Genomic DNA, 57,671 nt, shown 5'->3' on the forward strand with positions numbered 1-57,671 from the left:
GTCGTCGCGCAGCTTGCGCACGACGGTGAACAGCAGTTCGACTTCGCGCTCGTCGCGCGACGACGTCGATTCGTCCATGATCACCATCTTCGCGTCCGACGACACCGCGCGCGCAAGCGCCACCATTTGCCGCGATGTCTTCCTCCAGTAACCGGTGACGGTTTATTTGCTTTTCGTGCTGCTCGGGATTGCCTCTGTCCAGCCGGGGGGCCGACGTTGGTTCGCCGGCGAACGCGCGATTGGCTATGACCCACCGCCGCGCTGTCTTCCCGACCTGACGTGCCGATTATTCCACTCAAAATTATTATCTGTCAATCACTAATAATATTAATTGTCGCCGGTTTTGCCTCGGTAATTACCCGGACCGAGGTGCGTTCCACCAGCGGTCCGTCGAGCTTGACCGTGCGATGGCGCACCGGCGCGCCGGCTGCGCGGTTGTGCTCTTCCTGCAGCAGCGTTTCGACGGCCCAGCGGCCGAGTTCGTAGTTGGGCAGCACCACCGTCGACAGCGGCGGATGCGTGTGGCGCGCGATTTCCTGGTCGTCGTAGCCGAGCACCGACACGTCCTCGGGCACGCGCAGGCCGAGCTGCTTGAGCGCCTCGATCGCGCCGATCGCGGTCAGGTCGTTGGCGCAGAAGATCGCGGTGGGCGGATTGGCCTCGCGCATCAGCGACAGCGTCAGCTCGAAGCCGAGGCCGGGGCTCCAGTCGCCGTCGCGCACGAGTTCGGCCGCGAAAGGCAGATCGGCGGTCGCGAGCGCGGTGCGGTAGCCCTTCAGGCGGTCTTTCGCGGCGTCCTGCCACGGCTCGCCGTTGATGTAGCCGATGCGCCGGTGGCCGGCCTGCAGCAGGTACTCGGTCGCCAGATGGCCGCCCGCGACCTCGGCTGGCACCACGGACGAGAACGTGCTGTCGCCGGTGTAGCAGTTCAGCAGCACGGTCGGCACCTGCGACAGCGCGCTCGGCGGCGCGACCTTGCGCGTGTAGACGGTCGCGTAGATCACACCGAACACGTGCGGATTGGTGAGGACCGTGTCGAGTACCTGTTTTTCGATGTCGGCGTTGCCGTGCGTCGAGTAGACCGCGAGCATCTTGCCGCTCGCGTACGCGGCGTCGCGCGCGCCGTCGATGTTGACGACCGGGTGCGGGCTCGTCGAGATCTCGTCGGCCAGATAGACGATCAGGTTGCGCTCGTCGCCCGATGCCGCTACGGGCGCGCGCAGCGACAGCCGGTAGCCGAGGTCGTGCGCGGCCTTCAGCACCTTGTTGCGGGTCGCATCGGAGAATTTCGCGCCGGCCGCGTTGTTGAGCACGAGCGAGACGGTGGATTGCGACACGCCGGTGAGCTTGGCGATGTCGGTCATGGTGGGACGGCGTTGAGTCGATTTTTTCATCGTGCGGGCCGTGCGGAGGCGGCGCTGAAGCGGGGGAATGCCAGCGGCATCATGCTGCTGACGGTACCACTAATAATATGCGCGCGGCAACGCGCGCTAACCCGCCATTTGGGAACGGAGCGTACGGTCAGTTACCGGCCATTTTTGAATCAATTTATTACTAATAATATTGACTAATGGTGCGGTGTCGTGCGATTCTCGCTCGGGGCGGACTGAGGTGGTCCGCCGGCCGCGGGGGTGCGCGGCACGTCAAAGGAGATATGAATGCACGTTGATGCCGCTTTCCGCTCGCGGTTTCGCCTCGTCTGACCATGCGCGACGTTTCCCTGAATCCTGCCCGGCCGCGCGAGGCACATGACGTGACTCGATCGGCGACTCGACGCTCATGGCTCGACGATCCCGTGATCGCCGCGCGCCTCGTCACGTTGTCGGCCGGTGCGTTGCGAGCGGTGCTCGCGCCGGACGTTGGCGGCGCACTCGCGGCGTTCTACGAAGTCACGCCGGAAGGTCCGTTGCACTGGCTGCGGCCGGCGCTGCCGGAAGCGTTCGAAGCGCGCGATCCGCTGCGCATGGCGAGCTTTCCGCTGTTCCCATACTGCAACCGGATTCGCGATGCGCGCTTCGCGTTCGACGGCGCGACGATCGATCTCGCCGGCAACGACCCGCGTTTCGCCCACGCGCTGCATGGCAACGCGTGGCGGCATCCGTGGCGCGTCGGCGCGCGCAGCGAAAGCGCGGTGGACTTGCACTTCGAGCACGAACCGGATGCGAGCGTGACTGGCGACTGGCCGTTTCGCTATCGCGCGCGGCAGCGTATCGAGTTGCGCGGTGGCGCGCTCCACATCACGATGTCCGCGCGGAATCTCGCCGGCCGGCCGATGCCGTTCGGCATGGGCCATCATCCGTACTATCCGCGCACCGCGTCGACGCGCATCCATGCCGATGTGCAGGCGATGTGGCACGCGGACACCGACGTGCTGCCGACGCATCTCGGCCCGCATCCCGCCGTCGACGCCTTGCGCGCGGGCATGTCGCCCGATGCGTTCGATCTCGACAACAACTTTTCAAACTGGTCGCGCGTGGCGACGATCGCGTGGCCCGACGAGCGCCGCAATCTGACGATGCGTGCCGACGCGCCGTTCGATCACCTGGTCGTGTTCGCGCCGGTCAATGATCCGCAGCTATGCGTGGAACCGGTCACGAATACGACCGATTGCTTCAACGCGGTGGGTACACAAGAACACGTCGGTGGCTGCGTATTGCAGCCGGGGGAGGAGATCGAAGCGGCGTTGAGCTGGACGCCGCATCGCGAGTGAGGCGGGACGCGCGTTCCGTTGGCGAAAGCTCAACCAGCAGAAGCGCTCACTCCAGCCGCAACTTCGCCATATACGGCAAATGATCGGACAGCCACGCGGTCTCCTGCGTCGGCTGGATCCATTCGACCGGCTGCATGTCGCGCACGAACATCTTGTCGAGCGACAGCGCCGGCGAGAACGCCGGGAACGTGCGCGCCGGTTCGCCGAGCAGCGTCGCGACTTCCTGCAAGCCATGCTCGCGAAAGAGCGGCACCGAATCGTTGCGCCAATCGTTGAAATCGCCGGCCAGCACGAGCGGACCGTCGGGGGCTTCCTTCGCGATCCAGTGCGCGATCCAGTCCATCTGCCGCAACCGCGCCGGACGCGTCAGCGCGAGATGCGCACAGAGCAACGTGACGAGTCGTCCGCCGAAGGTCGCACGCGCGACCAGCAGGCCGCGCTTTTCGAAGCGGTGCGCGGAGATGTCCCAGCGGCCGCCGAGATCGAGCGGATGCGGCGACAGGATCGCATTGCCGTGCCGCCATGACGGCTTGAACACGTTCGGGCCGAGCGCGACTTCGAGTTCGAGCGCGCGCGCGATTTCGGTTGCCTGACAGTGCCATACGTCGGTCAGTGGATCGCCCATCGGCGTGCCGAAACTGCTCGCCAATACCGGCGACGGCATACGCCGCGCCATCGCTTCCTGCAGGAAGTACGCGTCCGCGTGGGTCGATTGAACCCAGCGCTGCATCGCCTGCCAGGCCTGAAAACCGAGCGGTGTGCGGCCCTTGTGCAGGTTCCAGCTCACCGCGACGAAATCGTTCGGCGCGAGGCTCTCGCGGATCAGTTCTTCTGGGTTTCGCATGCCGCGTTATCCACGTGTTCTGTTTGAGCGCGTCGGTAAGGCGCGCGGTTCCTGTCAGTTCGGATTGCTGCTGCCGGTCGCGGCGCCATTGCCGCTCATGCCGCCGTTCGTGCCGTTGCCGTTCGCACCGTTGCTCACGACGTTCGCATGCACGCGGTACACGAGGTTCGGATTGTGATCGACGATCGTCCAGCTCGCCCATTGATCCGGCGGCACCACGAGACCCGGGTGGCTCGCGCTCACCTGGCGCGGCTGCGGCGGCAGCTTGCAGCCGATGTCGGTGCGCCGCGCATTGTCGTCCTCGAGCGTTTCCTGCGTGTCGATCGAAAACATCACGCCCTCGGGATCGACGCGCAGCGGCGACACCGTGATCGTGCGTGACAGATCGATGCTGCCGGCCGGCTGGTCCTTGCAGCCGACCTCGTGTTGCACGACCTGGTGATGCGTATCCGTGCGCGCCTGGCCGACGGTCGTGGTGCCGTCGAACGAATCGATCTGCTGGCCATCTTTCACCACCTGCAGCTGCCATTGCACGACCTGCTGCGCTGGCTGTTGTTGCGCGTGGGCGAGCAACGAAGCGCCAAGCAGCATGGCCACGATACTGGTTTTCCACATAAAAAGGATCTCCGCTTACGCGTCGCTTGCGTGGGTGCCTCGTCGCAATTAGAGAGCCATCTTACCCCCGATGGCCGCAACGATTTCTGACACGGTCGACGAGGGCCGGTTCAGCAACACTCCATTCCAGATGAGGATGGGATGCCAGCGATCGTTAGCAGCAGAGCCACATGACTGCTGGCTTGCACGCGTTTGTGTCCTCGCTACACTGGACTCGAACCGGCGCTCACAAGGCGCCGCCGCTGCAGAATCAGCCAGACGGGGTGAGCGATGACGACAGCAATGGTCAAACAGGAAATCGCCGTGGCCTCGTTCAGCCGGGTGTATGACCTCGACGAGGTCGAAAGCGCGCTGAACGGTCTCGGCGAGGGCGCGAACGAGGCGCTGCGCGCGACCTACGAAAAGATGCTGAAGACCGGCAATCTGCGATTCTGCGTGAAGCCGAACCGGATGCCGTCGATCGACGATCTGATCGGCGCGCTGCCCAATTTTTCCGCACCGCTCGACGACATCCGCAAGCAGGTCGCGCTGTGCCTCGAAACCGAGGACCGGCTCGAACTGATGCCGATCCTGTTGCTCGGCGAGCCCGGCATCGGCAAGACGCATTTCGCGAAGCAGCTCGCGCGCCTGCTCGGCACCGCGTACCAATACGTCGCGATGAGTTCGCTGACGGCGGGCTGGATTCTGTCGGGCGCGTCGTCGCAATGGAAGAACGCGAAGCCGGGCAAGGTGTTCGATGCACTCGTGAACGGCAGCTATGCGAACCCGGTGATCGCCGTCGACGAAATCGACAAGGCGAGCGGCGATTCGCAATACGATCCGCTCGGCGCGTTGTACGCGCTACTCGAACACGACACCGCCCAGAGCTTCATCGACGAGTTCGCCGAGATACCGATCAACGCGGGCAACGTGATCTGGATCGCGACCGCCAACGACGAACGCGCGATCCCCGAGCCGATCCTGAACCGCATGAACGTCTACGAGATCTCGCCGCCGGACCACGCCGGCGCGCGACGCATCGCGCAGTCGATCTACGACGAGATCCGCGGCGCGCACAACTGGGGCCTGCGCTTTCCGGGGACGCTTGGCGAAGCGACGCTCGATGCGCTGAAGCGGGCGTCGCCGCGCGAGATGCGCCGCGCGATCCTGAACGGCTTCGGCGCGGCGCGCATCGCAGGACGCGACCAGATCGAGCCCGCCGATATCCGCCTCGATTACGGAAACCGGCGAAAACCGATCGGTTTTTGAGGTTTTCGGTCGGTTTTTTGCACCCAAACCCGGCTTCTCTGGAATTTGGGGAGCTGTCTCGGCAAATTTGGACAGCCTGCGTGGTGAATGCCGCGGCAATTATTGCTATTTTCGATGTGGAGCGCAGAATCGAGCGCAGCTTGCGCCGCCATCGCGTGGTCGGCGCGCACGAACGTTTGTCACTTCTGTCTGTACCGAGTCGTACAATTTTCCGTGGCAGTGATAAAAAGACATAAGCAGACCAGCGGACAGATGCGTTCGACAACAAACGGAACGCGGCGGCGAGGTGCCGTACTTGTCTTCCTTCCATCGGCTGAACGAGGCAGCGCGCGGCCCAATGCGCCGCGTCAACGGATATGGATCAGATCGAATGTGTAGTGATCGGCGCCGGCGTGATCGGCCTCGCGACGGCGCGCGCGCTGGCGGCGCGCGGGCGCGAGGTGATCGTGCTGGAGGCCGCCGACGCCATCGGCGTGGGCACGAGTTCACGCAACAGCGAAGTGATTCACGCGGGCATCTACTATCCGCGCGGATCGCTGAAGGCCACGCTGTGCGTGCGCGGCCGCGAAATGCTGTATGACTATTGCGCCGAGCGCAACGTGCCGCATTCGCGCTGCGGCAAGCTGCTCGTCGCCACGTCGCGCAACCAGATTCCGCAGCTCGAAAGCATCATGGCCAAAGGGCGCGACAACGGCGTGCTCGACCTGATGCGCGTCACCGGCGATCAGGCGCAGGCGCTCGAACCGGCGCTCGAATGCGTGGAGGCGGTGTTTTCGCCGCAAACGGGGATCGTCGATAGTCATCAGTACATGCTCGCGCTGCAAGGCGATGCCGAGCGCGACGGCGCCGTGTACGCGTTCCATGCGCCGGTCGAGGCGATCGAGGCTCACAACGGCCGTTTCACCATCGCGGTCGGCGGTGCGGCGCCCACCACGATCAGCGCTGCCTGCGTGATCAACAGCGCGGGTCTGCATGCGAACGCACTCGCGCGCAAGATTCGCGGACTCGACTCGCGCCACGTGCCGCCGCTCTACCTGGCGCGCGGCAATTACTTCAGCATTTCGGGGCGCGCGCCGTTCAGCCGCCTGATCTATCCGATGCCGAACGAAGCCGGCCTCGGCGTGCATCTGACGCTCGACCTGGGCGGCCAGGTGCGCTTCGGCCCCGACGTCGAATGGGTCGATGCGATCAATTACGACGTCGATCCGCGTCGCGCGGAGTCGTTTTATGCGGCGATTCGCGCGTACTGGCCGGCCTTGCCCGATGGCGCGTTGCAGCCGGCGTACGCCGGTATTCGTCCGAAGTTGTCCGGCCCGGGCGAGCCCGCCGCGGACTTCATGATCCAGGGGCCGGCCGCGCATGGCGTGCGCGGGCTCGTCAATCTGTTCGGCATCGAGTCGCCGGGGTTGACGGCATCGCTTGCGATTGCGCAGCGGGTCTGCGAGCTGAGCGGGCGGCCTTGAGGCTGCGTTTGGACCGTACCGATCCGCTTATCTTTAGAGCGTGTTAGGCACTTTTCATAATCGGTGCAGCATGAACGAGCATAAGCATGGCGAAGACGACGAAGTGCAGGCCTGCCAGGGTTTCGGGCAGGCGCTCGTAGTCGCGTGCCAACCGCCGGAAGCGGTTGAGCCAGCCGAAACTGCGCTCGACCACCCAGCGGCGGGGCAGCAGCACGAAGCCCTTCTTCGCCTCAGGCAGCTTGATGACCTGCAGTTCAATGCCTTCATCACGTGCGGCCTGTGCAGCAGTGTCGCCCGTATAGCCCTGGTCAGCAAACGCAAGTTTCACCGTCTGACCGGTGACGTGCTGAACCTGACGCGCAAGCTCGGCCACCTGCGCGCGCTCCTGCTCGTTGGCCGGCGTAATGTGCACCGCGAGCAGCATCCCCAGCGTGTCGACAGCCATGTGAACCTTGCTGCCCCGCTTGCGCTTGTAACCGTCGTAGCCCGCACGCGGCCCGCTTTCACACGTGGACTGCAATGTGCGTCCATCCAGAATGACCGCACTGGGCTGGCCCTGACGCTGTTGCGCCACGCGCAGCACCGAGCGCAAATCGTTGACCATCGCCTCGAAACAACCCGCGTTCAGCCAGCGCTGCGTTTGCTGGTAGACCATTTCCCACGGCGGAAAGTTGGTCGGCAGCATGCGCCACGATGCACCCGCGCGCGCCATCCAGCGAAGCGCGTTGAACATTTCGCGCAGTTCGTATCGGCGCTGCGGTGCATCTTCGTTCATCAAGGTCAGATACGGAGCGGCGAAGCTCCATTCCTCGTCCGAAACATCTGTCGGGTATGGCTTGCGTTCTATCATCCCGCCAGGTTACCAGGTCTGACAGAAAGTGCCTAACACGCTCTAGCATTTGGAATATCACGGGCGACGGCTACGTTGCTATGCTTGGCGAACGCTGTCATCAGAACGGCGTTGATTCCCATATAAATGGAGTGAGTCCCCATGAGTTCTTCCCGTCGTACGTTTTTGATCGCCAGCATCGGTGTGGCATCGACGTTCGCGCTGTCGCGCCAGGCGTTCGCCGACGCGCCGAAAGTCTCCGAAACCGATCCGACCGCGCAGGCGCTTGGCTACAAGGCGGACGCGAGCAAGGTCGACAAGGCGAAATTCGCCAAATACACGCCTGGCGAGCAATGCAGCAACTGCAGCTTCTTCCAGGGCAAGGCGGGCGATGCCTACGGCCTCTGCCCGATGTTCGCGGGCAAGCAGGTCGCGGCCACGGGATGGTGCAGCGCCTATAACAAGAAGGCCTGATCAAGCCTGCGCGGCGCAAGCCGGGCCGGTTTTTCAAAGCTTCATTGCAGCGGGCCGCTGGACTATTAGCGGCGCGCATTCATCAATGGTGGCCGCCTGTCGAACCACGGCCGTGCCGCCTCGAGTTGCGCGGCGAGTCTGAACAGAGTCGCCTCGCCGCCGGTACGCGCCGCGAACTGCACGCCGATCGGCAGCCCGCGCGCATTCCAGTACAAAGGCACCGACATCGCCGGCTGGCCGCTCAGGTTGAACAGCTCCGTGCATCCGGCCCACGCGAACGCCTTGTTCGACGCTTCGAACAGCAGTTTCTTCATCAATCGTTCTAGCGGTATCGTAGTGACCGCGCGCATCTGCATGCGCTCGACCGAGCTTGGTCGCATCTCGCCGATCTTGATCGGCGCGGACGCGAGCGTCGCGCACAACAGCACGTCGTAGCGGTTCAGCAGGTCGGTCAGACGCGCAGTGATGCGGCGCTGTTCGTCGAGCGCGGCCGGCAAGCCCTGCTCGCCGAGCTTGCGGCCGACGTGCGCCATCGCCCATGTCGAAATTTCGAACTCGCCGCGCGTTGGCTTGTGGCCGGTGATGCGCTCCGCGTTCAGCACGAGGTCCTCGGCGGTCACCGACCACAGTGTCAGGAACGCATGACGGACCGCCGCGAAATCGACGCCGAGCGACACCGGCTCCAGACGATGGCCGAGTGAGCTCGCGAGTTGCGCGGCGTCGTCGAGCGCGGCGCGCGCATCGGCCGATAACGACGGCGCGAGCATCGGCTCGGTCACGTAGGCGATCGTCAGCGGCTTGCACGGCTCGCGCGTCGCGCCGAGAAAGGTGCCGGGCGCGCCGCTCGGCCGCTCGGCGTTGCCGGCCAGCAGATCGAGCAGCAACGCGCTGTCGCGCACGCTGCGCGACACGGCGTGATCGATGCCGAGTTCGCCGGCGCTGGCCTGCGCCGCGCGCGGCACGCGACCGCGCGAGGGTTTCAGGCCGAACAGTCCGCAGCACGACGCCGGAATCCGGATCGAGCCGCCGCCGTCCGACGCATGCGCGAGCGGTACGATGCCGGCAGCGACCGCCGCCGCCGCGCCGCCGCTCGAACCGCCCGGCGTGTGATCGATATTCCACGGATTACGGCACGCGCCAAATAGTTCGGGCTCCGTATAAGGCATCTGGCCGAGCTCGGACGTGCTGGTCTTCGCGAAGATATTCAAACCCGCCGCTTTCGCGAGCGCGACGACCGGCGCATCCTGAGTCGGAATGAAGTGCCGGTAGTGTCGGCTGCCCATTGCCATGGGCAGTCCCGCAACGGGCGCGCCGAGATCCTTGATCAGGAACGGCACGCCGGCGAGCGCGGCGGAGTTGTCCGTTCCGTTCGCGCCGTCGACGGTATTCGCGCGATTCGCGTCTTCGCGCGACGCACGTTGGCGGGCCGCATCGTAGTCCTTCAGAACGACCGCGTTGATCGCGGGATTGACGGCCTCGGTGCGCGAGATCGCGACGTCGATCAATTCGCGCGCGCTGACCTGGCGCGTGCGCACGAGTTCGGCGAGGCCGATGGCGTCATGAGCGAGATAGTCTGATTGCACGTCGGTTGAGCCCTCGCGGTCGGTTGGCATGCTGCGTCGAATTCGTGGCCGGCCATGCACGCGCGACTGGGGCGTTTCGCTCGGCATCGCGTTGCCCCGCTCGGGCGCCGCACATGTGAAAAGACGGCGTGTCGGCCGACACGCCGTCTTGCACAGAGTACCCGAGTTGAGCGCCGACGTGACTCATGTGAATTCGAGTGCGCACTTCAAATGCGCGAGCGTGCGATCACATGCGCAACGCGGCGGTTCGACTGAATGCCGGAATCGCGGATTACATCCGCTCGCCGAGGAACGTCAGCGTGCGGCCATGCGCCAATGCCGACGCGTGCTGGTTGTACGACGCACGCTCCGAGCAGTTGAAACCGTGATCGGCGTTCGGGTAGATGTTGAATTGCACGTCGGCGCGACCCGCGAAGCGCTCCTGAATCTGGCCGATGTCCGACGGCAGAATATGCGCGTCGAGCTCGCCGTAGTGGAACTGCATCGGCACCTTGATGTTCGCGGCCTTGTCGAGATGGTTATGGATGCCGCCGCCGTAGTAGGCGACAGCGGCGTCGACCGAACCGGCCGCCGCGGCCAGATAGGCGAGACGGCCGCCGAAGCAGTAGCCGATCGCCGCGATCTTCCCGGTCACTTCCGGCAGCGCGCGCAAGGCGGCCGCGGCGGCGCCGAGGTCGGCGACCGCGTCGTCGACGTTGGTTTTCTGCATCAGCTCGATGCCCTTTTCGCGATCCTTGCCGTCATACGTCAATTCGACGCGCGGCTGCACGCGCCAGAACACGTCCGGGGCGAGCGCGACATAGCCGTCCTGCGCGTACTGATCCGCGACCGAGCGGATATGGCCGTTCACCCCGAAGATTTCCTGAATGATGATGACGGCCGGTCCCTTGCCGCCCTTCGGCAGCGCGAGGTAGCCGCCGAAACTGTCGTTGCCGGCGGGGATGTCGATCCATCGGGAAGTCGTGCTCATGCTGTTCTCCATTGACTCGCGCGACCGCCGCGCGAGGTCGGTGTGTACGAAACGCTCAAGGCCACGAGGCCCTGCAACGGGCGGTTAGTTTGCCATCAAAAGAATCGCCTTGCAGGGAGGCGGGACGGGGCCTCGCGGGTGATGCGAAGTGCTTCGATTCTCGTCAGGCGATTGAAACGATCTCGATAATTCATTTCTCCGCGATGCCGCGTGTCGGTAAAGTCAGCGCGTGATGGCTCGCGCGTGTCAGCGCATCTCGCGAACATGTTGGCGAGCGCATGAATCAGCACATCGACGGCTTTGCGCCGGAAGGAAACGAACATGAATGAAGGCAGTTTCGTGACGCCGTTCGCCGAGCACTTCCAGATGCGGGTACCCGTCGTGCAGGCGCCGATGGCCGGCGGCGCGACGACGCCGGCGCTCGTCGCGGCGGTATCCAATGCGGGCGGACTTGGTTTTCTCGCGGGGGCGGCGCTCGCACCCGAGAAGATCGCGAGCGAGGTCGCGGCGATTCGCGCGCTGACCGATCGCCCGTTCGGCGTGAATCTGTTCGTGCTCGATCCGGTCTCGCCCGATGAAGCCACCGTGTGCCGCGCGCTCGACGCAATCGATCCGCTGCGAGCCGATCTCGGCTTGCCGCCGGGACAGCCGCTCGCACGCTATGCGCCTGACTTTCGCGCGCAACTGGAAACGCTGATCGAATTGCGGGTGCCGGTCGCCGGCTTTACGTTCGGACTGCTAGCAGCGGACGACGTCGAGCGTTTGCACGCGAGCGGCAGCTATGTAGTTGGGACTGCGACGCATGTTGAAGAAGGCATCGCTTGGCGCGATGCGGGCGCCGATGCCGTCGCCGCGCAAGGCGCGGAGGCGGGCGCGCATCGCGGCACGTTCATCGGCGCATTCGAAGATGCGCTGGTCGGCACGATGGCGCTCGTGCCGCAACTGGTCGACGCGACCGGGCTGCCGGTGCTCGCGGCCGGCGGCATCATGGACGGTCGCGGCATCGTCGCGGCACTCGCGCTCGGTGCGCAAGCCGCGGTGATGGGCACCGCGTTTCTGACCACCCGCGAGAGCGCGATCCCCGAGGTATGGAAAACCCGCGTGCGCGGCATGTCAGATACCTCGACCACGGTGACGCGCGCGATCACGGGCCGCCACGCGCGCGGCATCCGCAATCCGTTGATACAACGTTTGCGCGAATCGGCGGACAGCATCGCGCCGTATCCGGTGCAAAACGCGTTGACGCAGGAGCTGCGGCAAAACGCGGCGCGTGCGCAGAACGGCGACTACCTGTCGTTGTGGGCGGGGCAGGGTGCGCCGCTTGGCCACACGCGCGCCGAAGCAATCGGCGCGATCGAACTGATGGCGCAGCTCGAGCAGGAATGGCAGGCGGCCTCCGTGCGAATCGCCGCGTTCTTGCGTTGATTGCATGGCCGATTTAAGGCTGATTCAAGTTTTTTACCGCACTCACAATCCTGTGCGGCACGCCACATTTTTGAGTTGAAAAACCCTTCGAATCATATGTGACAGAAGCCGGAAAATGGCTAAATCCGCGCCCGCGGAGAAACTTCCTAATTAGCGGAAACCCGCATGGGCTGGGGCTTTCCGGTCCGCTCGCCCAAGCCACGAGCGGTTCGCCCGGGAACTGCGCTATTAGTGTTGTTCCCACTTTCTCAAAAAATTCCCCCAAATTAATTTGATGGCCTACACTTGCGCGCAAGTACGGTTTGCCAACTGTCACAAACAGTCCGGTAAACGTACTGGCCAAGTGCATGAACGATGCAACCGGCGTGGTCGTCCACGGGACTGAGCGACACGAGTAGGGGAAGCGGGGCACAGGGCGATTACGTTGTTTTGACCGAAACTGGAGACTTACATGAACATCAAGATTCAAAAGCTGTTGCCGATCAGCGCTGCGGCGGTGCTGTTCGCGACGTTGGCAACATCGGCCGCGGCCGACACGGTCGTGAAGATCGGTCACGTCGCGCCGTTGACTGGCGGTATCGCTCACCTGGGTAAAGACAACGAAAACGGCGCACGCCTCGCCATTGAGGAAATCAACGCGAAGGGTCTGACGATCGGCGGCCAGAAGATCACGCTGCAACTCGATGCGCAGGACGACGCGGCCGACCCCCGCACGGCCACGCAGGTTGCGCAGAAGCTCGTCGACGACAAGGTCGTCGCCGTGGTCGGCCACCTGAACTCGGGCACCTCGATCCCGGCATCGAAGATCTATAGCGATGCGGGCATCGTGCAGATCTCGCCGTCGGCAACGAACCCGGCCTACACGCAGCAAGGCTTCAAGACGACCTACCGCGTCGTCGCGACCGATGCTCAGCAAGGCCCGGCACTCGCGAACTACGCGGCGAAGGGCATGAAGGTGAAGAGCGTCGCGATCGTCGACGACTCGACCGCTTACGGCCAGGGTCTCGCGAACGAATTCGAGAAGACGGCGAAGTCGCTCGGTATGAACGTCGTGTCGCACGACGCGACGAACGACAAGGCCGTCGACTTCCGCGCGATTCTGACGAAGATCAAGGGTGAAAATCCCGACGCGATCATGTACGGCGGCATGGACGCGACCGGCGGCCCGTTCGCCAAGCAGGCGAAGCAGCTCGGCCTGCGCGCGAAGGTGCTGGCAGGTGACGGCGTGTGTACCGACAAGCTGTCGGACCTGGCCGGCGACGCAACCGACAACATCGTCTGCTCGGAAGCCGGCATGGCGCTCGAAAAGATGGCGGGCGGCAAGGCGTTCGAAACGAAGTACGAGAAGCGCTTCGGCCAGCCGATCCAGATTTACGCGCCGTTCACGTATGACGCGGTGTACATCATCGTCGACGCGATGAAGCGCGCTAACTCGACCGATCCGGCGAAGATCCTGGCAGCGATGCCGACGACCGACTACAAGGGCGTGATCGGCGAAACGACGTTCGACTCGAAGGGCGACCTGCAGCACGGCGTGATCTCGCTGTACAGCTACAAGCAAGGCAAGAAGACGCTGCTCGACGTCGTGAAGATGTAAATTCGGTGTGGTCGAAGGCGGCGTCGGGCCGCACTTCGATTTGCCGCCAAAGAGGCACGTGGGCCGTCAGGCTTGCGTGCCTCTTCTTTTTGGCGTTGCGTTTGCGTCAGATCTTCAAACGCCGCAGCACCTTCGGCCCGACGAGCGCGATCATCGCGGCGCACACGGCGACGACCGACAGCCCGATCGTCAGATTGGTCACCTGCGCGACCGCACCGATGATCACCGGTCCGAGCAGCAACCCGAAATAGGCCAGCCCCGCGACGTGCGCGAGTCCCTCGGCCGCGTGGATGCCCTTCACGCTCGCGGCCGCCGCGAACAGCACCGGCATCATGTTCGCGAGGCCCAGGCCGATCAGCGCAAAGCCGGCGAGCGCGGCCACCGGATTCGGCAGCAGCAGCGCGCCGACCATCCCGGCGCAGGCGAGCGCCGCACTGATCATCACGAGTTGCGGCGCGCCGAAGCGGGCGCGCACCGCGTCGCCGGCAAAACGCGCTGCCGCCATGCCGCCGGAAAACGCCGCGTAGGCGGCGCTGGCGAGCGCGGGCGTCGAGAGCACGACATCGCGCATATAGACCGTGGCCCAGTCGTACATCGCGCCTTCGGCGATCAGCGCGACCAGCGCCATCGTGCCGAGCGCCCACAACGCCGGCGAGCGCCAGCGGCTCGCGCGCGGCGTCGCGGCATCGGGATGCTCGGCGTGCGGCACGTGCGGCAGCACCGACGGGCACGCGAGCACCAGCACGAGCGCGCTGGCCGCCGCGGCGAGCGCGAGATGCACAGCCGGCGCCATGCCGCGCGACAGCAGCGCCCCGCCCACCGCCGCGCCGAACATGCCGCCAAGGCTGAACATCCCATGCAGCGACGACATGATCGGCTTGCCGAGCGCCTTTTCGACGGCGCTCGCTTCGGCGTTCATCGCGACGTCGAGCGTGGCCATGCCCGCGCCGAAGACGGCCAGCACGACCAGCAGGCTCCAGTACGCCGGCACGACGAGGATCAGCGCGGCGCAGGCGGCCATCGCGAGGCCGCCGGTCAGGCAGGCGCGGCGCGTGCCGACCCGCGCGATCCACGACGCATTGGTCACCATCGCGCCGATCGATCCGCCCGCCACCGCGAACAACGCGAACGACAGCATCGCCGGATTCAGATGGAAGCGGTCGCGCACCGTCGGCACGTGCACGCCCCACGACGCGTACATCATGCCGGCGATGAAAAATACCGCCATCGTGGCAATGCGTGCGCGTTGCCGTGCGGTGACGGACAGATTGCGATGCGCGGCGGGCAGGACGGCGAATTCGGAGGCTTGGTGATCGGGCACGGAGGTCTCGAGGCGAAGTGCGCGAGAAAGCGCATTGAAAGCGGATCTTCGATTCTATCGAAGCGTGGTGGCGAATGCTTGGAGCCGTGGGATCGGGCGCATACGATTGATAGGCTCGGGGATGCAACCTGGCGGTATTGCCGGCTGTCATGCCATGGCATGCCGGAGTTGGTTTTTGCATTGCCGTGCGCGGCGGCTTTTCTGCCGCTCACCGCTTTCCGTTCATTCCTAATTCACCGAGGAACGCTCAGTTGAACATTCCGGCTCACGCTCCGCTGCATCTGCTGCACACGGCCACGGTCGGCACGCTCGCCACGCACGCTCGCCAGCCCGAGGGCTTTCCGTATCCGTCGGTGCTGCCGTTCGCGCCGGACGCGCGGCATCGTCCGACGATCCTTGTGAGCCGGCTCGCGGAGCACACGCACAACCTGCACACCGATCCGCGCGCCGGTTTTCTGGCCGTCGACGCACCCGACGGCGACGTGCTGGGCGGCCAGCGCGTCACGCTGCTTGGCCGCTTCGAGCCGGTCGGCTCGAGCCCGGAACTGGCGCGGCGCTACCTGCGCTATCACCCGGACGCGGAGCGCTACCTGATGCTGGGCGATTTCACGTTCTGGATCATGGAGGTCCAGCGGCTGCGCTACATCGGCGGCTTTGGCGCGATGGGCTGGCTCGATGGCGCCGAACTCGATCCGCTGCCGCCGCTTGCAGTCAGCGAGGAGGACGCGCTGATCGCGGAATTCGGTCACCGGCTGAGTGGCGCGGGCGGCGTCGAATTGCTGGGTGTCGACCGTTATGGCGCCGATCTGAAACGCAACGGCGTGCGCCACCGTTTCGCATTCGATGGCGCCCGGTCCGATACCGGGACATTGCACGCCGCGCTCGAAGTCTGCATCGAGCGGCATGCGGATTAAAGTATTTATCATTTATCGAGAAAGCGCGCATGCGCCAGTCGCGACGAACGGGGTCCTTGTCTCAATAGTGCGCGGCTTATCCAAGCCAAAGCTTTCATGCCGTGAAATGTTCGATGTGCAATGGACCGCTCAAGTCTCATTTCTTGATAGTTAAATCGTGTAAATATGCAGATGAGTGGACTTTTTTAGCGACATGCGAAATCAGCGATTAGAAAGGCCGTAGTCCGACCCAAAAGCAGCGCAGGAAACTTTTTGAAACGAATTTAAATTAATTTTTTCCGGTTGCTTATCCAGCCTTTCTATTTTGTGTTAATCTCGCCGTCAAATTCCGAGGCATGAAACCTTCAAAGGCGAGTCGGCAAAAGACCGGCGGTCATTTATCCATACCACAAGGGAAACCTATGTCTTCTTACAAGGAACTGCTCGCGCAGCGCGAGAAGCTCGAAAAGCAGATTGAAGAAGCGAAGTCGCGCGAATACGCGGAAGTCTTGAATGAAATCAAGCAGAAGATGGCGGATTACGGCATTTCGCTGAGCGAACTCGGCGGCGGCCGCGCACCGAAAGGCGCTAAAGCGAGCCGGCCGCGCGCAGGCGTCGCGCCTAAATATCGCGATCCGGAAAGCGGCAGCACGTGGTCCGGTCGCGGCAAGCCGCCGCGCTGGATTGCGGGTCTTGATCGCGAAAAGTTTCTGATCCAGAAGTAATCACGATCAGGCGGGCAGTGAGGGTTGGCCGCACGTAGTACGAATAGCGGCAATCCACCGCGTTTATAGCCTGCTGCAGAATCTCAAAAGGCCGCGCACCGTTCAGGGCGCGGTTTTCGTCATTTGCGGCGCCGAGTTTTTTGTCGCATGCGCTTCAGGCAACTGGAACGCGAATGCTTTTCGTTTAGATAAGCGATTGATTTAAAAAGGTTTTTTTCCGCTTTTCCCTGCGTGCGCGATTCGCGGCGGGTACAATAACAATAATTGACCTTTCCGCCTCTTCAGCATGCAGTCCGCCGCGATCGCCCAAACCACCGAGAAACAACGCGTTGCGCGCAAAAGTACTTTTGCGAGTATTGCGCTCAATAGCGTGTTGATGACGCTGCAAATCGCCATCGGCACGATCGCGCACTCGCAGGCGCTAGTTGCCGACGGTATCCATTCCCTTGCCGATCTTATTTCCGATTTTGTCGTGCTGATTGCCAATCGGCACAGCGGGGCCAAGCCCGACGCGGATCACAATTACGGGCATAGCCGTTATGAGACGGTGGCGTCGTTATTTCTCGGCGCGCTGCTGATCTCGGTCGGCGTCGGCATGTTGTGGCGCGCCGGTACGCGGCTCGCCGACCTGCAAAATATTCCCGCCGTGCACATGAGCGCGCTCGCGGTCGCGGCGCTCGTGCTGGTCTGCAAGGAAGCGCTGTTTCGCTACATGCTGCGCGAGGCGAAGCGCGTGCGTTCCGCGATGCTGATCGCGAACGCATGGCACGCGCGCTCGGACGCGGCGTCGTCGCTGGTGGTGGGAATCGGCGTGATCGGCAGTCTCGCCGGCTTGCGGTTGCTCGACCCGATCGCGGCGGCCATCGTCGGTTTCATGGTCGCGCGCATGGGCTGGACCTTCGGTTGGGACGCGCTGCAGGATCTGTCGGACCGCGCGCTCGACGAAACCGCCGCGGCCGACATGCGCGCATTGCTGATGTCCACCCCCGGCGTGCGTGACGTGCACGAAATGCGTACGCGCAAGATGGGCGATTTCGCGCTCGTCGACGCGCACATTCTGGTCGATCCGATGATTTCGGTATCGGAAGGGCATTACATCGCGGAGTCGGCGCGGCTGCGTGTGCTGACCGACAAGCGCGTGCTCGACGCGCTGATCCACGTCGATCCGGAAAACGATGCGCTCGCGCATCCACCGGTCGATCTGCCGCCGCGGGAGCGCGTGACCGCCGAGGTCGACGCGGCGCTGGCGGCCTCGGGCTTGCAGGCCGCTGGGATAAATCTGCACTACCTGAGCACCGGGCTCGACGTGGAGGTGGTGTTACCGGCGGCGGCGTCCGTTGAAGGGCGCGCTGCGGACGGCCCAGAGGCCGCGCGTCTGCTGGAAAGCGAGGCGCAGTCGCTTGGGCGCGTCGATCTGGAGGCGCTCAAGCGTCGTCTCGGCGCGCGCAAGCTAGACGTGCTGCTGCAACGGGATATCTCGGCCGCGCAAGGCGGTCCGGTGGCGGAACTCAAGACTGGCGTCGCCCTCGGCGGTCGGTCAATCGCCGCGGAGCCTCACAACGCCGCCTGAGTCCGATGAGTTTCGGACACCCGATGCCGCGAACCTTCATGCCGCCCGCGGCGGCGGCATCCGTCACAACGGCAACTGCGTATCGAACTTGATTTCGCGCAGCACGACGCTCGTCCGCACCTGCGCGACGGCTGGAATCTTGAAAATGCGTTCGTGCAGGAAGCTGTCGTACGCCTTGATGTCCGGCGCGACGATCTTGAGGATGTAATCGGATTCACCGGTCGTGCTGTAGCACTCGGTCACTTCGGGGCAGGTGGCGATTTCCCGCTCGAACTGCTCGACGCCGCCTTCGGTGTGGCGTGTCAGATGGATATGCGCGAGCGCGCACACATGCAAGCCGAGTTTTTCGCGATCGAGCAGCGCCGTGTAGCGCTGGATCACGCCCGACTGTTCCATGTCCTTGATGCGCCGCCAGCACGGCGTGCTCGACAGCCCGACCTGGTCGGAGATTTCCTGCACGGAACGACGTGCGTCGAGCTGCAGTAGGCGCAGGATCTTCTGTGAGAACGTATCGAGTGTCAACTGCGCCTCCGTTAGCGTCGCCGTATCAACGCATGGTAGAGGGCGCGAAAACGAAACGCAATGTAAAACGGCTCTCGCGAGCGAGATTGCCTAATTTACCGGGTCGGGAGCGGCGTTTTGCCCTGAGCCGTCCCCATCATCCTTGCCATCCCCCGGCAGCTCGGGCTGACGCGCGCGCAAGTCCTTCAGCATGTTGCAAAAGAGGGCACCCTGCTCGATCGCGTCGTCGAGCGCGACGTGCGTGTGCGGATGCTCGTCGAACCAGTGCTTCGGAAAGCGCGGCTTGATGTTCTTGCGGTACGGCAGGCCGGTCATCGCGAACGCGAGCGTCTTGATGTCGAGCGCCGACCACGAAAACGGGCAGCGGCCGACGAAGCGCATCATGTACCAGAACATATAGGTGAAGTCGAAGCCGGCGGGCATCGCGACGAACACCGGCTTGCCCGGCAGCGCCTCGACCCATTCGACATAGGCGGTCAGGGCGGCCTCGGGTTTCTGCAAGTCCTGGCGGCAGGCCGCCCATGCTTCCGGCTGGGTCTTCCACCACGCTTCCTGAACCGGATGCGGCGCTGCGCCTTCGAGCAGTTCGAGATTCGCCGAGAACGTCGCGATCAGCTGCTTGTCTTCGGTGTATGCGGCGGATGCGAAGCTCAGCATCGAATGCGGGCCGGGGATCGGGCCGTCCGCTTCGACGTCGGTACTCACATAGATTTCGCTGCTCATGCGCCCACTCCGTCTGCGACGTAGGGATTCGTGCGGCGCTCGGCGCCGAACGTCGAGGTCGGGCCGTGGCCGGGCACGAACGTGACGTCGTCGCCGAGCGGCCAGAGTTTGTCGCGGATCGAGCGGATCAGGTCCGCATGATTGCCACGCGGGAAATCCGTGCGGCCGATCGAGCCGGCGAACAGCACGTCGCCAACTAGTGCAAGCCGGTGCGCGCGGCTGAAGAAGACCACATGGCCCGGCGTGTGGCCGGGGCAGTGGTAGACCTCGAGGGTTTCGTCGCCGAATTGCACGGTGTCGCCGTCTTGTAGCCAGCGGTCCGGCTCGAAGGCGTCGGCGGCCGGGAAGCCGAAGCGCGTGCTCTGGTCCGGCAACTTGTCGAGCCAGAAGCGTTCGTCGGGATGCGGACCTTCGATCGGCACGCCGTAGTGGCTGGCGAGTGTCTTCGCGCCGGCGCAGTGATCGATGTGGCCATGGGTCAGCAAGACCTTTTCGACGGTCACGTTCTGCCGCGCGATCTCGCGCTGGATCATGTCGAGGTCGCCGCCCGGATCGACGACGGCAGCGTGCCCGGTGGCCTCGCAAACGAGCAGCGAGCAGTTCTGCTGGAACGGCGTGACGGGGATCAGGGTGACTTTCATGGCTGGACGACGCGCTGGAAAAACGTTGATTGTACCGGGCCTCGCGACAGCCTCCGCCGCCCATGCGACGGGGCCAGCTCACGGCCCGTCTCGGACTTTCGTATGTCCATTTTTGCGATAAATGTGAAGATTGATCAAGTTTTTGAGCAGCTCACCATCCCAAAAAAAAGTTTTGGGTATAATGGACTCCATGCACTAGGAATTGTGCTGCCACAAGGCGATGCGTTCCCACAAAAAGGGAATGCCGCTCGCCGTTCAAGTAAGGGCTGTCGGAATGCCGACGGCCATCAGTATCGATGCGTTCGATGCACACGTCTTGCCCAGCTAGGCGCCGCGCGCCTGCTACGGAATTAATCTCCGTGACGCTGGGTGGGGCCTACGCCGCCGTTCCTGCGCGCTGAGTTGCGCGCGCAAGAACGTGTCATTGCCACGTTCAGTTGGCGGCATGTGGGGTCTGGTCAGGCTGCCGGGGACAGGTTGCGCCAGACGTGAAAATTAACCGTGCGGTAGCGGCTGAGTAAGCCGTATCCGGGCTTTGACGTACTGCGCATTTTCGCGCGGCGCGTTGTCGTCCCTACCGCCGGAGCCGCAAGCAACACACCCAGCAGTTTGTGGGTGACGCGGCTCGACAATGTGATTGCACGTCTTATGAAAACTCGGCTAACCCGTGGTGTAGGGACTCTTTTTGCCTTTTTTGTACTGGCCGGCTGTGCCACGCCTCCGGGCGCGCCCGATACGTCCGCGAACGACACGCCGCAAAGTACAAAGAACATGCACCTGAGCTCTTTCGGACCGCAATCGTTCGGTAGCGCGCCGGCCTCGAGCCCGAGCGCGTCGAACGCGCCCGCGTCGCCGCTGGCTGACGCGCAGCCGCTCACCGACGACGGCGTCGACGTCGCGGACTTCCATCAGATCGGACGCGCGTCATGGTACGGACGCTTCTTCCACGGCCGCCGCACCGCCAATGGCGAGCGTTACGACATGCATGCCATGACGGCCGCGCATCGCACGCTGCCGCTCGGCTCGTACGTCCGCGTGACCAATCCGGCGAATTCGCGCTCGGTGATCGTACGGATCAACGACCGCGGCCCGTACGCCCGCGGCCGCGTGATCGACCTGTCGATGGCGGCCGCCGCCATGCTCGACATGCGCCACACCGGCACCGCGCGGGTCAAGATCGAAGGGCTCACGCAGCAGGAAGCGCGCGCCGAACTGAACGAGACGCTCGCGTCGAACTCGGATTCGAACAAGTGATGTGACGTTACGTGGCGATGATGCCGCGTCGGCTGAACCAACCGTCTGCAGAAAATCGAAGGGCCGCGACATGCGGCCCTTTTCTGTTGCCGTCAGCCTTTTACCCGCCGGGCTCGACCCTCACGTTTCGGGCTTGTCTTCCTTCAGCGCCAGCGCGCGCGCGTACAACACGTTGCGCGATGCGCCCGTGAGCGCCGCCGCGACCTTCGCCGCGCTGCTCACCGTCAATTCTTCCAGCAGGATGCCGAGCAGCGCGTCGTGATCGTGCTCGCCGGCCGCTTCGGGCGCCGCGCCTTCGACCACCAGCACGAATTCGCCACGCTGCCGGTTCGCGTCGGCAGCGAGCCACGTTGGCCCTTCGGCCAGGGTGCCCTGGTGCAGGGCTTCGTGTAACTTCGTCAGTTCCCGCGCGATCAGCAGACGGCGTGTGCCGCCGAACGCATCGGCGAGCGCCTGGACCGTCTCGACGATCCGGTGCGGCGCTTCGTAGAACACCATCGCGTGAGGATGTTGCGCGAGCGCTTGCAAGGCGGCGGCGCGCGCCCTCGGCTTCGGGGGGAGGAAGCCGAGGAACGAGAACGTCGCGACCCAGTCGCCGGTCGCGCTGAGCGCGGTGGCGAGCGCACTCGCGCCGGGCAGCGGGACCACCACGAAGCCGGCCTCGCGCACGGCATCGACGAGCTTGGCGCCGGGGTCCGAGATGCCCGGCGTGCCCGCGTCGGACACGTAGGCCACGCGCTCGCCGGCCTGCAGATACTCGATCACGCGCTGCGCGGCGGTGCGCTCGTTGTGCTGATGCACGGCGACGAGCGGCTTCGAGATGCCGTAGCGCGCGAGCAACTGTCCGGTGTTGCGGGTGTCCTCGGCGGCGATGCGGTCCGCGAGTCCGAGCACGTGCAGCGCGCGCAGCGTGATGTCGGCGATGTTGCCGATCGGCGTGGCCACCACATACAGCGCGGCGGCGGGGTACTGCTGCCCTTGCGCGAGTTCGGAGAGAGGAGTCATGACACGGAAGACACAAACAGACGGAACGAGGCCGACATTGTGCCATGTGGGCTTGCGCGAGCAGGCCGCGCCGAAGACTGCGCAAAAGATGCCCATACACGCCGGTCCAAAAACCGCCCACAACTTTTCCTGCGCTCACCAGTCCAAATCCGTCGGCGCGGCTTTCGAAGCACGCGCGCGAGAATTTTTGCAGCGCCAGCGTCTGCGCTTCGTGGCGCGCAACGTCACCTGTCGGGGCGGCGAGATCGATCTCGTGATGAGTGATCGTGACGGCGCGCTGGTGTTCGTCGAAGTTCGCGCGCGTGCGCAGCGGCATTATGGCGGTGCGGCTGCGAGCATCGGTTGGCAGAAGAGACAGCGCATCGTGCGAGCGGCGCGGCACTATCTCGCGACGCGCGCCACGACGAACCGCGGCCCGCGCGACGAACCCGCGTGCCGTTTCGACGTCGTCGCGTTCGAGAGCGGCAGGCTCGTATGGTTGCGCGATGCGTTTCGCGCCGACGAAGTCTGACCGACAGCGCAGACAACGCGCGTGAGTGCGATAAACTTGCGCTCGCGTGCCGCGCGAACAACTCATCGGCGGCCACAGCCTGGCAGTATGACTTCACAACACGGCCGCGCAGTGCGGTCCATTCGCGGTAGAAGATAGAGACTCGATGTCAGTCGAACGCATCCAACAACACTTCCGCGACAGCGCGGCAGTCAAACTCGAAGCCCTCGAAACCCTGTCGATGCCGATCGCCGCCGCGATCGACACGATGTTCGCCGCGCTCGCCAACGGCAATCGCATCCTCGCGTGCGGCAACGGCGGATCGGCCGCCGACGCGCAGCATTTCGCGGCCGAGCTGATCGGCCGCTTCGAGCGCGAGCGGCCAGGTCTGCCGGCCATTGCGCTCAGCACCGACACCTCCGTGCTCACCGCGATCGCCAACGACTATTCGTTCGAACAGATCTACGCGAAACAGGTCTGGGCGCTCGGTCAGCCCGGTGACGTGTTGCTCGCGATCACCACATCCGGCAATTCCGCGAACGTGCTGGCCGCGATCGAAGCCGCGCATGAGCGCGAAATGATCGTCGTTGCGCTGACCGGCAAGGGCGGCGGACGCGCGCAGCAAGTGCTGAGCGACACCGACATTCACGTGTGCGTGCCGTCCGACCGCACGGCGCGCATCCAGGAAGTGCACCTGCTGACCATCCATTGCCTGTGCGACGGCATCGATGCCATGTTGCTCGGCGAAGACTGAGACTGATTTCGAAGGAGAGCTAGTTGATGAGCGTTTTCCGCATCAAGAAGACACTGGTGAGAACCGTGCTCGTGGTCGGGGTCGCGGCGGGCCTGTCGGCCACGCTGCAAGGCTGCTTTCTCGCTGTCGGGGCGGCGGCGGGCGGCGGCGCGCTGATGGCGACCGACCGCCGCACGCTCGGCGCGCAGACCGAGGATCGCGAGATTCAGGTGAAGGCGCTGTCGCAGATCAGCCAGAATCTGCCGGACTCCGCGCACGTCAACGTCACGGTGTTCAACCGCCGCGTGCTGCTGACCGGCGAGGTCGCGGGCGAGGCGTCGAAGCAGCGTGCCGAGAGCATCGTGCGGAACATGAACAACGTGAATACGATCGTCAATGAACTGGCGATCGCGCCGGCGAGCTCGTTCTCGTCGCGCACCAACGACACCTACCTCGAAACGCGCGTGAAGACCGCTCTGATCGCCGAGAAGAACATTTCGGCGAACAATTTCAAGGTCGTGGCCGAGCGCGGCAACGTCTATCTGATGGGCCTCGTCACGATGAATGAGGGCAATATCGGCGCCGACGTCACGAGCCGCGTGCCGGGCGTCGTGGAGGTGGTCAAGGTGTTCCAGTACATCCAGCCGCAGGAAGCCGAAGCTGCTGCGGCCGCCGGTGCGACGGCGCCGGTGGCCGCCTCGCAGCCCGAGGTCAGCGAGCCGACGGTCGGCGCGATTCCCGATTCGTCGGTGAGCGCGCGGCCGCTCGATCAGCAGGCGCCTGCGCCGGTCAACTCGTCGACGTCGGTGCGACCGGGTAATCCGAAGGCGGTGCGTTGATGCACGGTATGACGCGTGGGGGTGCCGTGTTCGCGTTGGTGGTGGGCGCGCTCGCCGGCACGATGACGTCGGGTGCTCGCGCGGCCGAGGCGCCGCGCGGCCAGCAGGTCGCCGCCGCAAATGCATGCATGGGCTGTCACGCGGTCGATCGCAAACTGGTTGGTCCGTCGTTCCAGCAAATCGCCACGAAATACAAGGGCGACGCGCAGGCGCCGGCCAAACTCGCGCGCAAGGTGAAGGACGGCGGCTCCGGCGTATGGGGCATGATTCCGATGCCGGCCCATCAATCGATGAGCGATGCGGATATCCGCGCGGTGGTCGACTGGGTGCTCGCGGGCGCGCCGTCCAGATGAGGTTTTCCCGGGGCTGGAGGCTTGGCAAAAGGGAAAATGGCTGTGCTAGAATTATTTTTGTGTTGGGGGGGTAGCTCAGCTGGGAGAGCGTCGCGTTCGCAATGCGAAGGTCGGGAGTTCGATCCTCCTCCTCTCCACCAAATTCAAGTCTGGTTAAGTCCAGCGAAGGCCGGAAAACCCTTATCCCATAAGGCTTCCGGCCTTTTTTACATCTAGGTTCGTCCAACGACATAGGGTGGCATTTTGGCCAAAGTCGGGGCAACATGTGGGGCATAGGCCTCTGCCTCCGGCCCATGATGCCCCCAAATGGCACTCACCGATGTCGCCATCAGGAACGCCAGACCCACTGGCAAAACCCAGCGTATCTGGGATGGGGGCGGCCTGTATCTCGAGGTCACTCCAGGCGGGTCGAAGCTCTGGCGGCTGAAGTACCGTTTCGACGGCAAGGAGAAACGGCTGTCGTTCGGACGGTACCCGGAAGTCAGTCTGAAGGATGCGCGAACCAGGCGTGACGAAGCGCGCAAACTCCTGGCGAACGACACCGACCCGAGTGAACACAAGAAGGCAGCCAGGGCGGCCAGGCTCGCCAGTGCGGCCAACGACTTTGAATCGGTCGCCCGTGACTGGTTCGAGCACATGATGTCCGATAAAGCGGAGTCTCACCGCGTAAAGGTTATCGCCCGGTTGGAGAATGACCTCTTCCCCTGGCTCGGAAAGCGCCCTATCGCCGAAATTACCGCGCCCGAGATACTCGGCTGTCTGCGCCGCATTGAAGAGCGCGGCGCACGTGATACCACACACGGTGCGATTCAGAACTGCACCGCGGTGTTCGCCTTCGGTATAGCTCGAATCACACTTCTCAAACAATTGCCGCGCTGACCAGCTCAAAAGAGCTATATGCAGCGGGCAAAAATCTACCAAAGATAGAAGTTAACCTGAAAACGTTCGACGTCGATTGACGACCAGGTCCCTCGCGCCGAGAAAAAGCGCAGTGTTTCGCTTCCACATACGTTGATAGTCAGCCGATCAAGGCTTTGGTGTTACTTCTCCGTCCAGTCCGGATTAAGGACTGACGGCATTAGCTTGTCCGTGATGCACCGGGGAGTACGCCGGAGAAAAGACTGCAGTCGATGCAGCGCTCAGGAGCAGTTGGTAGGCAGGGCATTCTTCGTGTATTGTCCGAAGAAAAATGTTATCCTGCGCAGCATTCCGCCCTCCGCATTCCGCTATGATCCGCTGCCATCTGTCGGCCCTGATGGGCCGCAACAAGCTGCGCGTTTCCGACGTTGCCCGCATAACAGGCTTGAACCGCAGCACGGTGACGTCTCTTTGTAACGAGACGGCCACGCGCATCGAATTACCGGCGATCAGCAAACTCTGCGAGCTGTTCCGGTGCGGAACCGCAGACCTTTTTGAATATGTTCCAGACGAGGCGGAGCGCAACGTATGAGCCTGAGCGCCAACCGATGGCATGTCATCGCCGAATCCAACTTTCCCTGGGAACGCGAAGCGCTTGAGTGGCTCCGCGCGCAATTGCCCGATCGCGACCCGTGGCATGTCTGGACGAATTTCGAATTCATCGACGACGAAGGCAAGGTCAATGAAGTCGACGCGCTGGCGCTGACGCCTGCAGGACTTTTCATCATCGAGATCAAATCCCGGCCGGGGACCGTTTCCGGTGACGCCCATACCTGGACATGGTCTACTGACGGCCGCGAACGCTCGGTGGACAACCCGTTGCTCCTCACGGACCGCAAATCGAAACGCCTCGCCAGCCTGCTGCGACGGCAGCGGTCGGTGGTGAAGGCCAAGATCCGGCTGCCGTTCATCGAGCCGCTGGTGTTCCTGTCGTCCACGACGCTCCATTGCAAGCTGCAGGGACATGCCCGCTCCGGTGTGTTCCTTCGAGGGCGCCCGGGCGACCTTGAAGACAGCGGAATCATCGGCGCACTCTCCCGAGGTGTGCGCCCTAGCCAGCATCCGCCGGTGGACAGCCAGCAGGTTAATACCATTGCACGCGGGTTGATGGAAGCCGGAATCCGTCCGTCGAACAAGCATCGTCAGGTTGGCGACTACCAGTTAATCAAGATGATCGTGGACGGCCCCAGCTATCAGGAGTGGGTAGCCCAACACGTCAGCGTTGAGGTCCAACGTCGCGTACGCATCTATAACCTCGCCAGCGCCACGAGCCCGGAAGAGCGTCAGGCGCGGGTCACCCAGGCCCAGCGCGAATTCAAGATCCTCGAAGGCATTGAGCACAGCGGCATCCTTCGCTGCCGCGACTACAAGGACACCGAACTCGGCCCAGCTCTCATCTTCGATCACGATCCCAAGGCGGTCCGCCTCGATCACCTCATTCGCGACCACGGCCAGCGAATGAATGCGGGCCACCGGCTGGCGCTCGTGCGCCAGATAGCGGAAGTGCTCAAGTTCGCCCATTCGCGTCGCCTGTTCCATCGGGCATTGGGTCCGCAAAGCGTGCTGGTTCGCGGTGTCGAAAGCGGAGAGCTGAACGTACAGCTGATGAACTGGCAAACGGCCGCGCGCGACGCGGCCTCTTCCGGCAGCAGCGTCAATCACACCACCGGCACGCAGCACGTCGAGGCCTACGTCGACGATCCCGGCCTCGTCTACCTCGCGCCTGAAACGACGCGTGCCGACCCGGCTCATGGCGCAGAGCTGGATATCTTTGCGCTTGGGTGTCTCACGTACCTGATCTTCAGCGGGCAGGCACCCGCCACCTCGACGCTAGAACTCGCGGACAAGCTGCGGCTTGGGCCCGGCCTGCGTCTTTCAGACGTCCTCGATGGTTGCAGCACGCGCTTGCACGAACTCGTTCAGTTCGCCACCAACCCGGAAGTCGTGACGCGATACGACTCCGTGCAGGACTTCCTCGACGACCTGGATAAAGTCGAAGACGAGCTCACCGCACCCGATCCGGAACTCACCGTCGATCCAAGCCGTGCCGGCCCCGGCGACCGGGTCGACGGCGGCTTCACGGTCCTCAAGCGGCTGGGTCGGGGCTCGTCCAGTGACGCGTTGCTCGTGCGGCCGGACGGCAGCGACGAAGAACTCGTCCTGAAAGTTGCTGTCGATGCGTCCCGGAGCCAAAACCTCGAAGCCGAAGCCGAGGCGCTAGGCAAGCTGCAACACGCGAACATCGTCGCGCTGCGGGAGAAGCGCACGGTCGCGGGCCGCACCGCATTGCTGCTGAAGCGAGCCGGCGAAGAAACTCTCGCGCAGAAGCTAAAGCGCGAAGGGCGCCTTTCGCTCGATATGTTGCAGCGCTTCGGCGAAGAACTGATCGATGCCGTGCGGCACATCGAGGACGCGGCCGTCATCCACCGCGACATCAAGCCGGACAACATTGGCATCACGGAATCGCGCACGAAGCGGCTCAAGCTCGTGCTGTTCGATTTTTCTTTGACACGCACGCCTGCCGAGAACCTCACTGCCGGAACGCCGCCCTACCTGGACCCGTTCCTCTCGCTTCGCATTCACCGGCGTTGGGATCTGTCGGCGGAACGCTTCGCTGCGGCGGTCACGCTCTACGAAATGGCAGTAGGCAAGCCACCGCGTTGGGGCGATGGCCGGACGGCGCCGGCCATGCTCGATGTCGAGGCGACCATCGAGTCCGATGTCTTCGATCCCGTCGTGCGGCAGCCCCTCACTGAGTTCTTTTCGAAGGCATTGCGGCGCGACTTCCGCGAACGTCACGACAATGCGGAGGAGATGCTGCGAGCCTGGCGCCATGTCTTCGAACGCGCGTCGACAACGCATCCGCCTGCGGCCGACAGCTTCGAAGCCATCGCGCTGACCACCACGATCCAGACCACGATGGCCGAACTCGGCTACAGCTTGGAAGCCCAGGATGTGCTCGAGCGCATGGGCATCCACAACGCGCGCGAGCTGCTCGCGGTCGACCGCATCCGGTTCCGGTATCTGCGCGGCGTCGGAGACAAGATTCGCAAGGAGATCCGGATCAAGGCAAAGGAGCTGGCGTATTTGCGGCCCGACCTCACCCAGGGTCGCGGCAGCCTGCACACGGCCGGCGACGACGACGGCGAGGACACCAAGGGCGCGATTACCGTCAACGAGCTGGCCGAGATCCTGCTGCCGCGTCGCCCTGCCGGCGACGACCGCCCCGAAGAAGCCGCGCTCGCGTACTACCTGGGCCTCGATGACGAAGTTCCCGCCGGCGACTGGCCGACGTTGGGAGACGCTGCGCAGGCGTCCCATCTGGATCGCGGCACGCTGACGACAGCGTTGATCAAGGCCCGCGAGCGTTGGCTCAAGCACAAGGCGTTCACTGAACTCCGCACGCAGCTCGATGCGCTGATTGCGTCCCAGGGGCAGGTGATGACCGCTCACGAAGTGGCGTTCGCGCTGCTGGCGCTGCGTGGGTGTGCGATCCAGGAGGATGCGGAGCGCCTGCGGCTCGCCTGCGCCGTCACTCGGGCGGCGCTCGAAGCCGAGTCGCATCTTGACAAACCCCGCTTCGAGATCTTCGAACACAGTCCGGTCGCGCTCGTCGCGACGTCCCAGCCGTGGGCCGATTACGCCCGCCACCTGGGGACGGTCGCGGATACCTGCGCGTTAGCGGACCCGTTAATGCCACCGGGCCGCGTCCTCGAAGCGCTCGAAGCCGTGTCGACGCCGTCTCCGTACGGCGTCGACACGGACGCGGACGACGCAATGGCCATTCCGCCGATCGCTTCCGCTCGCCTGCTTCGCCTCGCGACGATGGCGTCGCGCCAAGCGGCGCTTTCCAGCCGGCAAGAGATCTATCCGCGTGGCATGTCGGCGTTGATGGCGCTGAAACAATCGATGGGCGCGCTGATCGGTGCCGTGGAGCTGAAGGTTCGTGAATTGCAGGATCGGGTGCACGGACGCTATCCCGAGGCCGACCCGTTGCCGAAGCGACCCGACCTCGACCGCCTGCTGGAAGAAGCCGGTGCGCCACTGCAATGGGATCAGTCCTGCGATCACGGTGCCGGCGCCTACCGACGACAGAGTTTGGGAACCCATGCAACGGTCGGCACAACCACCCGATTCGTCGATTACTCGACTGCGGATAACAGCGCGTCGCCGCGGATGGCCGCCGCCGTAGCCGATGCAAGAGCGATAGAAGACCGTTTGCAGCACAGCCTCAAGCAAGGCGGCCTGCTGGTTTTGACGACGGAACCGCGCATTGCGCAGCGGGCAGAGGCAAAGCTCTTGCAGCGGTTCCGCACAAGCGAGCTACGGCCGCAAGGGCTGGAACGGCTTAGCGTTGACGCGTTGCTGCTGCGCGAACTGCGCGCTCAGGCAGCCGAGCTGGGCGTCGACTGGTCTGTAGTATTGCGGGCAGACGGCGCCGAATCAGGCTCGCGCGACTGGCGCAATCTGCTTGGTCTCATGAAGCGCACAGTCCCGGCACTGACGAAGGCCTTGCTGGACAGCCCGACCCCGCTGCTGGTCGTCAATGCAGGGTTACTGGCTCGCTACGACCTGATGAGCGTTATCAGCGAGCTGGAGGCGACCGTTGGCCGCCCTGGGCGCACACCTGCCGTATGGCTGCTGCTGCCCTGCCACGAGCCCGGTGTTGCCTTTATCGATACAACGCCAGTTCCCCTCGTCAATGCGAGTGGCGTGACAGCGCTCACCCAGCTTTGGGTCGATGACGTGCATGGTGCAGCGATTGCTGCACAGACGCACTGACAGTCACTCGCTACAACCGAGAACAAAAGAGAAGACCTTGATTAACGCCACGCAACTCCTCGCGGATCTCACACGCCAGCTCAAGCGGCTGGAGGACGATCTTCGCCAACGTATCGCCGACGTATCCGAGCTCAAGGCCGGTTTGACCGCCGAATGGCAAGCTGCGCGCGACGCGGAACGAACGGCCGAGACCTTCGAAAGCTGGGCAGACCAGGTCATCACCCAGGCGGGCGTGCATTGGTTGCTTTCGTGCGTATTCATCCGCTTCATCGAAGACAACCGTCTCGTGGATCGTCCGTGGCTAGGCGGCACGCCCGAGTCGGGCCGGCTGGCGCTGGCACGCGATCGGCACGAGGCCTATTTCCAGGCGCATCCGACGCATAGCGACCGCGAACATCTGCTGGGCGCGTTCCGCGAAGCGGGCACGCTGCCGGGCCTGCATACGTTCTTCGATGAGGGGCACAACCCGGTTTTCCGGCTGGGCATCAGCGGCGATGCTGCGATGGAACTGCGGCAGTTCTGGCAGAAAGTGGACCCGAACACCGGCACGCTGGTCCACGACTTCACGGACCCCGAATGGAACACCCGCTTCCTTGGAGATCTGTATCAGGATCTTTCGGAGGCCACTCGCAAGCGTTATGCGTTGCTGCAAACGCCGGAGTTCGTCGAGGAATTCATCCTTGACCGCACGCTGACCCCGGCGATCCGCGAATTCGGGTTCCGCGAAGCGCGGATGATCGATCCGACTTGCGGTAGCGGGCACTTCTTGCTCGGTGGGTTTTATCGGCTCGTGGACGAATGGTCGCGTAACGAGCCCGCGCGCAGTCGACGCGATGTCGCGCAAAAAGCACTGGACGCCGTGGCGGGCGTCGATCTGAATCCATTCGCCGTGGCGATTGCGCGCTTCCGGTTGCTCCTAGCGGCGCTAAAGGTTAGCGATGTGCGCCGTCTTTCGGAAGCGCCGAACTTCAAACTGAATGTGGCTATTGGTGACAGTCTGCTGCATGGCACGCGCTTTGGTCTGTCGGCCACTGGTGACATGTTTGGAGCCGCTGAGACTTACGCCGGGACGGAGCTCGCACATGCGTACGCCAGCGAGGATCTGGAAGAGGTCAATCGCGTTTTGGGGCAGCAGTACCACGCGGTAGTGGGCAATCCGCCGTACATCACCGTCAAGGACGCGGCGCTGAACGCGGCATATCGGCGGCGCTACGCCAGTTGCCATATGAAGTATTCGTTGGGTGTTCCGTTCACCGAACGTTTCTTCGAATTTGCGCTGACCGGCAACGGTCGGCCCGCGGGCTTTGTTGGGCTGATCACGGCCAACTCATTCATGAAGCGTGAGTTTGGCAGCAAGCTGATCGAGCAAGTGCTGCCTCGACTGGACCTTACGCACGTAGTTGATACACAGGGTGCCTACATACCGGGGCACGGCACGCCGACCGTGATTTTGTTCGGCCGCCACCGCGCGCCGATAGGCGATGCGGTGCGAACGGTGATGGGTATCAAGGCGGAGCCTGGTACGCCAGACGATCCAGCGCACGGGCTCGTCTGGTCGGCCATCGTCGGGCAGATTGATCAGGCTGGTTCGGAAAGCGAGTTCGTCAGCGTGGCCGATACATCACGAGCGACATTTGCCAAACATCCATGGGGCCTTGGCGGCGGTGGAGTCGGGGAGCTAAAGGACCGCATCGACGAGCTCTTTCCGACAAAACTCGCGAGCGCCGTATCAGAGATGGGCGTCTTCGGCATTACAGCTGCCGATGAGATAATGCTTGCCGACAAAGCAGGTTTCCTCAGAGCTGGGGTGGAATGCCAGTTCTTTCGACCGTTAGTCGTCGGCGACGACGTACGAGATTGGTACGCAAATGCGACTGTAGATACTATCTACCCCTACAACGAAGAGTCACTGGTCGCTATTGAGGCGATGCCAGGAGCGCGACGTTGGCTTTGGCCGTGCCGAACCGTACTCGGCTCTCGAGCCACGTTTGCCCGACTAACCTATTTTGAGGAAGGACGCCCATGGTGGGAGTGGCATCAAATCGCGATTCGACGAGCCAGAGGTCTAACTATTTCCTTTGCCTTCGTTGCCACTCACAACCACTTCGTACTTGATCGCGGCGGTAAAGTCTTCAACCGGTCGGCGCCCGTGATCAAACTGCCTGCCGGTAGCAGCGAGAGCGAGTATTTCCGATTGCTCGGGCTGCTTAATTCATCAGTGGCGTGCTTTTGGCTGAAGCAGGTCTTTCACAACAAAGGTGGAGGCGGCATTAGCGAAGGGCGTCGCGTCAACAAGTGGGAGTTCTTCTACGAGTTCACTGCGACCGGTCTCAAGGACTTTCCACTACCGTCGGAGTTCTCTGAAGAACCGGCCAAGGAACTCGACGCAATAGGGCGGCGACGCGCTGAGCTACTTCCGAATGCATCGATCTTTAATACTGACGCGGGATTGCCGAGTAGGCAAACCCTCGATCGAGCAGGAGCGGATGCCGACCACCTGTTACGTAGAATGGTCGCGCTCCAGGAAGAACTGGATTGGGCTTGCTACGAGAGGTACGGACTGGTCGCGGTTGGTTGGGAAACTGGCCCTCTCACGTTTGCGGCTGATGTTGTAGTCTCGATCGGTGAGCGTGCCTTCGAGATTGTGCTGGCCAGACGTGTCGCCGCTGGTCAGGAAACAACCACCTGGTTCGAACGTCACGGCTCCACCCCGATCACCGAGATTCCGGCACACTGGCCCGAAGACTACCGGCAGGTCGTCCAGCGTCGCATCGACCTGATCGAACGCGAGCGCAACATCGGCCTCATCGAGCGCCCCGAGTACAAGCGCCGCTGGAATACGCCTGCTTGGGAGGAACTGGAACGCGCCGCACTACGAGACTGGCTACTTGACCATCTTGAAGCCTCACACCTGTGGCCAGCCAGCGACGACCACCCGCCGCAACTCAGCACCGTCAGCGGCCTCGCCGACGCCGTGCGCACCAATGCCGACTTCATACAGATCGCCGAACTGTACGCAGGCCATTCGGATTTCGACGTCGGCCAGATCGTGGCCGAACTCGTCGCGAGCGAATCGGTGCCCTTTCTGCCCGTGCTGCGTTACACCGAAAGCGGCATGCGCAAGCGCGCGCAGTGGGAAGACACATGGACGCAGCAACGTCGCGAGGACGCAAGCGAGAATGTCGGCAAGATTCCCGTGCCGCCGAAGTATCAAAACAAGGACTTCCTGAAAACCGACTTCTGGCGCCTCCGAGGCGGTCTGGACGTGCCGAAGGAACGCTGGATCAGCTATCCCCACTGCGAACGCGGCGCAGACACCAGCCTCGTCATTGCGTGGGCCGGCTGGAACCACCTGCAACAAGCCACGGCCATCGCCGCCTGCTACCTCGAAATGAAGGACAACGAGGGGTGGCCGCGCGAGCGCCTGCAACCGTTGCTGTCCGGCCTGCTCGAACTCGTGCCGTGGCTCAAGCAGTGGCACAACGAAATCGATCCGACCTTCGGCGAACGCATGGGCGATTACTACGCCGGCTTCCTCGCGGACCAGGCGCGGGAACTCGGCTACACCTTCGACGACCTGCGCGCGTGGAAACCGGCCGCCGCGCCGGCCCGTCGTGGGCGCCGCAAACTAGCCTAAAGTACAGAGCAAAGCGAACCTGAGACCCCCCATGCCATTGATCAAAGAGCTCATTTCAATACCCGAGCGGGTTCACCAGGGCGACTTCGTGCTGAAGCTGTCCGAAGGCGTCACGCACCCCGAGCAGACACTGCGCGATTACGTCGTCACGCCGCAGCTCGCGGACGCCTTCAAGAATGCGCTTGGGTTCGTCCAGCAGGCGGTGCTTTCCGGCACGAGCAAAGCCGCTTACCTGCACGGCTCGTTCGGTTCAGGCAAGAGCCACTTCATGGCCGTGCTGAACCTGCTGCTCGCGGGAAACACGCAGGCACGCGCGATCCCCGAACTGGCCGACGCCGTCGCGCAGACCACCTGGACGCGGGGCAAGCGCTTTTTGATGGTGCCGTATCACATGATCGGCGCCCGGGACATGGAATCCGGCGTTCTCGGCCAGTACGCCGAGTATGTCCGGCATTTGCATCCTGAAGCCCCGATTCCGGGCTTCTATCTGGCCGAGGAACTGTTCCGCGACGCGGAGGCGTTCCGGACCCGTCTGGGAGACGAGGCATTTTTCAGCAAGCTCAATGAAGGCAACGCAACCGGCGGCAGCGGATGGGGCGCACTGGACACCGGATGGGACGCAACGAGCTTCGAAGCGGCGATGCTGGAGCCGCCCAATGGCCCCGAACGCGCGCGCCTCGTAGGCGATTTGATCGCCCAGTTCTTCTCCGCCTATCGCTCGCTAGCTGGCGACAGCGAATCGTTCGTGTCGCTGGACGACGGCCTCGCGATCATGAGCCGGCATGCGCAAGACCTCGGCTACGACGCGGTCATCCTGTTCCTCGACGAACTCGTGCTGTGGCTCGCCAGTCACGCCGCGGATGTCAACTTCGTCAGCCGCGAGGGCACCAAGCTGGTCAAGCTCGTTGAGGCGACCAACGCCGACCGGCCGGTTCCGTTGATCAGCTTCGTCGCTCGCCAGCGTGACCTGCGCGAACTGGTGGGCGACAACTTGCCCGGCGCCATCGGCGTGCAATTCACCGACGTGCTGCGCCATTGGGAAGCCCGTTTCCACCGGATCACGCTCGAAGACCGCAACCTCCCGGCCATCGCCGAGAAGCGCGTGCTGCGCCCGATCAACGACGCGGCAAAGGCAACGCTGGCGGTGGCCTTCGACGAATTGCTGCGGTTGCGGCGCGACGTTCTGGATACGCTGCTCACGACGGACGCGGACCGGGAGATGTTCCGCAAGGTCTACCCGTTCAGCCCGGCACTCGTGCAGACGCTGATCGCCGTGTCGGCCGCATTGCAGCGCGAGCGCACTGCGCTGAAGCTCATGCTGCAACTGCTGGTGGACCGGCGCGAAGACCTGGAACTCGGTCAACTTATTCCGGTGGGCGATCTGTGGGACGTGATCGCGGAGGGCGACGAGCCGTTCGAGGCCATGCGCGTGCAATTCGAAAACGCAAAACGGCTTTACAACCAGCGCCTGTTGCCGATGCTCGAGGCCAAACATGGCGTGACGTGGGAAGCCTGCAAACTGGGTCAGGCCGATCCCGCCCTCGCGAAGAATCTGCGCAACGATGCGCGACTGCTCAAAACCTTGCTGCTGTCCGCACTGGTACCGAACGTCGAATCGCTGAAGGCGCTGACGCCTGCGCGGCTGGCCGCGTTGAATCACGGCACCTTCAGGTCGCCCATTCCTGGACAGGAGGTGCAGCTGGTGCAGCGCAAGCTTCGCGACTGGGCCGGCGAGGTAGGCGAAATCAAGGTCACGGAAGATCTCAATCCGCTGGTGTCGATACAGATCACCGGTGTCGATCTCGAACGGGTCCTCGATCAAGCCAAGGGCATCGATAACTCGGGCAACCGCCGCAAGAAGGTGCGTGAGCTCCTCTTCGACCAGTTGGGCATGCAGGACATCGGTGGGCTCTTTCTGACCTATGACTTTTCCTGGCGCGGGACGAAGCGCGAGGTAGAAGTGTTTTACGCAAACGTGCGTGAAATGCGGGACGAGGAACTCAAGGGCCGCTCCGGCGCCTGGAGCGTCATCCTCGACTTCCCGTTCGACGAACCCAACCGGACGCCCAACGACGATCTGGCCCGGCTAGGCGATTACCGTGGCGGGAGCACCCGGACCCTCGTGTGGCTGCCGTCTTTCCTGAGCCAGAAGGCGCTGAATGACCTCGGGCGATATGTCATTCTCGACTACATCCTCCAGGGTGAGCGCTTCGATCAGTACGCGGCTCATCTGTCCATCGTCGATCGCGCGCAGGCTCGGGTTCTGGCCAGAAACCAGCGCGATTCGCTACGGGCAAAGCTCCGTAGCGCGCTCGAGGTGGCATACGGCATCTCCACGCAGCCGGAAGAAGCGGTGTCTCATGTCCTCACGGCCGAGCAACAGTTCCGCTCACTCGATCCGACGCTGGCGCCAAGGCCTCCCGTGGGTGCCGATTTCAAGGCCGCTTTTGAAGACCTGCTGGGTCAGCTTATTACCCATCAGTACCCGGCACATCCGCTGTTCGACACCGAGATCAAACCTTCCGCGGTGAAGAAAGTCTGGACCGAAGTCCGGGCCGCCATCGATGCGCCACAACAACGAAGCCTCGTGACGGATCAGGCCTCGCGAAGAGTCGTGCGCTCCATCGTCAACCCGTTGAAACTCGGTCAGATGGCCGAGACGCACTTGCTGATTGAGACTTACTGGCAGTCCCACTTTACGCAACGCATCGCGCTCGAAGGCGGTGGGCCGTTGACCGTCGGGAAGCTGCGCGAATGGATAGATCAGCCGAGGCCGATGGGTCTGCCGACGGAGCTACAGAACCTCCTGATCCTGGCTTTTGCGGCACAGACGAACCGTCGTTTCCTGCATCACGGCGGCCCTTTCGAACCTGACATCGACCGGCTGCCGGACGACGTGGAACTTCGCGAGGAGCGGTTGCCGTCGGCCGCGCACTGGCAGACTGCGCTTCAACGCGCGTCCAGCCTTTTCGGCCTCGTCCCGGCACAGACGTTGAACGCGGCCAACGCGGGTAAGCTGGTATCGGAGGTCAAGCAGAAGGCCAACGCGCAACGCACCGCGGTCGCGGGCTTGGTGTCGGCCGTGGCCGACCGCACGGCCCGCTATGCACCGGGCGAGCCGGGAGCGCGTCAACGCACGGCGGAGTCGGCGCAGGCGCTGCTCGACGCGCTGGCGAATGCCAGTGACTCCACGCTGGTGACAACTCTCGCCACCGCGTCGCTCGAAACCTCCGAAACCGCGGTCGGCATCGCGATCGCTCAGGCACAGGCCGCGGTAGACGCACTGCTCCGGGGGAACTGGCAACTCTTCGACGCCGTCCGCAATCTGTCGGACCACCGACAGGCTGCGGGTCAACGGCTTGCCGCGCAGCTAGCCGAATTGCTGCGCAACGACGAGCACGTCATTGGGTTAAAGATCAAGCTGGACGAGTTGGTCCGCGATGCGGTTGGCCTGTTGTCCGAGCCGGCTAAAGCGGGAGCATCGTCTCCGGCAACAGACAGGTCACCTGTCACGCAACCGGAGTCCCCCGAACCGCCACCACCGTTTCAGCCGCCAGAGCCCACCCACGACGCGTTCACGATAGTCGTTGAAGAAAACCAGCGCGCGGATCTGGATGCCCGGTCGGCGTCGGCGCTCCTTCAGCAACTCAAGGCGAAGGTGGACAACGACAGTGAGCTGGAGCTGACCCTGCACTGGCGCTTGCAGCGCAGAGGGGGAACGCAACATTGAGCTCAACGCAGATCGTTTCGATCGCACAGATCGGCGCCCAACTCGACTCGGTCCTGCAGCGCGACGCCAACGCCTCTGTCGTGGCGATTCGTGCGTCGACAAAGGGGCCGTGGCCGGAGTTCCTGCAACGAGCCGGCCGGCGTTACAACCTGCGCTGGTGCGAAAGCCGGCTCGCGCTGCGCGAGGCGCTGACGGACCTCGAAACCGCCGGTGCGGGCACGGACGGCCTCATCCTGATGACGCCGCTAAGAGACACGGACGTTCCGGACGACGTGGCTTCACGACTGGCGCGCGCGCGCATTTTCCAGCCGAAAGGATGGGAGATCCTGCGCGGAATGTTCGGGGCGAAGGAAACGGATGCCCGTCTGGGCCACTATGACTGGATGCCCGACCTGCTGATTGACAGCGCAGACGGCAAGCCATTCACGCCGGTACCGGGAGACTTTCTGGATCTGGAGACCGCCTGGCGCGAAGTATTTCGCCTTTGCCTCGGTCTCGATGCCACGCAATCCGACGCCGCCGCGCTGATGCGCTGGGCACAACGCCCGGATTTACCGGTGCTGCTGGACAAACTGGCGCCCAAGGCCCGTCGCGACATCCTGCAATGGATGAGCGGCCACGCCGGTCCTGCGGGCTCGTTGATCGTGCGCTGCATCGACGCGGGAAGGGGATTCGATGCCGCGTCGCTTGGCCTCGTTTGCGACGTCGTATTCAGCGCTGCCGCCGAAGGTATCCCCGAGCTTGCGCAAGCCGCGGTTCGCATGGAGCGGTATGTCGCCGACCAGCATATTTCGGTGTCCGAAGGCCGGGAATGGGCCAGCCAGGCCACGCGACTGCTTGAACATACGTCACCTGAAGACGCAATGGCGACGCTCGAACGCGCCGACGCGATCATGCGGGAACTGCGCGTAGCGGACTTTGCATACCGGAGTGACTGGCTGCGGGGCGGCTTCGAGCAACGCCTCGCACAATTCGCACAGGTGTTGAGCGGGCATGTGTCGACGCCGACCGATGGGCATGCGGCGCAACTGGAGGACGCGGCCAACGCAGTGACCGATCATCATCTCGCGCCTCAGCAACCGCTACGCGTCGAACGGGTCCGCATGGCCCGGCGGCTGGCGCGCTGGCTGCTGCGTGCGCCATCGGCTGCCGCGAATCTGGCGCAGCACATCGCAACCTATGCAGACGACGGTGCGTTTGTTGACTGGGCTCGCTTCAAGCTGCTGGGGGGCGACGAATTACCGGAGTTGTCTGCGGCTTACGCGTCGTTGCGGCTTGTGGTTTCCCAGCGCCGCGGCCAGTTGAACAATGGGTTCGCCACGACACTTGCCACCAGCCTGCGCGAGTCGGCGTCGGCCGGTGAGCGCGTCCTTCCGGTCGAGTCTGTACTGCAAGAGCTGGTAGGCCGACTCGCGTCGTCGCACCCCGTGTTACTGCTCGTCGTTGACGGGCTCAGCCTGTCGATCTTCCGCGAGCTGTTCGAGCGACCGGAACGCCACGGATGGGTCGAGCTTGCCCCCGAGGCCGGCGGCAAGCCATTGCTCGGACTGGCGGCGTTCCCGACGGTCACCACCGTGAGCCGCACGAGTCTGCTTTGCGGTCGAATCGCCGTTGGGGCCGCAAGCAACGAAAAGACCGCATTTCGTACCTATCCGGCGCTATTGCCTCACGGCGGTGCGATCCACTCACCGAAACTGTTTCACAAGGGGGACCTGAGCACGGGTGGCAGCCTTGCCGCCGACGTGCGCGACGCGCTTGCCGATGCATCGCAAAGGGTGGTCGGCGTGGTCTACAACGCCGTCGACGACCATCTGAGCGGGCCTGACCAGCTGCACCAGCGATGGAGCCTGGAAGACCTCCGGCTGCTATTGCCGCTGCTGCGCGAGGCACGGGACTCCCGGCGCATCGTGATCGTCACCGCGGATCACGGGCACATGCTGGAAGAAAACAGCAGCCAGATTCCTGGCGGAATCAACGACCGCTGGCGCGCCGGTTCGCAGATCGCGGATGCCCGCGAGATCATGCTGTCTGGCGACCGTGTCCTGACACCGGAGGGGAGCAACGAGGCGATTTGCATCTGGAGTGAATCTGCCCGCTACACCGGTCGCAAGAATGGCTATCACGGTGGGGCGTCGCTCGCTGAAGCCATCGTGCCGATGAGTGTCTTCGCGCCATTCGGCGTCAATGTCGGCGGCTGGATACCTGCCCCGCCGCCGCAGCCCGTATGGTGGGATCTGCCGGAGCCGACGTTCAGGCCGGCGCAACCTGCCCTAGTAAGCAGGACACCAGCCAAACGGGCTCCGGCCAAGCCGACTGCGCAAGGCGGCCCGCAAGTCGGCCTGTTCGGCGACGAGGATCTGCCGGTGCTGCAACGGAGATCTGCGCCGGAAGCGGCTGACTGGGTCACGGTGGTCCTGACGTCTGCGCTATACGCTTCGCAGCGTCAGCTCGCTGCGCGCGTTGCGTTGCCGGACGAGCAGATGCGCACGCTCCTCCACTCGCTCGACGAGCGGGGCGGCAAGCTGACCCGTGCTGCACTGGCTCAGCGACTGCGCGTCCCCGAGCTACGGCTGGGCGGCATGCTGAGCGCCGCACGCAGAATGCTGAACGTCGATCAGGCGCAGGTGCTAACCGTGGACGACGCGTCGGACACGGTGGAAATCAACCATGCGTTGCTGATGCAGCAGTTCAGCGCTCCGTCAGCGGGAGACTCACGATGATCGGCGCGGCCCGAAGGGAAGAGGTCATTTCGGCGTTGCGCCGCGGCACAGTGCCAAACGCCGGGCTGGATGCACTGGCGGTGGGGCTCGGAGGACTGGCTCCCGCGCTGGATGCGGAACTCGACGCAGTGGCCACAGGCCGCGCCGGTTTCAAGGCAATACGCGGCGAATACGGCAGCGGCAAGACTTTTTTTGGACGTTGGTTGCAGGAACGCGCTCGCGCCAGGGGATTTGCCACGAGCGAAGTCCAGATTAACGAAACCGAGACGCCGTTGCACCGGCTCGAGACGGTCTATCGGCGTCTGGTCGAGCGGCTGGGCACGAGCGATACGCCGGGCGGTGCGTTCCGCAGCATTATCGACGGCTGGTTCTTCGCGCTCGAGCAGGATGTTCTGGCGGAAGGCCGTACTGACGCCAGCGACATAGCGGCCCTGCTTGAGCGCACCAATGAGCTGATGGAGGCACGCCTCGCATTGATCAGCCGGTCGGCGCCGGCCTTTTCGGCCGTGCTGCGCGCGTATCGCAAGGCCCTCTCGGAGGCAAACGTCCAGTTGGCCGATGGCCTGATCAGCTGGCTGGCCGGCCAACCCAATGTCGCCGCGGGCGTCAAGCGAGCCGCTGGCGTCAAGGGAGATCTCGATCACTTCACGGCGACGAACTTCCTCATGGGACTGCTGACGATCATGCGCGACAGCGGCTTTGCGGGACTGCTGCTGGTATTGGACGAAGTTGAAACGCTGCAACGGATGAGAGCCGACACGCGCGAGAAAGGTCTGAATGCGCTTCGACAGTGGATTGATGAGATCGATGCGGGACGATTTCCGGGGCTTTATCTTGTCATTACCGGCACGCCCGCGTTCTATGACGGCCCGCAAGGCGTTCAACGTCTCGCGCCACTGGCTCAGCGGCTCCACGTGGACTTCGCGACCGACAGTCAGTTTGACAACCCTCGCGCAGTACAGATCCGGCTCCAGCCCTTCAATCATTCGGCGCTGGTCGAGGTGGGCCGTCGTGTGCGGGACATATACGCTGGCGGACAACCCAACGAAGTGCGATTGCGTCGGCTGGCGGACGACGCTTACGTGGACACGCTTGCCACCGCAGTGGCCGGCGGCCTTGGCGGAAAGGTGGGCGTCGCACCACGCCTCTTCCTCAAAAAGCTCGTTGGCGAAGTATTGGACCGGGTGGACCTGTACGAAAACTTCGACCCTCGCCAGCACTACAAGTTGACACTTGCCGACACCGAGATGACCGTGAATGAACGGGCCGCCTCCGGCGCGAACTCCATCGACGACATCGAGCTGCCATGACGGCATTCGAGCGCCTGCACCCTGCCGTCCAGTACCACGTTGTAAATTCTCTGGGCTGGAGCACGCTGCGGCCCACGCAGCTCCAGGCGATCGATCCGGTCCAGTCAGGCCGCCACTGCCTGCTACTTGCCCCCACCGCCGGCGGCAAGACCGAAGCAGCAATCATCCCAGTTCTATCGCAGATGACGACCGAAGCGTGGCGTGGGCTCAGTGTCCTGTATGTCTGTCCAATCAAGGCGCTGCTCAATAATCTGGAACCGCGGCTCGCCCGATACGCCAGCTTGCTCGGCCGCACCGTGGAGGTGTGGCATGGCGATGTCGCTGACAGTCGAAAACGCCGCGTACTCCGGGAGCCACCGGATATCCTGCTGACCACGCCCGAGTCGCTCGAAGGCATGCTGATCTCGCCGAGGCTGGAGCGGCAGTCGTGGTTTGGCAACGTGCAAACAGTCATCGCCGACGAGCTGCATGCGATTGCCGCGGACGACCGCGGATGGCATTTGCGATCTGTGCTCGCACGAATCGACGAGTACACACCGCAGCCGATCCAGCGTATAGGTCTGTCGGCCACCGTGAGCAACCCGGAAGACATACTCGCGTGGTTCGCTCCGACAGGTGACAGGTCGGTTGTCGGCACTTCGACGGTATCGACCGATGCGGACGTGACCATCGACGCGGTAGGCAACCTGGAAAACGCCGCGACAGTCATCTCGCGAATGTACCGTGGCGAAAAGCGTCTTGTGTTTTGCGACTCCCGGTCAAGTGCGGAAAAACTCGGGGCCTCGTTGAACCGGCTTGGCGTGCGCACTTTCGTCAGCCACGCGTCGCTCAGTGCCAGCGAACGACGATATGCCGAGGCGGCGTTCGCTGAAGAGCGCGATTGCGTGATCGTGGCGACGTCGACGCTTGAATTAGGCATCGACGTCGGCGACCTGGACCGTGTGATCCAGATCGATTCGCCCGCTTCGGTCGGATCTTTTTTGCAGCGTATGGGGCGCAGCGGTCGCCGGGCAGGGTCCCGTCGCAGTTGCCTGTTCCTGACAACCTGTGAGCAGGGTCTTCTGACTGCGCTCGGTGTCTGCCAGCTGTGGTCAATGGGCTGGGTCGAGGCGGCCATCCCACCGCCCGAACCGTGGAACGTGGTCGCTCAGCAGACCCTGCTGCTCACGCTGGAGCTGAGTCAGGTGCCATTGCGCAGTCTGCGCGACGCGTTGCTTCGGTCATTTCCCGAACTCCCCCCAGTCGATATCGAGCGACTAATCGACGGGCTCGCTGTCGGCCAATATCTGTTTGTCGATCCTGACGATGTTGTGCAGATTGGCCCGGCAGCCGAGCGGGCCTTTGGCGCCGGTCACTACCGCGAACTGATGGCGACTTTCAGCGGCCCCGAACTCCTTTCGGCCCGGCACGGGAGTACCGAACTGGGATTTCTGGATCCGTCTGTGTTTGCGGCTCAGGAGGGCCAGCACTTCGTGTTGCTTTCGGGACGCAGCTGGAAGGTCAAGGAGATCGACTGGAAAAGACGCGTCGTCTGGCTGGAACCAGCCAAAGAAGGAGGCAAGGCTCGCTGGACGGGAGGAGGGCGCGAATTCGGTGCGGAGCTTGCGCAGGCGATCGGTGTGGTGCTGGAGAGTGGCGCGATCGAACACGCGGCGCTTTCAAAGCGCGCGACGGCTGCACTCGACGACCTTCGCAGTGCGACCCCCGTTACTGCAGGTGCCGTGCAAGCGCTTGCGGCTGGCCGCTTCAAGTTATGGACTTTTGCCGGCACCCTGGCCAACCGGACTCGGATGTTACGCGAGGCTGCGCGAGGCGCGTATCGGTTCGACGGTCTTTCAATCGACTATCGCTGCGATCCCCGCATCCAGTCGGAAATACTGCCTTCGGAGTGCATTGATGACAATGCGCTGTTGGAACTCGTCAAGCTGATCAAATTTAACGAGATGCTGCCGTCTGACCTGGCAATACGGATTGCGAGGCGGCGCAGGCTTGTCACCATACCCAGTGACTCACCGCCGGTAGGTAAGTAAAGGCCCATCGAGCCCTCTCGCGAAGAAAATTTGCGCGTCTATATCAGTAAATGCGCATTTGTCAAGGACTCCTTATTGACGGGCACGCCAGTCGTTGATAACGTGATCATCCCCAGAGTTCGGCTGTCCGCATGGATCCACAACCCGTTCCAGATTACTTTCCGAGACTTCCCAGCAGTGCGTGGTATCGGATTCAAGGTCAAAGTCCTCGCTGTGCGAGATGGCGGTAGGTACCGCGCACTCCATGCCGGCGACGAGACGTACGCACATGCTGTGCGATCAACTCTACCAACAACTCGCGGTGCATACATCTCGAAGATGATTGGGGTCACTTGCTGCTAGCCGCCGGCGGCTGAGCGCCGAGTCAGCCGCGAGTCTTTAAAAAAGTTCTCAGAGGAATATGCGATCTCTCTGGCGCCGAGATAACTTGGACCATCGGACCTACGCAGCAGATGCTGTCAGACGCCGGGGCCGGCGACAAATTTCGCGAACCGTATCCGAACATCTTGAGCCAGAGCCCGGGCAACAATCGTGTTGAATCAGGGCAAGCGCGCAGTGCTCGCGCTGGATCCGCCCACACCGACGCTCTTCGCGACTACGACGGCACATTATATCGAGGGCACTCTCAGTGGGATAACGAAATAGTTATCTCAGTTCGGGTTATTAGTTGATAGGAAATTAAAATGAATCTGCTGATTGGCAATGTGATTTCGGATGTGCCCCCGCCAATGCCCTCTAAAAAGAGCGCACTATGCCGCACTCCAGACGAGTTGCTGAAACATCGAGCCAATTATGGAAATGCAACCTATGCGGTCACTATTTTCGACGAAACAAGCGACGAAACGTGGTATTTTTCAAACGACCTGCAAGAAGCTGTGGCCATCGGCTTACGGTGGCACGACCGCAACTGTGCTTTGCAACAATATCCTCTCGAGCAGGATGGCCAGATTGTATATGAGTATAGAGTTCGAGGAACTTGCGATTCGTGCTACATCGACGAGATGTTTTACATTGGTGGATTCTTTAGATCGGCTGGCGCCGACATAAATGAAGTGGCGACTCCTGAAATCATGGCTCGGGTTCGCATCGAATTGTTCAAATTTCTGTCTGTGAATTTCCCATCCTTCTTCATGCTTGACTTTTCTCAACCAGATCGGGGATCAACATACTTGCAAGATTGGGCAGATGAGCTTGAGTGAGACTGCGGTTACATTTGCGTGCTCGGCGCGGTGAGGATGATGAACTGGAATAACCGTCTGACTGGTTCTCCGAGGACGCGAGTAGTCCATTTTTCGCCATCTTGCGGATACTGAGGCGGCACTGCGGTCCCGATCCGAGAGGGTATCGGTTCTGATATCGTCGAGATGCACTGGCGACGGTAAGAGTGCGCGAAGCGCAAGAGTCGGCGGGGTGGCAGCTCTGCGCGATTTGCCGGATGTGAAGTTGCATGTGCTCGACACCGGTCATTTCGCGCTGGAATACAGACTCGTCGGGCCGCTGTTGCTCGATTTCCTAGATCGGAAGATAGCGGCGGTTTGAGGCCGATGACCGATATTGCGACGGACTGTCACGGCACCTCTTCCGGCTGGACCGCCATCACGAAGTCTTGTTTGAAGGACCGGATGGACCCGAAGTCCCAGAAACCGACCAGTTCACCGTGGACCTCAGCGACGACGCGAGGATAGCTGCCGTCGCCCACGATGCAACAACCGCCTACCTCGATTCGCGGCGCATCGGACAAGCTCCTGCTCCAGAACCTGCCAAACTCGTTGGTGAGCCGGATCCATCTGTCCGCGCGCGCGGCGTCCAAAGGATTGGGTCGAAGCGTCGCCGAGGTGTAACGCCTGAGTTCGTCGCTCGCGGCGTCGTCGCCGGCAACAGGGGGCGCGAGGGCGAGGAACATCGCCTTTGCGCGCAACTGTTCGTTCTGACCGTTCGGGTCGAACGCGTCGACTGACGATTCCGGAACCTTGTCGCCGATACTCCATGCCAGCCACAACAGCAACACACGGAGCTGAATCGCTTCCTCGGTCTCCGAGTGGGTGTCGTCCGTCAGTGTCTCGATGAGCCGCGTTCTGGAGTTGAACAGACACCGCATGGATTCGTCCAGCAAGCGACGGCGATCGGCCTCGGGAACGAGGAACTCGCGCGCCATTCGCCAACGGGGCAAGCGCTCGATACGCACGAGCTCTTTCACGAGCGAAAGTACGGCGATTAGTTGAACGAGCGCCCGCGCCTTGGTGTCGGGTTGGTCGGCCTTCGTCAGCTTGAGCAGCATCCGGTTGATGAGGTTCGTCACTTTTCTGGCGACCCGCCGTGCGATCTCGGCATCCCGGAGGGTCTGAGCCTGAGCGTCGACGTACGGCGTGTCGTCCGATTGCTCCGGGTCGTCGTCCTGATTGACCTGTTCTTCCTCGGTTCGGCCTGAGCTATCAACAGGCACGGTCGGCTGCGTCTCGAGCTCTTCGCCGATTTTGCGGGTCAGCAGGTCGATCAGCGTGACAATATCGGCGGTTTCGACTAGACGGCGGCGTTTCCCGGCTTTACGAAGCTCGCTGACGCTGATTTCTAGTGTGTCGGGGCGGCCGCCACTCGCTGTGTCCGCTTGCGCCGATCCACGCCGCGATCGCACTTCGTTCTGGACTTCTTCTTCGGCGGATGGTTCGAAGATCGCATCTTCGACCGCCTTGAGCATCTCCGAAATGGTCTCACCGGACGGGTCCAATGCACCGAGCGCATCACGAACCTGACGATGCGACGATTGCGTCGCCACCGTCAGCAAATGCGGGTGCGCGATCATCGCCCTTCCCACGCGCTCGCTACCCAGGAACAAGTCGCACGCGCGGACCAGCTTCATGTCGACCGACACAGGTACACTCAGAACGTCTCCCGTCCGAGTGACGGCGATCTTCGCTTCAATTACGTCCAGACTGTCACTCAACAGACTGGCACTGCCAAGCTCGATGGCCGGGCCTGGCGTCGCGATTCGCAGTTCGTTGGGGCTTGCCGCCACACCTATCCAGAAGCGCTCGGCGGATTCGGTCGCGCATATTTCGGCGAAACTTCGTGCAGCCGTGGCCTCGAGCTGGCTGGCCGAAAGCGCTGGCAGCGCGAACATGCCGCACAAACCCAGCGCCTCCGCCGTGGCTTGCGCGTCGGGGCCCATGCGCATCACCACGGCTTCGACATTCGCGCTGTTTCGATTGCCCATCCACGCGGGACGGCTGGGGTTGGCGCTTCCGGAGATGAGTGCGTTCCCATCGTCATGCGTTTGCTCGATGTAAAGCGCCTTCGCGTGCAGGTACTTGTCGCCGCGATTGTCAGCGGTCGTCCAGAGAAGCCTCGCGTCCACGAAACGCGCCTGCACGTCACGCATGCTTGGCAAATACACGGTTTCCGGATCGATCGCGACGACCACGTCGGCCTGCGGCCAGCGTTCGTGCAGATGTGCGACGAAAGCTAGGTCGCTATCGAAGAACGCGCCGGTCACTCCGATCCTCCGAACTTCGCCTTGCACGAGCGCGCCGATCTGCTCGATGAGCGACGCTCCTCCCGGGCGTTGATGCAACGCGACGGTCGTCGTGGCCGCGCCCGGCGCCGACAACGGCGCCACGCTTTTGGAAAAGGAAAGGACCGCTTCGATCAAGGAGGGCGGCACAAGGTCGCGTGCGAGTTCGATCCATTCGCGCACCATCTGCCACACCGAATCCAGCAATGCGGTGCCCTCGCGATCCTTACGGTCGGTCACGTGTACCCAGTTCGTGATCTCCCGGTTGTAGCCAAAGCCCGACAGCGTCAGATTGTGGCTGCCGACGAGAACCGCCGCCTTCTTCTTGCCGGCCAGAATGCAGACCTTCGGATGGAACGCCCCGGTCACGCTGACCGGCACGAGCGAATACGCCGTGCCTGCAAGCCTCGGTCGGGTCGCTTCGGATTGCCAGCTCAAACTGCATTGCGCGTGATCCATCAAGACGATGTTCTGCTGGCAGCCTGCCGCCACCAGACGACGCAGCACGACCTCCTCGTAGAAGGGCAGACTCGCGTTGAACGTGGTGATCAGCGATGCGTCGAAGCCGCCTTGCTTGATGACATTCAAAAGGGAAATCGAATCAGGCACTGACGGCCTCCATCAACTGCTTGCCTTCCGCGCTTAACGACGTCTGTTTGTCGTCATTGCGCACGATCGCGCCTATGTCCATCAAAATCTGGAACGCCTGACGAAAGCGCGGCGTGGTATTGGACGGCGCCGGTATGTTTCCATCCGTCAGTTGCAAACCGCGCTCGGAAGGGCGGAAGCGAAACGTCGCCGAACTCGTGCGATGAAGTTTGCGCAGCGACACGCGCAGATGTGTATTCATGCACCACGAAACGACGTCGTAAACTACGTCGCCTGGTGGCATCTCGCGCCACGCCACGGCTTTGCGCCGGAACGTATAGAGATTGATGGGGTAATCCTGTAGCGCTTGTGGCGTGATCGCGAGCCCCTCATAGGGCACGCGATTCAAATCGTCGCGAATGGCGAGGATTGCGAGCACCCGCATGGCCGACGCAAGCAACGCAGCGTCGCTTGCGCGCCCCCAGGACGACACCATGTTTTGAGCCAGCGGCATCTCGTGACCCTCCGCGGACCACTCGCCGAGCGCTGGCAATGCCGATTCGATGTTCGAGAGCCACGCTCCAAACGTCGCACAGCCCGTGTCGGCAACGAAGCCAGCCACGTGGTCCGATTCCTCGAATTCCTTCGCGAAAGCCTCGACCGTGTCGCACACGTAGCGCTCGCCCGCGGTCTGCGGGGACAACTTGTTCAAGGCGAGCGCGAAGATCGTCTGAACCGCGACCGATAGCAGATCGTTGCGGACGTAGACAGCCCAGTTCTCGCGCGTGGACGCCAGATCGGCCGGGATGTTCCAGCCCGTCGCGCCAGGCAGCGCGTTGCCATACACGGCGGCGCGGAATACGTTTTCGGAAAACTCGATACCGGGCGGCAGATTGTCGATGAGACGCTGGATCAGTGCCAACGAACGCTTGCGCTGAGTGCCTTCTTCGCCGTACTCGCTCTGCCGGTCGAAATAGATGTCGGTAAGCTGCTCGCGCTCGCGCGATCCCGCGTTTCGAAGATGACACGGGCAAAACGCATGGAGCTGCCGGAGGCCGGCGTCAGCGACTTCACCACGCTCGAGGATGTTCCAGAAAAGGTCTGCCGGCACCGACGCATCGAACGCTTCGGCAATTGGCTTGCCGACTTCCTTGGTGAATCGAAACCACGGTTTTCTGCCGCCCTCCAGCATGCGCAAGTCGGCGAGCGTTCCCGCGTAATACTGCGAAAGTCCACCCATGCGATTCATGAAGTAACGGTCTTCGGAGTCGTTGGCGGTGAACCTGACGAGCTTCAGTGTCTCACTGTCAAGCGCTCGTTGAACCGCGCTGACCAGCTTTTGTCGACCGACCATCGCTGCGCCGTGGCGCTCGCTGATCTTGTCGGTGCATTGCGCGTGGTGTTCGGCGATCAGCGTGAACAGGCAGTCGGCCCGCCGAAAACGTTCGACGAACGATGTCTCGTCCTCGTCATCCGGAAAGCGTTGAGCGAGCGACCATATGAGCCACGGATAGAAGGAGTAATAGCGCGCCCGGTCAGTGACGTTCGTGATACCCGGCAATAGCTGGCCGTAAATAAGGACGCACGGCGCCTGTGCGCCGAGGTGATCCAATCCGCCAATGGAGTACGGAGGTTCAATCCATGCGGTGTCGACTTTCAATTCTCTCTCGCTTGGTGGCCGCTTTTAATTTGAGGGGCGGAATGGCGTGGCATGCGTAGCGGCTCGATTCTGTCTGCATAATCGTCGATTCGCCGGATTCTTTTACCCTATCGGGAGACTCTGTGAATTCTAAAGGACGGATCGGCGCACACGAAGCTGCGGCTTGAGCGTTACGAGACTCGACGTCTCGGGTGGAGCGATGTCTGAATTAGGCTCGCGGGGGGAGGCGGGCGCCACGATCTAAACGATCATGCTTCCAAAGAGCTTTATCCGTCGCGATGGTGGGTAACCACGATGGGCACATCTCCTGTTCCGTTCTGTCCCGGGGCAGACTTGGCGAAGCATCGCTGAGCGCGGACTAGGTCCCGATTGTAAGACCTAGGTTTCGCGACAAGTATCTTGCCGGTCGTCTGACCGAGATCTAGCCCCGCTAGGAGCTTGCGCTAAAGGGAAGTCGGTAATTGCAAGGCCGGCGCCACGCTTACGTTTCATCTGGCGTATCGCGAGCTGCACCATGTACATGAGCAGGCGTCGCCGGTACTGGCGCGGCGCCTGCGGTGGGCAGTGATCGGCCCATGAACGGTCCTACGCACCTCGTGGGCGGAGGTCCGGTGATGAGCGACGAGCTGTCATTTGGTAAAGCGATGCCGACCGTACAGTGCCCCGGGATGAACCCAGTATCGTCGCGTCGTGCCGATGATGAGTCAAAAATGTGCCGACACGGTTGCGTATCAATCACCGGCGCTTTCGTACCCTGAAAGGTGTTTGTCCATCGCCTCGGTAGCGGTCAGGCCAGCAGCTTGGCTTTCGTCAACGAGAGCCTTCAAACGCTCGTAGTTGTCGAGGTAGGAGTGGTACTGTTTCTGAGCGTATGCGATCCTCTGATCGCGTGGCGTAGCACGAACAGCTTCTCTGACACGGCGATGTTCTTCGACCCTTGCTACGTTCTCGTCGACTTCTTCTATACCTAACTCCTCGTACGCCTCCTCCTCCACCCAATAATCGAATGCGCGCATCTTCAGAGTGAAATCTCCGGAAATCCGCCGGTAAAGAAGCGTGGCGAGCCCGATCACAGACCGTCCTAGCTCCGGGTCATGAGCTTTGAGTAAAGCGTCAGGGTCGCGGTCGGCGTGCTTCAAAAAGTTGGCCGTCCCCGCCATTCTTCTCCATCCTTCGGCGGCGATAAGTTCGTCGAGCTGGGCGGCATAACCGTCGTCCCGGCGATGCGGGTAGACGTCAAAGAGCACCTTGAAAACAGCGTAGGCGAGGGTGTAGACAGCGAGGCTGTCTGCGTTGGCAAAATACAGATCGATGGCTATATCCAGCTGCCGAGCGGCGGCTTCTGTCTTGCTGATAGGCTTCATAGGCGGCTTTATTTTCACGGCACGGTGCTAGATGACGTAATCCTGGAGCATTTTGCTTGCGAACGCGCTCGACGCATAGGCGTGTTGGCCATCTGAACCACATCGGATTCCCGGTGTGGTTCACTCTTCTGGCTCTTCGTCGCTGAGCCCCAAGTCATCGTAATCATCTGGTAGTGAGCCAAATAAAGCGAGTTGGAGAAGGCCGAAAATCCCAGGCGCGAACTTCCCTTTTCGAATTTTAAAGATGCGTCGCTTATCGGCCCTTTTGAACTGCTTTGCAATTATCGACTTGACGAATAGACTATGTCTCGGAAGCCGCCCTGTAAGCAGAATGTGAAAATTGACAGGAAACTCTGAGGGATCCCAAGCGGTTCCATTTTCAAAGATCATCTTAGGCATGTAGCCCACGACCATCGAGCCGGCTGCGTCCCACGCGTTGGTGTCAAGCATCCCTACCTGCGGGAGTAAAACAGCCACTGACCTAGACCCGATAGATTTATGGCGGGTAGATGCCGTTTCGATAACCTTGGAGATGTATTGCGAGACTTCAAAACTGCCGGCACCCTTTCGAAGGATCTCACAAAGGTGTTGTCGCTCCTTCTGGTAGAAGGCAATGTCCCAACCTCCTACCACGAATTCAAAATCATCTACTGACTTGAAATATAAGTGTAGTCCATCCACATGAGTCTCCTTTTCAAACTCATTGGGATTGATCCATGGACTTTTTTCACGAAAAGTAGATACAACAACGAGGAATCCATAGGGCACATCTCGATGCCAACCGTTGATGTGAAATTCAAAAACAGCTTCTCGCTTCGCGCGGTAGGATTTTCTGGAAAGAAGTCTTCGCAGAATATCGTCGCCGAGTTTCTTGGCAAGCTGACCGATTTTCAGCTCTGCGAGAATGGACTCGGTAAGCGACTCTGACACGGCATCATACATCCGTACTTTTTCAGTGCCTTCAGTCCACTCGGCAATCCCAGTGAACGATATGTTGCCCGTAAATCCAGCGCAGCGAAAAACAATACTCTTGTTGAAATATTCTTCAACCGGACGATAGTTTTCCCCAGTGGCTATAGAAATCCGAGTGTCTGTTGCCGAAAGTGCAAACCCTTTGCCGACGGCCGTTACCAGTAGTGTCATCTTTCACTTTTCTTTGTTGCCCCCGCGTGCTACACGAGACGCTCACTTACGCTGAATGCAGCAAGTATGTGCTGCTCGCCAATATGTACAATGGGAATCATAAGCCCTGAGTCGTGCTGGCAAAGTATCTTAGGAGCTTAAATTTGAGAGAAGCAACTAAAGGTGTAGTGACACCACATCTCTGGCTAGTCACAAGGGCCACTTCGGCTGGGCGGATTCAACCGGTCGATGCAATAGTTTGCTGGAACCGTTCGGCAGGCGTTTCGTAGCCCAGTGTCTTTCTCGGACGCTCGTTCAATCGTCTTGCCACGGCATTGAGCTTAGCCTGCGAATACGCTGACAGGTCGGTGCCTTTCGGGAAGTACTGCCTTAACAGCCCGTTTGTATTTTCGTTCGATCCACGTTGCCATGGATGCTGGGGGTCGCAGAAGTAGACCTGGATATCAGTGGCGACGGTGAAACGTTTGTGCCCAGCCATTTCCGTTCCCCGGTCCCATGTCAGCGATTTGTAGAGTTCCTGCGGCAACTTACTGGCATGTTTGATGAGCGCATTGATGACCGTTTCGCTATCCTTGCTGGCTATCTTGACCAGCATGACATAGCGTGTCTGGCGCTCAACCAGCGTCGCAATCTGGCTGCTCCCGCTGCCGCACAGCAGATCACCTTCCCAGTGGCCCGGTACCGCCCGGTCTTCAACGGTCGCAGGGCGTTCGCTGATCGATACCGTGTCCCGAATTCTCCCGTGATCGTCAGTTTTCTGCGTATGGTGGCGCGAACGACGCATGGCCCGGGTGCGCCGCAAGTGTTCCAGCAATTCCTTCTTCAAGGCACCACGAGCCTGTATGAAGAGACTGCGATAGATGGTCTCGTGGGACACGTGGTAGTCCTCGTCGTCTGGGTACGCACGCCTGAGCCATCCGGCAATCTGCTGCGGTGACCACTGCAGTTGGAGCTTGCCTGCCACGATGTGCGCCAGCATCCGGTGCTCAACCAGTTTACAGGCTTTGGGACGCTGTGCCCGATCCCATGCAAGCTGATCGGCGTAGGTCGCCCGGTAACCGTCTGGTCCGCTGTTACGTTTGATCTCACGACAGATGGTGGAAGGCGCTCGCGAAAGTCGTTTTGCAATTGACTGGATTGAATCGTCAGCCACAAGCCCTCGCGAGATCTCTTCGCGCTCCTCCAGCGTCAACGCCAATCCAGAGCGGTGCCTTTGTGGCGGCTGGATCCCGCCTGTCTCAGCCAGAATCCCCTGAACCGACGAGTGGTTACGATCAAAGAGCTGGGCGATCTTCTGCAGAGATTCGCCGTTGCGCCAACGTTCCCACATCAGCGCTTTCTGCGTCTCACTGTAATAAATCCGGCGTCTCTGCTTCATGTGCAACACTCCTGCTGCTTGCGCAGTCTTCAGTGTGTTGCATCGACCGGTTGAATCCGCCCTGGCGAAGCAGCCATTGGCTGACGAAACTCCAATGGCGGCAATGGGGCGTACTGAGCCGGACATGGGGGCCACGATCGGCGACTATCGGCCGCCGCGTAGCTGCGCAAAAGCTGCCAGATGCTATTGACGTGAGAGAATCCCAGTACGCACCATCCTCTAAGCTCAACATGCCATCTCAGTGCCCGTTTTGTGAACTGCCGGTTGAAAGGATCGTGGACCATAACGAGGCGGGGTTCGCGGTGCGCGACGCGTACCCTGTGTCACCGGGGCATACTCTGATTGTGTCCAGCCGGCACGTGAGTTCCTTGTTTGAATTGTCGACGGCGGAGCGCGAACAGCTTTTCTCTCTAATTGACCGCGCAAAAGGCCTACTGGACAGGGAATATCGGCCTGATGCGTACAACATTGGCATCAATGATGGTGTTGCCGCCGGCCAGACAGTGCCCCACCTTCACATTCACCTGATACCTCGTTTCAAGGGCGACCTCCCAGACCCGCGTGGCGGCGTGCGATGGGTCATCCCTGAAAAGGCTGACTACTGGAGCAAGCGAAGTTGAGGGGAGCTGCTCCTCCGCCATCAGCCGAAGCGCAGTTGTCATTCCTAGCCAAGCTGCAACGGCTCTTTGCCGAAGGCGACTTTACTGCGACCTACAAGTTCGCGCTGCTCATCTCGCTCGCCGACCTCGCTGTCGAGGGCGGACCGGATGAAGGCGCGGAGCTGACCCTGACCAATCGGCAGATTGCGGATCGCTTTATTCAACTTTACTGGCGGCACTCCACTCCCTATGGAACTGGTCGCACGGATACGCAGCCTGGCGTGCTCGTTCAGAATCTCGGGGACCAAGCAGCGGTGTTGACTGCTATCTGCCAGTACCGGGCGTCGACGCCCGGAATTACCATCCAGCAGGCTCGTACGGACCCAGGCTATGCCGCATTGCTGACTAAGGTGGCTGCCGTTGTCTCCGCACAGCCATTGAACTATCTGCAAAACTTCGGCGGAGTCACCGACACGTTTCTTTACGAGCGGTCAGGCCACGGTGGGATCGTGCTGAAACCCGGCGTTGCCTACTGCCTTCGGCGCTTTTATACGCTGGTACAACAGCTTTCTCGCACGCATTGGGTGGATCACATCAAGAGTAACCGGCGGAACCACTCGATCCTCGGCGACGCTGGTGGTCTGGAAGACTTTCTGTTTTCAGCTTCGCGACAGTCTCTGGCCATCGTCGGTGCGGAGCTGCGCAAGCTCGACGGTCACCGGTGCTTCTACTGTGGGGGCAACCTTGCCGGCGCAGACGTCGATCATTTTGTCCCGTTCTCGCTTTATCCGAGGGACCATGCGCACAATCTCGTGCTTGCACATCCCGCATGCAATCGAAGTAAGTCCGACACACTCGCCGCGAAGTCTCACCTTGAAAAGTGGCTTAAAAGGCTGACCACTAAATCTGATGATCTCAGCGAAATCGGGGCTTTGGCGGGCATGGCCAACGATAGGGTCACGGCAAATCGAGTCGCAGCCTGGGGCTATACGGCCGCTAATACCGCAGGAGGTCGAGCTTGGCTGTCCGCCACGAGCTACGAGCCGGTAACTCAGGACTATCTTGTCCTTTTGAACGCCTAGTTATTTAGGATCGGGTAGCGAAAACAGGGGCTGCGGGCTCTTTATCCTGGAAAGTGAGGGGGACGCGGCTGGCGACGAATGAGCCATGAAGAGACTTTCGGACACGCACCGGCGCTCGGACATTCCGACATCGGACTCTTCGTACTCTTTGAATCCATCCTTGAAGCTATCTCCCGTGGTATGTACGTTAGTAAGCCATTTCGCAATAAGGCAGAGGGCGTTCTCCGTCGGCAATTCCAATGGATGAATCGAGAAGCAGGAAGTGGTCAGTCAGCTCTCCCGGCTCGCGTCCGAATTGCTCTGCACCGAACACGGCGTCGTCAATCGCCAGCCAATGCTTCAGCCGTTTTCCGTATACGTAGCTGCAGATGACACGGGTACGCTCTGTGCCGTCGAGCACATAGCTACGTCGGGGCTTGATGTGGCTGGTCGTGCCAACGACGCGCGGCTGCAGTTCAGGCGGCAGGTAAGGACGACGCGCTCCGCCGGTAACCTGCGTGCCCAAGAGGTCGTGAGCACAATTTCCGCTGCCGGATAGGGCGCGAGCAACTCAACGAGCAGGGGCGCGAATTCGAGAAGTGTGCGGCCAGTGTCGAGCGTTACCCGATCCTGTTCGTCGATATAGGCATGGCCAACGTGCAGGGTTCCATCGAAGTCGACGAAAAGCGTCGGCGTAGTGTTGTCCATGACCAATGGCGCGGGCGCAGGCTGCTTCCGCCGGGGCGAGCGCCGATCCATTACTTCGTACCAGTCGACGGAATGGCCCACAGCCTCAAGAGCTTGACCAGCGTCATCTCGCTTCATAACAAGAACTTCCAGTCCGAACCCCATGAGCACCTTAAACAGCGCCTCAGTCCCGACGGACGCTCCATCTTCGATGCGGCTCAACTCGGCGACGTCTACGTAAGAAAGTCAGTTTCTCCGCATCAGCTCGCGACAGTGCAAACGCCTGGCGTGTGCCATCCTTCGGGAGGTATGTACAGCTTGCCGACACAGTTCTGGAATCGCTGCGTCATGGCTCCTCTGGCCCCTTTGGTCGGCGATGCGCCGAGGGCGGTCGAGAAAATAGCGCGGGCCAGCCACGAAGTGCGTGATTGCGATGGCTGCTGCTCATGTCGGGGATCCCATGCACGAGCCGCCCCAAGATAGCTTCCACCAACTCGGCGCCTGCGGCGTCAGTCGCCGCAGCCTCATATGGCGTCTTGCCGCCGAGTTCGGGATGCGGGTGGCGCATCCATTCGTCGGCATCGGCCGCATCATCCCAGACATAGGTTGCGAGGCGCAGGAGCCGCCACGCCTGGCTCGAGGTTTCACGCCAGGCTTTCATGTCGTCCACAGACACACCACTGACCGAAGACGCCACGGAGCTTCCCAGATCCGTGATTGACCTAGTTTTCTTCGTGCTCTTGCCACCTTCGAGAGGCAATCCGCTTTTTTCAACGAACTCGTTGGCGGCCTCGATAAACGCACGAAGGGAATCGAAGTAGGCAGCATCGACGGCGGACGTGGGCGATGACGCGGCTCCGGCCAACACCGAGCCGCGCAGATCGGGGAGGCCGTCGGTCAGGTCGCGGTGTGTGATCCGGATCCACTCGCCCAGGGTGGCCTTCAGACAGTGCTGGCACAGGTCGAGTCGCAGTTCAGCGCGATCGCGGAACGTCGAGTAGGCCCCCCCACGCCAGGCGAGCGAAAGCTTCTCATGCCATTCGCCATCTGCGTCCTCAGGGGTCATCCGGCGACCACAGCGGTCGCAGGTGCAGGCGGATGCCTCACGGACAGTCGTTTCACGATATTCGAGCATCTCTATCTGCCTCCAGCCGCGCGTCCGCGCAGGTTAGCCCACTTTAATCCACGGGCCTCCGGCCAAGAGGGCGGCCACGGCGACGCGCACCAGTGTGCGCTCGATCTTCATGGTTCCTCCGACGCATCCTCGTTAGTCTTCTGCGGCAATCGCCGTAGGCGCTCAAGACTGCCCTCGTGCCGGGCCGTGGACCACGAGTTGTCGTGTTTCCAGTCCGCGGGTACTAGGCCGACCTGTCGGGTTGTGACCGCGGGCAGCCGCAGCAGGACGCTGCCGGCACGCGACCACACGCCCTCGATCATCGTGACATCGGCTTTAACACCGTTGAGCTCAAGGTAGACAACGTCATCGGCATCCGTTAATTCTTCGTACAGACGCCAGCCCGGAAGCTTGCCTTCCCGGTCCTGATTACGGATCGAGGCCTTCGTGCCAATGCTCATCTCCTTGCCCGGAGCCAGAGCGCAAAGCCCGTGAGGCCGAGCCCCGTGGCGACCACGATGCCAAGTGCGTAGAAGATTCCAGTTTCCAAGCCCATTTCAGTCTCCACCTTCGTGTTCGGAACAGCGAGTCCTGACCCAGTTGGTTTGAATCAGC

Annotated in this window: 48 protein-coding genes, 1 tRNA gene and 2 pseudogenes (2 of these 51 only partly in view); 27 read left to right on the top strand and 24 right to left on the bottom strand. The window is 62.3% G+C overall.

Translation table 11 applies throughout. From position 1 onward, the window contains the following. A pseudogene (locus tag OKW26_RS34735) lies at positions 1–126 on the bottom strand (sugar ABC transporter ATP-binding protein) (its annotated part extends 144 nt beyond the left edge of the window); the annotation flags it as partial. Between the two features lie 185 nt (positions 127–311). Further along, positions 312–1,364: a LacI family DNA-binding transcriptional regulator gene (locus tag OKW26_RS34740; protein WP_429357155.1), complete on the bottom strand. Its 1,053-nt coding sequence runs from the start codon at positions 1,362–1,364 to the stop codon at positions 312–314. 341 nt (positions 1,365–1,705) lie between these two features. Here OKW26_RS34740 and OKW26_RS34745 point away from each other — a divergent pair, with 341 nt between their 5' ends. Beyond that, positions 1,706–2,710 (top strand): aldose 1-epimerase, encoded by a 1,005-nt coding sequence (locus OKW26_RS34745; RefSeq protein ID WP_429356437.1) that lies wholly within the window; start codon positions 1,706–1,708, stop codon positions 2,708–2,710. 46 nt (positions 2,711–2,756) lie between these two features. On the opposite strand, the gene OKW26_RS34750 is transcribed toward OKW26_RS34745, so the two are convergent. Next, complete coding sequence (locus OKW26_RS34750) at positions 2,757–3,554, bottom strand: endonuclease/exonuclease/phosphatase family protein (RefSeq protein WP_184060845.1); 798 nt, start codon at positions 3,552–3,554, stop codon at positions 2,757–2,759. A 54-nt stretch (positions 3,555–3,608) separates the two neighbouring features. After that, positions 3,609–4,169, bottom strand: coding sequence for a hypothetical protein (locus tag OKW26_RS34755; protein WP_090802651.1), 561 nt, complete (start codon positions 4,167–4,169; stop codon positions 3,609–3,611). Between the two features lie 270 nt (positions 4,170–4,439). Here OKW26_RS34755 and OKW26_RS34760 point away from each other — a divergent pair, with 270 nt between their 5' ends. Both OKW26_RS34760 and OKW26_RS34765 read left to right on the top strand, forming a co-directional pair. Next, positions 4,440–5,417, top strand: coding sequence for an AAA family ATPase (locus tag OKW26_RS34760; protein WP_184060843.1), 978 nt, complete (start codon positions 4,440–4,442; stop codon positions 5,415–5,417). 356 nt (positions 5,418–5,773) lie between these two features. Then, positions 5,774–6,880 carry an NAD(P)/FAD-dependent oxidoreductase gene (locus tag OKW26_RS34765; RefSeq protein ID WP_429356438.1) on the top strand — a complete coding sequence of 369 codons (1,107 nt, stop codon included), beginning with the start codon at positions 5,774–5,776 and terminating at the stop codon, positions 6,878–6,880. Positions 6,881–6,923: 43 nt separating this feature from the next. Here the strand turns inward: OKW26_RS34765 and OKW26_RS34770 are convergent, their stop codons facing one another. Continuing rightward, positions 6,924–7,727, bottom strand: coding sequence for an IS5 family transposase (locus OKW26_RS34770; protein WP_143037180.1), 804 nt, complete (start codon positions 7,725–7,727; stop codon positions 6,924–6,926). 144 nt (positions 7,728–7,871) lie between these two features. On the opposite strand from OKW26_RS34770, the gene OKW26_RS34775 reads away from it, so the two are divergent. Beyond that, on the top strand, positions 7,872–8,183 hold the full coding sequence (locus tag OKW26_RS34775; protein WP_184060839.1) for a high-potential iron-sulfur protein: 312 nt from the start codon (positions 7,872–7,874) through the stop codon (positions 8,181–8,183). 65 nt (positions 8,184–8,248) lie between these two features. On the opposite strand, the gene OKW26_RS34780 is transcribed toward OKW26_RS34775, so the two are convergent. From OKW26_RS34780 to OKW26_RS34790, 3 genes are all read right to left on the bottom strand, one after another. Further along, on the bottom strand, positions 8,249–9,796 hold the full coding sequence (locus OKW26_RS34780; RefSeq protein WP_429356439.1) for an amidase: 1,548 nt from the start codon (positions 9,794–9,796) through the stop codon (positions 8,249–8,251). A 241-nt stretch (positions 9,797–10,037) separates the two neighbouring features. After that, on the bottom strand, positions 10,038–10,736 hold the full coding sequence (locus tag OKW26_RS34785; protein ID WP_429356440.1) for a dienelactone hydrolase family protein: 699 nt from the start codon (positions 10,734–10,736) through the stop codon (positions 10,038–10,040). A gap of 95 nt (positions 10,737–10,831) precedes the next feature. Next, positions 10,832–11,059 carry a hypothetical protein gene (locus OKW26_RS34790; RefSeq protein ID WP_429356441.1) on the bottom strand — a complete coding sequence of 76 codons (228 nt, stop codon included), beginning with the start codon at positions 11,057–11,059 and terminating at the stop codon, positions 10,832–10,834. Between OKW26_RS34790 and OKW26_RS34795 the strand changes: the two genes are divergently transcribed. Both OKW26_RS34795 and OKW26_RS34800 read left to right on the top strand, forming a co-directional pair. After that, positions 11,058–12,161: an NAD(P)H-dependent flavin oxidoreductase gene (locus OKW26_RS34795; protein WP_429356442.1), complete on the top strand. Its 1,104-nt coding sequence runs from the start codon at positions 11,058–11,060 to the stop codon at positions 12,159–12,161. The genes OKW26_RS34790 and OKW26_RS34795 overlap by 2 nt on opposite strands. Positions 12,162–12,612: 451 nt before the next feature. Continuing rightward, positions 12,613–13,758, top strand: a complete 1,146-nt coding sequence (locus tag OKW26_RS34800) for a branched-chain amino acid ABC transporter substrate-binding protein (protein ID WP_187612062.1) — start codon at positions 12,613–12,615, stop codon at positions 13,756–13,758. A 106-nt stretch (positions 13,759–13,864) separates the two neighbouring features. Here OKW26_RS34800 and OKW26_RS34805 read toward each other — a convergent pair whose 3' ends face one another. Beyond that, entirely contained in the window at positions 13,865–15,079 is a 1,215-nt protein-coding gene (locus OKW26_RS34805; RefSeq protein WP_429356443.1) for an MFS transporter, read from the bottom strand. Positions 15,080–15,330: 251 nt separating this feature from the next. Here OKW26_RS34805 and OKW26_RS34810 point away from each other — a divergent pair, with 251 nt between their 5' ends. Next, positions 15,331–15,993, top strand: coding sequence for a HugZ family protein (locus OKW26_RS34810; RefSeq protein ID WP_184068800.1), 663 nt, complete (start codon positions 15,331–15,333; stop codon positions 15,991–15,993). A 401-nt stretch (positions 15,994–16,394) separates the two neighbouring features. Continuing rightward, positions 16,395–16,697: an H-NS family nucleoid-associated regulatory protein gene (locus OKW26_RS34815; RefSeq protein WP_008921239.1), complete on the top strand. Its 303-nt coding sequence runs from the start codon at positions 16,395–16,397 to the stop codon at positions 16,695–16,697. Positions 16,698–16,881: 184 nt separating this feature from the next. On the opposite strand, the gene OKW26_RS34820 is transcribed toward OKW26_RS34815, so the two are convergent. After that, the gene (locus OKW26_RS34820; protein WP_429356444.1) at positions 16,882–17,085 is read right to left on the bottom strand and encodes a hypothetical protein; all 204 of its coding nucleotides are present in this window, start codon (positions 17,083–17,085) and stop codon (positions 16,882–16,884) included. On the opposite strand from OKW26_RS34820, the gene OKW26_RS34825 reads away from it, so the two are divergent. After that, positions 17,074–18,267, top strand: coding sequence for a cation diffusion facilitator family transporter (locus OKW26_RS34825; protein WP_429356445.1), 1,194 nt, complete (start codon positions 17,074–17,076; stop codon positions 18,265–18,267). The two genes, OKW26_RS34820 and OKW26_RS34825, sit on opposite strands and share 12 nt — an antisense overlap. Before the next feature lie 63 nt (positions 18,268–18,330). On the opposite strand, the gene OKW26_RS34830 is transcribed toward OKW26_RS34825, so the two are convergent. The 3 genes from OKW26_RS34830 to OKW26_RS34840 form a co-directional block, all read right to left on the bottom strand. Then, on the bottom strand, positions 18,331–18,789 hold the full coding sequence (locus OKW26_RS34830) for an Lrp/AsnC family transcriptional regulator (protein ID WP_012431468.1): 459 nt from the start codon (positions 18,787–18,789) through the stop codon (positions 18,331–18,333). 90 nt (positions 18,790–18,879) lie between these two features. After that, complete coding sequence (locus OKW26_RS34835; RefSeq protein WP_090802665.1) at positions 18,880–19,512, bottom strand: exonuclease; 633 nt, start codon at positions 19,510–19,512, stop codon at positions 18,880–18,882. Next, positions 19,509–20,153, bottom strand: coding sequence for an MBL fold metallo-hydrolase (locus OKW26_RS34840; RefSeq protein ID WP_429356446.1), 645 nt, complete (start codon positions 20,151–20,153; stop codon positions 19,509–19,511). The genes OKW26_RS34835 and OKW26_RS34840 overlap by 4 nt, the downstream gene beginning before the upstream one ends. A 648-nt stretch (positions 20,154–20,801) precedes the next feature. On the opposite strand from OKW26_RS34840, the gene OKW26_RS34845 reads away from it, so the two are divergent. Further along, positions 20,802–21,407 (top strand): septal ring lytic transglycosylase RlpA family protein, encoded by a 606-nt coding sequence (locus tag OKW26_RS34845; protein WP_184060825.1) that lies wholly within the window; start codon positions 20,802–20,804, stop codon positions 21,405–21,407. A gap of 120 nt (positions 21,408–21,527) precedes the next feature. Here the strand turns inward: OKW26_RS34845 and rsmI are convergent, their stop codons facing one another. After that, entirely contained in the window at positions 21,528–22,412 is an 885-nt protein-coding gene (gene rsmI / locus OKW26_RS34850) for a 16S rRNA (cytidine(1402)-2'-O)-methyltransferase (RefSeq protein WP_429356447.1), read from the bottom strand. Positions 22,413–22,500: 88 nt separating this feature from the next. Between rsmI and OKW26_RS34855 the strand changes: the two genes are divergently transcribed. From OKW26_RS34855 to OKW26_RS34925, 15 genes are all read left to right on the top strand, one after another. Next, the gene (locus OKW26_RS34855; protein WP_429357156.1) at positions 22,501–22,923 is read left to right on the top strand and encodes a YraN family protein; all 423 of its coding nucleotides are present in this window, start codon (positions 22,501–22,503) and stop codon (positions 22,921–22,923) included. Positions 22,924–23,068: 145 nt separating this feature from the next. After that, entirely contained in the window at positions 23,069–23,656 is a 588-nt protein-coding gene (locus tag OKW26_RS34860) for a phosphoheptose isomerase (RefSeq protein WP_184068788.1), read from the top strand. Positions 23,657–23,682: 26 nt separating this feature from the next. Next, the gene (locus OKW26_RS34865; protein ID WP_429356448.1) at positions 23,683–24,474 is read left to right on the top strand and encodes a BON domain-containing protein; all 792 of its coding nucleotides are present in this window, start codon (positions 23,683–23,685) and stop codon (positions 24,472–24,474) included. 8 nt (positions 24,475–24,482) lie between these two features. Continuing rightward, positions 24,483–24,827: a c-type cytochrome gene (locus tag OKW26_RS34870; protein WP_429356449.1), complete on the top strand. Its 345-nt coding sequence runs from the start codon at positions 24,483–24,485 to the stop codon at positions 24,825–24,827. Positions 24,828–24,891: 64 nt separating this feature from the next. Further along, positions 24,892–24,967: transfer RNA gene (locus OKW26_RS34875), tRNA-Ala, on the top strand. 166 nt (positions 24,968–25,133) lie between these two features. Further along, entirely contained in the window at positions 25,134–25,706 is a 573-nt protein-coding gene (locus OKW26_RS34880) for a tyrosine-type recombinase/integrase (protein ID WP_429356450.1), read from the top strand. Between the two features lie 349 nt (positions 25,707–26,055). After that, entirely contained in the window at positions 26,056–26,277 is a 222-nt protein-coding gene (locus OKW26_RS34885) for a helix-turn-helix domain-containing protein (protein WP_429347181.1), read from the top strand. After that, positions 26,274–30,527 carry a BREX system serine/threonine kinase PglW gene (gene pglW / locus OKW26_RS34890; RefSeq protein ID WP_429356451.1) on the top strand — a complete coding sequence of 1,418 codons (4,254 nt, stop codon included), beginning with the start codon at positions 26,274–26,276 and terminating at the stop codon, positions 30,525–30,527. The genes OKW26_RS34885 and pglW overlap by 4 nt, the downstream gene beginning before the upstream one ends. 37 nt (positions 30,528–30,564) lie before the next feature. Next, entirely contained in the window at positions 30,565–34,164 is a 3,600-nt protein-coding gene (gene pglX / locus OKW26_RS34895) for a BREX-2 system adenine-specific DNA-methyltransferase PglX (RefSeq protein ID WP_429356452.1), read from the top strand. A 31-nt stretch (positions 34,165–34,195) separates the two neighbouring features. Then, positions 34,196–37,894: a phage resistance protein gene (locus OKW26_RS34900; RefSeq protein ID WP_429356453.1), complete on the top strand. Its 3,699-nt coding sequence runs from the start codon at positions 34,196–34,198 to the stop codon at positions 37,892–37,894. Then, positions 37,891–40,614 carry a BREX-2 system phosphatase PglZ gene (gene pglZ / locus OKW26_RS34905; RefSeq protein WP_429356454.1) on the top strand — a complete coding sequence of 908 codons (2,724 nt, stop codon included), beginning with the start codon at positions 37,891–37,893 and terminating at the stop codon, positions 40,612–40,614. The genes OKW26_RS34900 and pglZ overlap by 4 nt, the downstream gene beginning before the upstream one ends. Further along, positions 40,611–41,924, top strand: a complete 1,314-nt coding sequence (brxD, locus tag OKW26_RS34910) for a BREX system ATP-binding protein BrxD (protein ID WP_429356455.1) — start codon at positions 40,611–40,613, stop codon at positions 41,922–41,924. The genes pglZ and brxD overlap by 4 nt, the downstream gene beginning before the upstream one ends. Continuing rightward, positions 41,921–43,954, top strand: coding sequence for a DEAD/DEAH box helicase (locus OKW26_RS34915; RefSeq protein WP_429356456.1), 2,034 nt, complete (start codon positions 41,921–41,923; stop codon positions 43,952–43,954). The genes brxD and OKW26_RS34915 overlap by 4 nt, the downstream gene beginning before the upstream one ends. A gap of 683 nt (positions 43,955–44,637) precedes the next feature. Next, on the top strand, positions 44,638–45,153 hold the full coding sequence (locus OKW26_RS34920; protein ID WP_429356457.1) for a transposase: 516 nt from the start codon (positions 44,638–44,640) through the stop codon (positions 45,151–45,153). A gap of 211 nt (positions 45,154–45,364) precedes the next feature. Further along, positions 45,365–45,493 carry a hypothetical protein gene (locus OKW26_RS34925; protein ID WP_429356458.1) on the top strand — a complete coding sequence of 43 codons (129 nt, stop codon included), beginning with the start codon at positions 45,365–45,367 and terminating at the stop codon, positions 45,491–45,493. Positions 45,494–45,521: 28 nt separating this feature from the next. On the opposite strand, the gene OKW26_RS34930 is transcribed toward OKW26_RS34925, so the two are convergent. From OKW26_RS34930 to OKW26_RS34950, 5 genes are all read right to left on the bottom strand, one after another. Next, positions 45,522–48,071, bottom strand: coding sequence for a hypothetical protein (locus OKW26_RS34930; protein ID WP_429356459.1), 2,550 nt, complete (start codon positions 48,069–48,071; stop codon positions 45,522–45,524). Further along, complete coding sequence (locus OKW26_RS34935) at positions 48,064–49,710, bottom strand: hypothetical protein (protein ID WP_429356460.1); 1,647 nt, start codon at positions 49,708–49,710, stop codon at positions 48,064–48,066. Before OKW26_RS34935 ends, OKW26_RS34930 begins: the two co-directional genes overlap by 8 nt. Before the next feature lie 731 nt (positions 49,711–50,441). Then, positions 50,442–51,074 carry a hypothetical protein gene (locus OKW26_RS34940; protein ID WP_429356461.1) on the bottom strand — a complete coding sequence of 211 codons (633 nt, stop codon included), beginning with the start codon at positions 51,072–51,074 and terminating at the stop codon, positions 50,442–50,444. A 120-nt stretch (positions 51,075–51,194) separates the two neighbouring features. Then, positions 51,195–52,217, bottom strand: coding sequence for a hypothetical protein (locus OKW26_RS34945; protein ID WP_429356462.1), 1,023 nt, complete (start codon positions 52,215–52,217; stop codon positions 51,195–51,197). Positions 52,218–52,434: 217 nt separating this feature from the next. Then, the gene (locus OKW26_RS34950) at positions 52,435–53,595 is read right to left on the bottom strand and encodes an IS30 family transposase (protein WP_429356463.1); all 1,161 of its coding nucleotides are present in this window, start codon (positions 53,593–53,595) and stop codon (positions 52,435–52,437) included. A 275-nt stretch (positions 53,596–53,870) separates the two neighbouring features. On the opposite strand from OKW26_RS34950, the gene OKW26_RS34955 reads away from it, so the two are divergent. Further along, complete coding sequence (locus OKW26_RS34955) at positions 53,871–54,215, top strand: HIT family protein (RefSeq protein ID WP_429356464.1); 345 nt, start codon at positions 53,871–53,873, stop codon at positions 54,213–54,215. Positions 54,216–54,250: 35 nt separating this feature from the next. Then, the gene (locus OKW26_RS34960) at positions 54,251–55,276 is read left to right on the top strand and encodes an HNH endonuclease (protein ID WP_429356465.1); all 1,026 of its coding nucleotides are present in this window, start codon (positions 54,251–54,253) and stop codon (positions 55,274–55,276) included. Positions 55,277–55,463: 187 nt separating this feature from the next. Here OKW26_RS34960 and OKW26_RS34965 read toward each other — a convergent pair whose 3' ends face one another. The 5 genes and pseudogenes from OKW26_RS34965 to OKW26_RS34985 all read right to left on the bottom strand — a co-directional run. Beyond that, positions 55,464–55,781, bottom strand: coding sequence for an HAD domain-containing protein (locus tag OKW26_RS34965; RefSeq protein WP_429356466.1), 318 nt, complete (start codon positions 55,779–55,781; stop codon positions 55,464–55,466). A gap of 32 nt (positions 55,782–55,813) precedes the next feature. Beyond that, positions 55,814–56,107, bottom strand: a pseudogene (locus OKW26_RS34970) (HAD domain-containing protein); the annotation flags it as partial. A 181-nt stretch (positions 56,108–56,288) separates the two neighbouring features. After that, the gene (locus tag OKW26_RS34975) at positions 56,289–57,077 is read right to left on the bottom strand and encodes an antitoxin Xre/MbcA/ParS toxin-binding domain-containing protein (RefSeq protein WP_429356467.1); all 789 of its coding nucleotides are present in this window, start codon (positions 57,075–57,077) and stop codon (positions 56,289–56,291) included. A 107-nt stretch (positions 57,078–57,184) separates the two neighbouring features. Further along, entirely contained in the window at positions 57,185–57,517 is a 333-nt protein-coding gene (locus OKW26_RS34980; RefSeq protein ID WP_429356468.1) for a hypothetical protein, read from the bottom strand. Between the two features lie 96 nt (positions 57,518–57,613). Beyond that, a protein-coding gene (locus tag OKW26_RS34985; protein ID WP_429356469.1) for a hypothetical protein crosses the window boundary here: on the bottom strand, positions 57,614–57,671 show its end. 338 nt of this gene lie beyond the right edge of the window; only the last 58 of its 396 coding nucleotides appear in the window; its start codon lies off the right edge, out of view; the stop codon is at positions 57,614–57,616.

The sequence above is a fragment of the Paraburkholderia sp. 32 genome, from assembly GCF_050435345.1.
GTDB classification, from domain to species: domain Bacteria; phylum Pseudomonadota; class Gammaproteobacteria; order Burkholderiales; family Burkholderiaceae; genus Paraburkholderia; species Paraburkholderia tuberum.

Excerpts from the sequence above, each read along its gene's own strand:
- OKW26_RS34975 (WP_429356467.1), bottom strand. The coding sequence starts at position 57,077 with ATGCTCGAATATCGTGAAACGACTGTCCGTGAGGCATCCGCCTGCACC.
- rsmI (WP_429356447.1), bottom strand. The coding sequence starts at position 22,412 with ATGACTCCTCTCTCCGAACTCGCGCAAGGGCAGCAGTACCCCGCCGCC.
- OKW26_RS34790 (WP_429356441.1), bottom strand. The coding sequence starts at position 11,059 with ATGTTCGTTTCCTTCCGGCGCAAAGCCGTCGATGTGCTGATTCATGCG.
- OKW26_RS34840 (WP_429356446.1), bottom strand. The coding sequence starts at position 20,153 with ATGAAAGTCACCCTGATCCCCGTCACGCCGTTCCAGCAGAACTGCTCG.
- OKW26_RS34780 (WP_429356439.1), bottom strand. The coding sequence starts at position 9,796 with ATGCCAACCGACCGCGAGGGCTCAACCGACGTGCAATCAGACTATCTC.
- OKW26_RS34870 (WP_429356449.1), top strand. The coding sequence starts at position 24,483 with ATGACGCGTGGGGGTGCCGTGTTCGCGTTGGTGGTGGGCGCGCTCGCC.
- OKW26_RS34835 (WP_090802665.1), bottom strand. The coding sequence starts at position 19,512 with ATGAGCAGCGAAATCTATGTGAGTACCGACGTCGAAGCGGACGGCCCG.
- OKW26_RS34760 (WP_184060843.1), top strand. The coding sequence starts at position 4,440 with ATGACGACAGCAATGGTCAAACAGGAAATCGCCGTGGCCTCGTTCAGC.
- OKW26_RS34855 (WP_429357156.1), top strand. The coding sequence starts at position 22,501 with ATGCCCATACACGCCGGTCCAAAAACCGCCCACAACTTTTCCTGCGCT.
- OKW26_RS34765 (WP_429356438.1), top strand. The coding sequence starts at position 5,774 with ATGGATCAGATCGAATGTGTAGTGATCGGCGCCGGCGTGATCGGCCTC.
- OKW26_RS34800 (WP_187612062.1), top strand. The coding sequence starts at position 12,613 with ATGAACATCAAGATTCAAAAGCTGTTGCCGATCAGCGCTGCGGCGGTG.
- OKW26_RS34920 (WP_429356457.1), top strand. The coding sequence starts at position 44,638 with ATGAATCTGCTGATTGGCAATGTGATTTCGGATGTGCCCCCGCCAATG.
- OKW26_RS34900 (WP_429356453.1), top strand. The coding sequence starts at position 34,196 with ATGCCATTGATCAAAGAGCTCATTTCAATACCCGAGCGGGTTCACCAG.
- OKW26_RS34860 (WP_184068788.1), top strand. The coding sequence starts at position 23,069 with ATGTCAGTCGAACGCATCCAACAACACTTCCGCGACAGCGCGGCAGTC.
- OKW26_RS34795 (WP_429356442.1), top strand. The coding sequence starts at position 11,058 with ATGAATGAAGGCAGTTTCGTGACGCCGTTCGCCGAGCACTTCCAGATG.
- OKW26_RS34825 (WP_429356445.1), top strand. The coding sequence starts at position 17,074 with ATGACGCTGCAAATCGCCATCGGCACGATCGCGCACTCGCAGGCGCTA.
- OKW26_RS34740 (WP_429357155.1), bottom strand. The coding sequence starts at position 1,364 with ATGACCGACATCGCCAAGCTCACCGGCGTGTCGCAATCCACCGTCTCG.
- OKW26_RS34815 (WP_008921239.1), top strand. The coding sequence starts at position 16,395 with ATGTCTTCTTACAAGGAACTGCTCGCGCAGCGCGAGAAGCTCGAAAAG.
- OKW26_RS34745 (WP_429356437.1), top strand. The coding sequence starts at position 1,706 with ATGCGCGACGTTTCCCTGAATCCTGCCCGGCCGCGCGAGGCACATGAC.
- OKW26_RS34880 (WP_429356450.1), top strand. The coding sequence starts at position 25,134 with ATGGCACTCACCGATGTCGCCATCAGGAACGCCAGACCCACTGGCAAA.
- brxD (WP_429356455.1), top strand. The coding sequence starts at position 40,611 with ATGATCGGCGCGGCCCGAAGGGAAGAGGTCATTTCGGCGTTGCGCCGC.
- OKW26_RS34945 (WP_429356462.1), bottom strand. The coding sequence starts at position 52,217 with ATGACACTACTGGTAACGGCCGTCGGCAAAGGGTTTGCACTTTCGGCA.
- OKW26_RS34950 (WP_429356463.1), bottom strand. The coding sequence starts at position 53,595 with ATGAAGCAGAGACGCCGGATTTATTACAGTGAGACGCAGAAAGCGCTG.
- OKW26_RS34915 (WP_429356456.1), top strand. The coding sequence starts at position 41,921 with ATGACGGCATTCGAGCGCCTGCACCCTGCCGTCCAGTACCACGTTGTA.
- OKW26_RS34785 (WP_429356440.1), bottom strand. The coding sequence starts at position 10,736 with ATGAGCACGACTTCCCGATGGATCGACATCCCCGCCGGCAACGACAGT.
- OKW26_RS34980 (WP_429356468.1), bottom strand. The coding sequence starts at position 57,517 with ATGAGCATTGGCACGAAGGCCTCGATCCGTAATCAGGACCGGGAAGGC.
- pglW (WP_429356451.1), top strand. The coding sequence starts at position 26,274 with ATGAGCCTGAGCGCCAACCGATGGCATGTCATCGCCGAATCCAACTTT.
- OKW26_RS34750 (WP_184060845.1), bottom strand. The coding sequence starts at position 3,554 with ATGCGAAACCCAGAAGAACTGATCCGCGAGAGCCTCGCGCCGAACGAT.
- OKW26_RS34885 (WP_429347181.1), top strand. The coding sequence starts at position 26,056 with ATGATCCGCTGCCATCTGTCGGCCCTGATGGGCCGCAACAAGCTGCGC.
- OKW26_RS34845 (WP_184060825.1), top strand. The coding sequence starts at position 20,802 with ATGAAAACTCGGCTAACCCGTGGTGTAGGGACTCTTTTTGCCTTTTTT.
- OKW26_RS34775 (WP_184060839.1), top strand. The coding sequence starts at position 7,872 with ATGAGTTCTTCCCGTCGTACGTTTTTGATCGCCAGCATCGGTGTGGCA.
- OKW26_RS34865 (WP_429356448.1), top strand. The coding sequence starts at position 23,683 with ATGAGCGTTTTCCGCATCAAGAAGACACTGGTGAGAACCGTGCTCGTG.
- OKW26_RS34940 (WP_429356461.1), bottom strand. The coding sequence starts at position 51,074 with ATGAAGCCTATCAGCAAGACAGAAGCCGCCGCTCGGCAGCTGGATATA.
- OKW26_RS34755 (WP_090802651.1), bottom strand. The coding sequence starts at position 4,169 with ATGTGGAAAACCAGTATCGTGGCCATGCTGCTTGGCGCTTCGTTGCTC.